Consider the following 57671-nt stretch of genomic DNA (forward strand, 5'->3'; position numbering starts at 1 on the left):
GCGGCGACGGCCCGCTCGCTGCCGTGCAGGACCGACTCCGGCGAGCGGTACGCCGCGACCAGGGTTTTCACCCTCCGGGCCAGGGCGCGGTGCGGCTCGATGAATTCCGCCGACGGATCGGCCGACCCGTCGGCGGCGAGCGCTGCCGCGCGGACGAACTCGTGGTCGATCGGAGCGGGCAAGGTCAGTCCTTCAGTCCGGCGTTGATGTCGGCGCCCATCACGTAGCGCTGGAAGACCAGGAAGACGGCGATCAGCGGGATCATGGAGATGACCGACGCGCCCAGCAGGACCGACCAGTTGATGTTCTGCGCGCCGACGATGCTCTGGATGCCGATCTGCACGGTGAACTTGTTGGGGTCGTTGAGCATCAGCAGCGGCCAGATGTAGTCGTTCCATCGCCACTGGAAGGACAGGATGGCGAGGGTCAGCATGATGGGCCGGGAGATGGGCACCATGATCCGCAGGAAGATGGACAGTTCGCGGGCGCCGTCGATGCGCGCGGCCTCGACGAGTTCGTCGGGGACCGTGAGGAAGAACTGGCGGAACATGAAGCATCCGGTCGCGGTGAGCACGGCCGGCAGGATGATGCCCGCGAAGGAGTTGTAGAGGCCGAGGTTGCGGACCACCAGGAACTCGGGGGCGAGCATGACCTCGCCGGGCAGCATCGTGGTGGCCAGGATGCAGAGGAAGAAGGCCTTGAGCCACTTGTTGTCGTACTTGGCCAGCGCGTAGCCGGTGCAGCAGCTGACGCCCACCGTGAGGATCGTCGTGATCACGCAGACGATGGCGGTGTTGATGAAGTACTGGGAGAAGTTGGCGCTGTCCCAGGCCGCCCTGAAGCCGGACAGGGTGGGGTTGTGCGGTACCAGCGTCAGCGGATAGGAGAACAGGTCGCTGGCCGGCTTGAAGGAGCTGAGGACGAACCACAGCACCGGCAGCCCGTAGAGGCAGGCGAGGATCCACAGCAGGGTCGTCGCGGACACCGCCCGCCGCAGCCCGCCGCTGCCGGCTCCGCGGGGTCGCTTCTTGGCGACGGCCCGTCCGGGAGCGGCGTCGACGGGGCGCGGAATGTCTGTGGTTGTCATCGGTTCTCCACCCGCCGGTTGACGATCAGCTGGACGATCGCGACGGCCATCAGGATGAGCATGAGCACGAAGGACGCGGCGCTCGCGTAGCCGATCTGACCCCGTTTGAAGCCGGTCTCGTAGATGTACTGGACGAGCAGGTTGTTGGACGTGCCGGGTCCGCCGTTGTTGAGGGCGACGAACACCGGGTATTCCTTCATCGCGTTGATCGTGTTGAGCAGGATCACGATGAACGAGGTGGGCGCGATGCTCGGCAGGGTGATGCTGACGAACTGCCGCCAGGGGCCGGCTCCGTCGAGGGAGGCCGCCTCGTAGTACGAGGTGGGCACGTTCTTGATCGCCGCTATGAACAGCAGCATCGAGAAGCCCGTCCAGGCCCAGGACGCGGCCATCACGACCACGATCAGGGACAGGTCCGCGTTCGACTGCCACGGGACGGCGCTTCCGCCGAGCTTCTCGATGACGTAGTTGACCAGTCCGAAGTTCTCGCCGAACAGCCACCGCCACAGCACGCCGACGACGATGGGCGACAGCAGCCACGGGATGAAGAAGATGACGCGGGCGACGGACGTGCCCTTGGCGTGCTTGCTCACCACCAGGTTGGCGGCGGCGAGGGAGAGCGCGAAGTTCAGCGGGACGAAGAGCACCGCGTACAGCAGCGTCCGCGTCAGCGCGTCGTAGAAGGTGGAGTCCCCGAAGAGGCTGTGGTAGTTGTCCAGTCCGACGAACTGGAACGCCCCCACGCCGGTGTAGTTCGTGAAGGAGTAGACGAGCCCGATCACCGCCGGCCAGACGAAGAACAGCGCGAAGAGCACGACATTGGCCGCGATGAGGACGAGCGGCGCGAGAACGTACTTGCTGCGTCTCCTGGGCGGGCTCGCGGACACGGCCGAGGCGCGTTTGGTCATCTTCCTGACTCCGTGCTGGGGGATTGGATTGCCGTGGGCTCGGGCCGTGGGCCCGGCATCACCTGGGCGCAAGGCCGGGCGGCGGGGTGTCGGCCCGCCGCCCGGCCCCGCGGCCTACGACGCGCCGCCGACCTGCTGGTTGTAGCCGGCCACGATGTTCTCCAGGGCCTTGTCGGGCGACTGCTGGCCGTTGATCGCCTTGCCGAGTTCCGTCTTGGTCGGGTCCTCGGTGAGGCTCTTGCCCTTCAGCACCCAGTTCGTCTGCGCGCTGTTGAAGTAGCCCGAGATCGGGGCGTAGAGCGGGATCTCCTCGTTGTAGAGCTTGAACGCCGCCTGCGCCGCCTCGGACTTGAAGGGGTACTTCGGGCTCAGACCGCTCTCGACCGGCAGGAAGCCGGACGCCGCGCACAGCTCGGCGTAGTGGGCCGGCTCGTACAGCCAGGACATGAACTTCTTCGCCGCGGTGGCCGCGGCGCCGTTGTTGTTGAACCCGACCATCATGCCGCCGCTGTTGACGTCACTGGCCTGCACCGGCTCGGCGGGCGTCGGGACGCTCGCCCAGTCGAACTTCTTGATGGACTCCGAGAACGCGGCGACCTGCCACACGCCGGACCAGTAGGCGACGACGTCACCGCTCTGGAACATGGCCGACGGGTCGGCGCCGCTGGTCCACACCGACTTCGGCATGGTCTTGTCGTCGTTCCAGCCGACGAAGGTCTTCACGGCCTTCTTGGTCGCGGCGTCCACCGAGAACTTGCCGGAGGAGTCGGCGTGGACGTACTTGCCGCCCAGCTCGTACACCATGGCGCGCAGCCGCGAGGGGGACTGGTCGAAGGTCAGGGAGTACTTGGCGCCGGTCTTCTCGCGGACCTTGTTGGCGGCCTTGATGAACTCGGTCCAGGTCCAGGTCTTCTGCGGCGAGGTCGGGAAGGAGACCCCGGCCTTCTCGAACAGCGACTTGTTGATGAACAGGCCGGAGGCGGTGACGTCCGAGGGGATGGACAGCACCTTCCCGGACGAGTCCTTCGCCAGGAAGTTGGCGTTGATCTTGTTCGCCTTGTTGTTGGCGATCGAGCTGAGGTCGACCAGCTTGTTCGACCAGATCGGGTCCAGCGCCGGCACGGCCGCCACGTCGGGCAGGGAGTTCGCCTGCGCGGCGTTGTGCAGCTTGGTGGTGTAGCCGTCGTAGGGGATGTTGACGAGCTTGACCTTGACGCCGGCTTCGCTCTTGTACTGCGCGACCAGCTTCTTCCAGCCCGCGTCCTGTCCCGGAACCGTGGAGATCCAGAACGTCAGGGACTTGGAGGTACCGCCCGAGCTCGACCCCGAGCCTCCGCAGGCGGAGAGCAGGAGGGCACCTGCCGTGGCCACGGCAGCGAGGGGAACCACACGGCGTATACCGCCGCGGCCGAGTCGGCGGGAGCGCCGCACACCCACATTGGTCATCTTCGATCCCTTTTTCGTCGTAGGAGACGGAGCACGGCGCCGATCGAGGCGGCACGGGTGCATTTTGCAGGAAATTTCGCTTTCCGGGGGTGCGGCCTCGCCCGGCCGCTTCGCCTCGACGGGTGGGATCCCCGGCCCCGAGGGCCGTCGTCGCACAAGCACGCCCTCGTGCGGCTGCCGTACGTCGCGTACGGCCGGGACGCCAACCCAAGCCGGCGTCCCGGCCGACTTAGAAAGCGCTTGTCCGGACATTGGCAGACCGAGTCGGAGGCCGTCAATCCTTCGCATGCGCGGCCTCGGTCACGGTTTGGACTCCTCGGGCGACCGCGAGCCGTGCGGCACCCACGACGGTGCCCAGATCGCCGAGCGTGCTGCTGACCACCTCGGTGGGCCAGCTCAGCCGCTCCAGCTCGGCCCGCACACCCGGCAGGAGCTGCGGATACGCCCCGGTGCTGCCGCCGAGCACGATGAGGCCGGGGTCCAGTACGGCGGTCACGGCGGCGGCGAGCCGGCCTATGTCGGCGGCGTGCCGGCCCACCACGGCGCGGGCCGCGGTCCGGCCCTCCCCGGCGAGGGAGAACAGGTCCTCGGTGGTGCGCGGGCACGGTCCGTCCTCCTCGCGCCAGGCCTCGGCGGCCCGGCGCAGCAGCGAGCGGGCGCCGACGTGCTCCTCCAGGGCCTCGTGCCGCGGCTCGCGGCCGTCGTCCCAGGGGTAGGGCAGCCGGGCGACCTCGCCCGCCGCGCCGTTGGCCCCGCGCAGCACCTGGCCCCCGATGACGACACCGAGGCCGATGCCGACGCCGATCCGCAGGTAGCCGAAGGTCTCGCGACCGTGCGCGGCGCCCTCGTGCAGCTCGGCGAGCGCCGCGCAGTTGACGTTGTTCTCGAGGTGGACGGGCACCCCGGGCGGCAGCGCGACGGCCACCGCGTCGAAGACGGGCCCGGCCTTGGCGGTCGCCGGACGCGCCCCCGCGCCCTCGTCGTCGCGCGCGGTGACGTCACCGACGGCGACCACGATGGCCCGCAGCGGGGCGCCCGCCGGCAGCGCGTCCAGGGCCTCCCGGACGGCCTCGGCGGCCTGTTCCCGGGACTCGGTGGCCTCGGCGAGCAGGGTGCCGTCCAGGGCGCAGCCGCGCACCCGGGTCAGGGCGGGGCCGAGGTCGACGGCGAGGACGGCGCCGGCGGCCGGGCCCAGCCGATAGACGGCGGCGCTGCGGCCGGTGCCGCTGGAGGCGGTGCCGGAATGGGCGGCGAGCCCGGCGCTCTCCAGTTCGGCGACGGCCGAGGACACCGTCGGCTTGGACAGGCCCGCCAGGCTCGCAAGCTGCGGCCGCGTCGCGCTGCCCGCCCGGGCCAGGACGGCGAAGACCGCGCCGGCGCTCTCGGTCAGGCGCGGGGCTCGCACCACGTCGTGTTCCACAGTTCTCCCGCAGGTCACGGGCCGCTCCCCGTCGGACGGACTGCGGGGAGGCGGCGATGGGATGCCCGGCGTCACGCGAGGCCGCCCCCCGTCCCACGGGGTGCTCGGCCGGTCGGGTGCGCGAAGCCTCTTGACGCACTGTACTTCGTTAGTTAACTTCCTAACGAACTTCACGGTACTCGCCTGCCGTGTTCCGTCCAGAGGCCCGTCCCGGGGCTTCGCGAGTGCTTCAACCTGCTTCTGACCAGGCACGGTTCGCCCGCCGTCGCAGCACAGCGCAACGACGAAAGAGGTTCCGTGCAGGACTTCACGCCTCTCGTGGTCGGCATCGACGTGGGTGGCACCAAGACCCACCTCCGCGCCCTGGCGGGGCACGACCCCGTGGCCGATCACGTCCGGTCCAGCAGTGGCTGGCGGCCGCACGACCCCGTGGCCGCGGCCGGCTGGCTGGCCGCGCTGGTCGCCGAGGCCCTCCCGGCGCGCACCCGCCCGGCGCGCACCCGCCCGTCCGCGCTGGCCGTCGGCGGCCACGCCTGTGAGACCCCCCGCCAGTGCGAGCAGATCCGTACCGCACTGCAACTCCACTTCGACGCGCCCGCGCTGGTCGTGGGCGACGCCGAACTCCTCGTCCCCGCGGCCGGGTCGGACAAGGGCGTCGGCCTGGTGGCCGGCACCGGGTCCGTGGCCGTGGGCCGGCTCGCCGACGGCACCCCCGTCCAGGTCGGCGGCTGGGGCGCGGTCCTCGGCGACGAGGGCGGCGCGGCCGGACTCGTCCGCGAGGCCGCGCGGGCCGTCTGGGCGGCCCATGACCGCGGCGAGGAACCCGACGACCTCGCCCGCGGTCTCGTCGCCGCGTTCGGCGTCGGCGAAGTGCCCGCGCTCGGGGCCGCGTTGGAGGGCGCCCGGGACGTCTCCGCGGAATGGGGCAGGCACGCCCCGGCGGTGTTCGCGGCCGCCGAGGCGGGCTCCCCCCTCGCGCGCGCCGTGATCGCGGCGGCCGGGCGCTCGCTCGCCGCGCTCGTGGAACGGCTCGCCGCCCGGGGGCTCCCGGTGGACGACGTCGTGGTCGCCGGCGGCACGATCCTGAACCAGCCCGCCCTGTACGACGCGTTCGTCTCCTCGCTCGCCGCCTCCCTGCCCGGTGCACGCCCGCAGCCCCTGCGGGTGCCCCCGGTCGAGGGCGCGGTGGCGCTGGCGCGTTCGCTGCTGTGAGGGGGCGCCGGGGGCCCGGCCCTCGCCGAAGCCCCGCCGCACAGCGGCAGCGGACCTCCCACGGTCCGCTCAGTTCACCCGCACGACACGTCTCGGCCGCCGGGCACTCCCCGGCGGGCCAGGACACGGCCGTAGATCTTCGCTCAAAGCTTCACGGGACGCACCGTGTGCGCACATCGCCGCGCCCCACGGAACACCTCTGACCGCTCGATCTCCCCCGGCCGCAGGGCCGAAGAACTCAAGAGAGGCACACGCATGCCGTCATCCGCCGGGCACCGCTCCACCTCGTCGAACGGCCGACCCTCCGTCGGCAGACGGGGATTCCTCAAGACCTCCCTGGGCGCCTCGGCCGGCGTCCTGGCCGCGCCCACCTTCGCCTCCTGGCTGGGCGCCGCCGACGCCAAGGCCGCCGGTTCCGCCGCCGCGTTCGTCGACGACTACAAGACCAACGTCATGGCGAACCAGACCCCGGAGACCAACGCGGTCGTACGGGTCCTCGGCGGGTTCGCGCGGATATGGAAGACGGGCGGCGCCTGGAACACCGGCACGCCGCTCATGCCCGAGGTGCTGCGCGCCAACATGCGCTACTGCGCCCGCCTCACCGGCGCCCGGACCGACGCGCAGGCGAAGGAGGCGTTCCTCTACGACCGCCAGCACCAGAGCTACGCCATGATCGCGGGCCTGGGCCCGCTGGCCGACCTCTACAAGGCGGGCGCCAAGGCGGTCACCTCGATCACCGGCGCTCCCGACGGCACCCCGCCGGCCAAGATCGACGACGCCGTGCCCGCCGACGCCCCGGCCGGCTCCGCGCTGGGTGCCGGGTCGCACGACTCCGCGCTCGGCAAGGTGGCCGAGCTGGTCGACACGGTGCGCGGCAACTGGGCGTCGGGCAACCCGTCCAAGTACGCCTATCAGTACCCGCGTCCCTGGCGCATGAACGAGGACAGCGAGGTCGTCGACACGGGCGCGACGGACGCGCTCGGCTACCCGGTCTACGACTCGAAGGTGGTCATCGCGCCCCAACTGCTGCGCCAGCGCAGCACCTCCCCCACGGACGACGGCGGCTTCCCCAGCGGTCACACCAACGCCTTCCACCTGGCGGGCCTGGCCTACGCCTACGCCGTGCCCGAGCGCTTCCAGGAGCTGGTCGCCCGCGCCTTCGAGCTCAGCCACACCCGGATCATGGCCGGCATGCACTCCACGGTCGATGTGATGGGCGGCCGCATCATGGCCACCGCCCTGGCCGCCGCCACCCTGGCCGATCCGGCGAACGCCGGCCTCAAGGCCGCCGCCCGCGCCCAGGCGCTGGACTACTTCACCGGGCGCACGGGCACCACCGCCGACTCCCTGTACGCCTACGCGCACCCCGGCGCCGGCGACGCCTACGGCGACCGGGACGCCAACGCCCGCGCCGTGCGGCCCCGGCTGACCTACGTGCTCAGCCGGCAGGGCCGCAGCACCCCGCTGACCGTGCCCAAGGGCGCCGAGGTGCTCCTGGAGACACGGCTGCCGTACCTGAGCGCCGAGCAGCGGCGCGAGGTGCTGCGGACCACCGCCCTGCCGTCGGGGTACGTCCTGCTGGACGGCTTCGAGCAGTGGGGCCGGCTCGACCTGTTCACGGCGGCGGACGGCTACGGCGCCTTCGACTCCGACGTGAGCGTGACGCTGGACGCGGCGGCGGGCGGCTTCGGCGCGGCCGACAGCTGGCGCAACGACATCGACGGCGCCGGCTCACTCACCAAGCTGGGCACCGGCACGCTCACCCTGACCGGCCACAACACGTACACCGGTGGCACCGTGGTGCGGGACGGCGTGCTGGTCGCCGCCTCGTCCCACGCGCTCGGGCACGGCGATGTGCGGGTGTCCGGCGGCACGCTGCGAGTGCCGCGGCCGGTGCGGGTGCACGGCACGTACGCGCAGGAGTCCGCCACGCTGGAGCTGACGCTGCGCTCGGGCCACGAACCCGCCCTGGAGGTGACGCGCCGGGCGATGCTGGGCACGGGCGCTGTGCTGTCCCTCGTGCTCGACGCCGACCGGCCGCCCGTCGCGGGCGACACGGTGCGCGTTGTGTGCGCGCCCCGGCTGAGCGGCCGATTCGACCGCGTGGAGGTGAACTCCGAGGGGCTGCGGGCCGTACCCGTCTACACGGCGGAAGGTCTGTCGGTACGACTCATGAAGCGGTGACATCCCAGGGGCGGGAGACGGTGCGACAGTGGGGTCCATGACAGGGCCCCGGATCGCTCCCGCCCCCTCGCGGCCGGTGTCACCGCGGGGCGGATGATGGCGCACGAACAGCACTCGGTCCTCGCACCGGGCCCATGCGACGACGCGCAGCGGCAGCCGCCGCGGGCGGCACCGGCCACGCACCGGCCCGGTCGGCGGTGGCTGCTGCCCCTGCTGGTGGTGGTCCTGCTCGGTCAGATGGCGGCCGCGATGGTCACCGCCGCCGTGCAGCAGACCCCGACGATCGACGAGCCGATCTACGTCGCCACGGCCGCCGACTATCTGCGCGAGCACCGTGTCCGGCTCAACCCCGAGCATCCGCCGCTGGGCAAGCTGGTCGTCGCCGTCGGGGTGGCGGTCGCCGATCCGCACGTGGACACGGCCTACCGGGGCAACCAGAGCGCGTACGCGCGCCATCTGCTGTACGAGTCCGGCAACGACCCGTGGCGGCTGATGTTCTGGGCCCGGCTGCCGATGATCGTGCTGACCCTGCTGTTCGGGCTGGTGGTGTTCGCTTTCGCCCGGGAAGTGGCGGGCGCCGCGGCCGGTGCGGTGGCCCTGGCCCTGTACGCGCTGTCCCCCGATGTCATCGCGCACGGTTCGCTGGCGACGCTGGACGTACCGGCGGCGGGATTCGTGCTGACGTCGGCCTGGCTGCTGTGGCGGGCCCGGCGGCGCCCCCGGCGGTACGTGCCGCTGGGCGGTCTGGCCCTCGGCGCGGGGCTGGCGACCAAGATGAGCGTGCTGCCGGTGGTACCGGTGCTGATGGCGCTGGCCGCCTGGTCGGTGTGGGGGACGGTGTCCGGGGACCGGCGGCGGGCGCTCGGGCGGGCCGTGGCGGGGGCGGCGGTCGTGGCGGTGGCCGGCCTGGCCGTCGTATGGCTGTCGTACCTGGTGGTCGATCCGCGGCTGCGGTGGTCGGCCGCCGGGCAGCAGGTGCCCGCCGTGCACGGCCTGAAGGGGCTGCTCCTGCGGCTGATGCCGTTCCCGCCGTCGTATCTGGACGGGATGCGCATCCAGTTCGGGCTGGAGCGGTATCCGTGGCAGGGCTTCCTGTTCGGGCACCTGTACACCGGCTCGCGCTGGTACTACCTGCCGGCCGCGCTGCTGGTGAAGACGCCGCTCGGGATGCCGGCCCTGTGGGCGGCCGGTGCCGCGGCGGTGGTGGCGGTGCGGCGGCTGCGGCCCGCCGCGCCCTACGTGCTGGTCCCGCCCGCCGTGCTGCTGGCCGCGGCCATGACCGGGTCGCGGGACTTCGGGACCCGCTACGCGATCTTCGTGCCGATGTTCCTGGCGGTGGCGGCCGGCGGTGTGCTCGCCGTGCGACGGCGCTGGGCGACCCTCGCGACCGGTGTGCTCGTGCTGTTCGTCGCGGTCTCCTCGCTGCGGACGTTCCCCTATTATCTGCCGTACTCCAACGAGGCGTTCGGCGGCCCGGACAAGACGTATCTGCGGCTGCACGACTCCAACGTCGACTGGGGCCAGGATCTGGGCAGGCTCGCCGACCGGCTGCGGGAGCGGTACCGCGGCGAGCGGATCTGGCTGGTGTACAAGGGCAGTGGCGTGCCGTCGTACTACGGCATCACCGCCGCTGATCCGCGCGCGGTGGCGCCCGGTCAGGTGCACGGACTGCTGGTGGTGTCGGACTCGGCGGTCGACAAGGCGCGCGGGCGGCTGCGCACGCTGATCGACAGCAGCCGCCCCGTCGACGAGGTCGGTCACTCGATCACGATCTACCGCCGCTGAGGCGATCCTGCGGCCGACAGCCTCAGGATCCTTCCGCCGGGCGCCCGTTGCCCTCGTACAAGCCCTGGTCACGACGGTGTGTGAGCTATGTTGAAGCACTGTGGCAGACAAAGGAGGCGCACCGGTGCCATCGCCGCAGCAGGCACGCGCACAGGCATCCTCGATCACCTCGGGCAAAACCGCTCCTGAAGCGGAGGCCGCGCCGGCATCGCAGCTCAGGACGCTCTTCGACCGGCCCCGGCTCTCTCCCGGCCAGCGGCGCATCGCCCAGTACCTGATCGAGCACATCACCGAGGCGGCGTTCCTGTCGATCACCGACCTCGCCGAACGGGTCGGCGTGAGCCAGCCGTCGGTGACGCGCTTCGCGGCGGCGGTCGGTTTCAGCGGCTACCCCGCGCTGCGCGAGAAGCTCCAGTCGATCGCCCTGGGCACCCTGGCCGGCGGGCCCGGCGCGACCGAGGAGAACGGCAGCAACGAACTGCAGGCGGCGGTGGACGCCGAGATCGAGAACCTGGAGAACCTGCGGCGCGACTTCGCCGACCCCGACCAGCTGATCGCCATCGGCCGCGAGCTGTCCGCGTCCACCCCGCTGACCGTGCTGGGCGTGCGGATCTCGGTCTCGCTCGCCGAGTACTTCGCCTACGCCGCCCGCCGTATCCACCCGGACGTGCGGCTGGTGACCCTGGGCGGCAGTGTCGCCTACGACGCGCTGCTGCAGTCCCGTGAGGCGGGCGGCACCTGGGTGCTGGCGTTCTCGATGCCGCGGCACGCCCAGGAGACGCTGACCGCGGTACAGGTCGCCCGCAGCGCCGGGCTCAAGGTCGCCCTGGTGACCGATCTGGCGCTCGGTCCGGTGGCCGACGAGGCCGACGTCGTCTTCGCCACCGGCACCGGCTCCCGGCTGGTCTTCGACTCCTACGCCGCGCCCGGCGTGATCGCCGCCGCGCTGCTGCAGGCCATGACCGACGCCGACCCGGAGCGCACCCAGGCTCGGCTGGAGGAGTACGAGCAGATCTCCGACCAGCATCAATTCTTCCTGCGGGACTGACCGGGACCCCTCGGCGGAACCACCGAAGCCGCAACCGTCGGTAACACCCGCCCCACCCGCTGTCCGGAATTACAAAGGGACCTTTCACATCATTTCGCGCATGAATGTTTTCATGCGTCTTGCAAAGCAGACGGCATATATAAATACTTCTCACGCGTCACCCGGACACCCGAAGCCGCCGTCTCCTACCCGCGTCGGCGCCGGTGGTGTTCGGGCGGGCCCCGCCTCGCGAGGCCCGTGGCGGCCCCGGTCATCCCCTAGGCCGGGGCCGCCCGCACTCGTCGGACCACCCTTCACGACGCCGCACACCCGGAAGCGATGCTCATGCAACTGACGACCACGCGCCTCAGCCCGGACTGGCCGTGCCAGGTCAAGCAGCCCGGCTCCTACGACTGGGAGCGCTCGGCGGCCAAGTGGCTGCGTGAGCTGGTACCGGCGCGCTACGCCAGCTATCCGGCGCTCATCCGCCATCCCGTGCTGCTCGCCCGTCACGCGCAGATCCAGGTCCAGCAGGAGATCCGGGTGGCCCGCACCGCCCTGCAGACCGCCCGAGCCGATCTCCCCGGCCTCGGCATGCCGGAGTCGGTCATCGAGCACACGATCAAGCTGTACGCGGCGGAAGTGATGCAGCTCCAGCACATCGCGCGCAGCGTCCGCGCCGTCACCCGGGCCCTGGTGGAAGCCGGGCGCTGACCCCGCACCGGCGCCCGGCGCATGATCCGGGCGACGCGTGGCACCCGTGGTGAGCATGAGCACCACCCAACTGCGCCGAGGCGAGCCGGTCACCACCGTCCTCACCTGGCAGGTACGGCCCGGCCGGGAGCAGGAGTTCGAGGCGTGGACCCGCGGGATCACCCGCTGCGCCCGGCGCTTCCCGGGCAACGAGGGCGTCTCGTGGCTGCGCCCCGAGGACGGCCACCGCTTCCATGCGGTACTGCGCTGGTCCGACCCCGACCGGCTCACCCAGTGGCTCCGGTCCGCCGAGCGGGCCGAGTGGCATCGGCGGATCGACGGCGTGGCCACCGAGGTCGGCAGCGAACGGCAGTCGACGAGCGGGATGGAGACCTGGTTCAGCCTCCCCGGCACGACCGTGCAGTCCCCACCGCGGTGGAAGATGGTCCTCACCACGTTCCTCGGCGCCTACCCCTGCACCCTCCTCATCCAGTGGCTGGCCACGCCCCGCACCAGGGCCTGGCCGCTGCTCCTGCGGGCGGCCGTCTTCCCGGTGGTGCTCCTGCCGGTGCTGACGTACCTGATCATGCCGCTGCTCAGCCGGCTGCTGCGGCTGTGGCTCTACCGGCAACCGGATGAGTGAGCGCGGTGTGCGCGAGCGGGAACGTCGACGGCCACGGCGTCGGGCGTCCCCTTTTCGAGTGAAGTCCGGGCAGGCAAGACCGTGATCGGGCCCAGCTTTGTGTGCGATGCTCAACGCGTGACGAGCGAGCCCGCCACGCCGGCGGATTCCGGTTCCGCGCCGGACACCGTCGCGCTGGCCCAGGTCGTCGCCAGGCAGCGCGCCGAGCTGGACAGGCTGCGGGACCTGGCGGCGATGGCGGCTGTCCTGGAGCGGGCCAAGGGCGCGCTGATGACCCTGACCGGCTCCACTCCGGACGCGGCGGAGGAGGAGCTCCGCCGGCGCGCCAAGGCCGGCCGGCGCACTTTGCTGGAGGAGTGCTGGATCACCCTCGGCACCCTGGCGATGCCGCAGGACGTCTCGGCGGAAAGCCGGCCGGCCGCCGCGAGCCGACCCGATGCCGGCCCCGCCTCCACCGCCCCGCCGTCGCGGGACCCGGCCCCGGACGACGGGAGTTGCGTCGCCCTCGCCGCGCTCGGCAGGGAGCTGGTGCGGATCGCCACACCGCAGGAACTCGCCCAGTGCCTGCTGGAGCAGCTCGCCCCCGCCGACGCCGACGCGGTCATGATCTACGCGTGGCTGCCCGCCGGGGGACTCGACCTCATCGGGCACGCGGGCATCGAGGAGACGCTGGCCGCCCAGTGGCATCACGTCCCGCCGCTGAGCGGGGTCGCCGCACTGGACGCCCTGCGGGCGCGCGAGCCGCGCTGGCTGGAGGACCTCGAGACGGACCGCAGACGGTATCTGCTGATCGGTGATCCGCCCAGCCGCTGGCCCACCCGCGTCTGGCTGCCCCTGCCAGCTCCCGCGGCGGCGGACGGACGGCGCGGCGCCTCGACCGACGTGTGCATCGGCGTCCTGCGCTCTCGAAGCGGCCCGTTCTCGCCGGAGCACCGTGACCTTCTGCAGGCGGTGGCGCGCCTGTGCGCCGGACGGCTGCGCGCGTTCGACACCCGCCCCGGGGACGCGGTCGACGCCGCCGCGGACTCCGTCCAGGCGGTGTTCGACGCACTGCCCGGCGCGGCCATGTTCCTGCTGCCGCACGACGCGTCGAAGGGCGTCGAGGACTTCCGCGTCGCCGCGGCCACGGCCCAGGCCGGCGACGTGGTGAGCAGGGCCGGACGCGAGCTGGTCGGCCGCCGGTTCCAGGAGTGCTGTCCGGCACTGGCGGCCGAACCGCCGCTGCGCCGGGGGCTGATGCGGACGCTCACCACCGGAGAGCCGTACGAGAGCGAGCGGTTCGGGCACCAGGAGATCGTGGACGGGATCGCCGAGCTGTCGACCTATTCGGTACGGGCGACCCGTCTGGGCGAGGGGCTGGTCCTCACCTGGGTGCGGCACGGCTCCTCGGACCGGCAGGAGCAGCGGCTGGCGGATCTGCAGCGGCTGGGCAACCTGGGCTGGGCGAGCTGGAACCTGCTCACGCACGAGGTCACCTGGTCCTCGCACGTGTACGCGCTCCTCGGCCGGGACGCCGAGTCGGGACCGGTGGCCCTCGGCGACCTGCCGGGCCTCGCGCTGCCCGAGGACGGCTCCGCGCTGGCCCACGCCATCGCGCGGCTCCTGCGGGACGGGCGGCCGTTCGACCTGCCCTTCCGGATCAGGACGACGGCGGGGCTGCGGCATCTGCGCGCCGTCGCCGAGGCGGTGCCGGACTCGCACGGCACCCCCGTCGAGGTGCACGGGGTCATCCAGGACCTCACCGCCCAGCGCAGCGCGGAACTCGCCCTCGTCGAGAGCGAACGGGCCATCCTCACCCAGCACGACGTGCTGCTGGCCGAACGGACCCTGGCGGGCCGGCTGCAGGACGCGCTGCTGCCGCTGCCCACCCGGCCGGTCCGGCTGGCCGGGCTGCGGGTCGAGGTCGGCTACCTGCCCGCCCAGTCGGGCATCCATGTGGGCGGCGACTGGTTCAGCGCCATCGAACTCGCGGACGGGGACGCCTTGTTCGTGGTCGGTGACGTCGCCGGTCACGGCATCGACGCGGTGGCCACGATGGCCCAGCTCCGCTTCACCGCCAAGGGCATGGTCATCACCGGATCGTCGCTGACCGGCGCGCTGTCCCGGCTCAACAGGCTGCTGCTGCACTCCCGCGACTCGCACGGCACGGCGACCATGGTCCTCGCCCGCTACGACCGCGCCCGGCGCCGTCTGCTGTGGGCCCAGGCCGGCCATCCGCCACCGCTGCTGCTGCGCGACGGCGAGGTGCGCTTCCTCGACCGTCCCGCCGGCATGTTGCTCGGCGCCAGTACCGCACCGCGGTTCCAGGAGGCGGCGGTCGACCTCGAACCGGGCGACCGCGTCCTCCTCTACACCGACGGCCTGATCGAGCGGCCCGGAGAGACCCTCGACCGGGGGCTGAAGCGGCTCGCCGAAGGTGTGCTGGCGCACCGCTGCGACGAGGCGGGCACACTCGGCCCGCTGCTCGCCGAGGTGCTCGCGGGTGAACGGCGCGACGACGTCTGCCTGCTCGACATCCGGGTGCCGGCCGAGCCGGAGTAGCCGGCGGCCACCGGACCCGGCGCCGCGCCCTCAGCCGGTGGGCGCCGTGCGGGACTCCAGTGCCTGCCGGGTGTCGTTGCCGTAGACGCCGGTCTCGTCGCCCCGGATGCCGTACCAGAGCTGGAAGCGGGCCACCGCGGCCCGCAGGGTGGCGTCGTAGACACCGCTGGTGGGGCCGTCGCGGTAGACGTCGGGGATGCGCAGCAGGCGTTGCTGCAGGTCGGTCACCGCCGGGCCGCTGTCGCCCTCACGCAGGGTGCCCGCGCCGTCGGGGTCCCCGGCGGGCGTGGCGGTGGCCGCGGGGGTCCGCTCGGCGGAGGCAGTGGGCGCGGGTGCCTGCGCGCGGGTGTCGTCGCGGTTGCCGGACAGCAGGAGCGCGCCGCCGAAACCGACCAGGGCGGCCGCCGCGACGGCCACGGCCACGGCGGCTCGGCGCAGGCCCGGTCCGAAGCCGAACCGGTCGCCGCGCGGCGGGATGCGGTCGTCGGTCCGCACGGGCGGGAGTTCCTGTGTCTCGCCCTCGTCCCAGGAGTGCGGGTCGGGCACGGTGACGGTCTCCAGGCCGGAGCCGCCCTGCTCCATCTCCCGGAACAGTTCGGCCAGGGCGTCGGTGCGGCGCGGGCGCAGTACGCGGATGGGCTCCAGCGGCGGCTGGTCCTGAGGTGACCCGGATGCCGGCGGCGTGGGCACAGTACGCTCTCCTTCCCTCCCGTGGCGGGTCTGTCCGCCCTTCCCCGAGGAGAGATACGCGGGGGCGACGCCGGGAGTTCAGCGCCCGGCCGTCGTCACCCTCCGGGAGCGTACAGAGCACTCAGTTCCCTGTTCGGCCTGCACTGAGTGCCATCCGTGTCCCGGAGGTGCTACTTTCGCGTTCATGAGCACCGAGCCGGCGGCCGCGAAGCCCCCGATGCGGGACGCCCTGGTGGCGGCGGCGTTCCAGCTGTTCCTGGAGCGCGGTTACGAGCAGACGACCGTCGACGACATCGTGGCGCTGGCCGGCGTCGGACGGCGGTCGTTCTTCCGCTACTTCCCGTCCAAGGAGGACGTGGTCTTCCCCGACCACGAGCGCTGCCTGGCCGACATGACGGCGTTCCTCGCCGAGAGCTCCGACGACGAGCCGGTGCGGCGGGTGTGCGACGCGGTCCGGATCGTGCTGCGGATGTACACCGAGAACCCGACCTTCTCCGTGCAGCGCTACCGGCTGACCAAGCAGGTGCCGGGGCTGCGCGCGTACGAGCTGTCGGTGGTGTGGCGCTACGAGCGGGCCTTCGCGGACTACCTGCGCGACCGCCTCGCGGGCCGTCCCGACGGGACGCTGCGGGCCGACGTGGTCGCGGCGGCCGTGGCGGCTGCGCACAACAACGCGCTGCGGTCCTGGCTGCGTTCGGACGGGGAGGGCGACGCGAGTGCCGCGCTGGACCACGCGCTGGGGTACGTGCAGCAGGCCTTCGCAGGGCGCCGGGCGCCGCACGGCGCGGAGGAGCCCGAGGACGTGGTGGTGATCGTCTCCCGGCGCGGCGCGCCGATGTGGCGGGTGGTCCGGGAGATCGAGAGCACCCTCGAACAGGACTGACCGGCCACCGTCATATTGAGGGTACGCAGTGCCTTTACGTATGACACTCAGTGCCATACATTGATGCCGTGCACGGTGGCACGGCGAACCGCGCACGTGGGATTCCGGCCGAGCGCAGGGAGTTGACCAGCGTGTACCACCACTCAGGAAGCGTCGTCCGGCAGGCGGGCGGCTCGGCGGGCGTGCTCGACACGGCGCCGCGGGACTCGGACGCCATCCTCTTCCAGCGCTGCACCTGGTGCGGCACCGCCATGTACCACCGTCTGCTGTGTCCGGTGTGCCAGGGCAGCGATCTGCGGACGGAGCGCAGCGAGGGCGTCGGCACGGTCCGCCACTCCACGACGGTGCACCGCAACACCCCTGCCGCCCGCAATGTGTCGCTGGTCGAGATGGCCGAGGGGTTCGTCGTGCGCGGCCGGGTCATGGGGCCGCCGATCGGCATCCACAGCGGGGACCGGGTCCGGCTGTCCACGGCCAAGGACCCGGTCCGTGGCGAGCCGGTGTTCCAGCTGGTCGACGAGCCCTTCCGCGCCTGGACCTGACCGGAATCAGTCCGGCGCTGACCGCAGGGTACGGCTGCGGCCCCGGAACTCGGCGACCACCTCGTCGCCGCGCCGTACCGTGACGTCGTAGATCCCGCTCCGGCCGAAGCCCACCCGCTCGGCCGCCTCGGCGGTCAGGAAGTCCCCCTCGCGCGCGGACGCCACGAAGTCGATGTCGGCGGCGGCCGCGACCGTCACGGGGCCGTGGCTGTTGCAGGCGCAGGCGAAGGCGGTGTCGGCGAGCAGGAACACGCAGCCGCCGTGGGCGATGCCGTGTCCGTTGACCATGTCCGCCGTCACGGTCATCCGCACCACGGCGCTTCCCTCGGCGATCTCCACCAGCTCGACGCCCAGGGCCCGCGCCGCACGGTCCGCGTCGAACATGCGCCGGGCCGCCTCGCTCGCGCCGTCCTCTTTCCGCGTCATCGCTCCCACAGTCCAGGTATCGGGTCCCGCACAGGCCACGGGCACTCCGGTCCAGCGACGCCGGTCGGCCGCGAGCCCCGGGGGAAGCGTCAGGGTGCCGTAGTGCTCCATCGCCGTCGTGCCCAGCGGCGCCGCCCCGGCCGGCCCGCGTCGACGGGCCGGACAGCGCGTCGAGCATACGGGGTCTCCCCCGCCGTGCGCCTCGCGCGCCCGGCCGAGCGGGCAGTGGGTCCTGTCCCGACGGACGCGGGTGCATGCCCGCCGCACGGCCTCGGCGTGAGCCACACGGACGCAGGTCTGCCGAAGCCCGCGGACGCATGCCCGCCCTACGGGTTTGGCCTGATCACACCACCGGCCCCCGTCACATCACCGGTCACAGGCAACCCACAGCTTCGTCTCCCCGTCCTCCGGGTCACGAGGTGCCCCGCCCGACCAACGGGGTGCCCGCGACCGGTACTTGAGGAGGAACACCTTGATCCGTGCCCGGCGAATAGGGGCGACCGCCGCGGTGGTGCTCGCGGTGGCGGGGGGATCGCCAGGACTGGCGCAGGCGGCACCGCCGCCCGCTGCCGGTCCGCACGCGGCGGTGACAGACGACGGCGGCCTCCCGCCCGGCTGGCGGATCGCCGGCCGTGGCGGGGAACGGCAGTTGGTGTGGCGCTCGGCCGCGCCCGTGCGCATGGGGGACGCGCGCGTCGACTTCTACGCGGGCGACCGGCTGCTCGGCCACCCGAAGGCCGCGCAGGACGGCCGCACCTTCCGGCTGGACCTCGAACGCATCCGCTCCGCAGGCGAGTTGAAGGTCCTCGAAGTCCGTGCCGGCGGGCGCGAACTGGACGCCGCCGGCCGCGCGAAGGCCCCCGGGACCCGGCCCGAGGCGGCGGCCCCGCAGCCGCCCGCGCCGCTTCCGGCGAACTCCGTGGACCCCGGCAAGCCGGGCCAGTACCGCACGGCCACCGGCGAGTACGACCTCGCCCCGGTCAAGCTGCCCGACTTCCCCCAGCCCGTCGAGATGAAGGCCGTGGTGGTCGCTCCCAAGGGCGCCACCGGCAGCCGGCCGCTCGCGCTGTTCCTGCACGGACGCCACGCGACCTGCTACAAGGGCAACGAGGCCGGCGGCGAATGGCCCTGCCCGGCGGGCACCAAGCCGATCCCCAGCTACCGCGGCTATCTGCGCGACCAGCGCCTGCTCGCGTCGCAGGGCTATGTGACCGTCTCCATCTCCGCCAACGGCGTCAACGGCCAGGACTGGGCGGCCGAGGACGGCGGGGCGCAGGCCCGCTCCTCCCTGATCCGGCAGCACCTGGCCCGCTGGGCCGACTGGGCCGCCCACCCCCGCACCGCCCCCGCGGTAGTGCGCCGGGCACCGAAGGCGGACCTGTCCCGGGTCCTGCTCGTCGGCCACTCGCGCGGCGGTGAGGGCGTGAACCGTGCCGCGATGGACAGCCTCTCTCCCCCGCCCGCCGCGCGGGACGGTTACCGCGGCCCGGTCCGCTGGCACATCCGGGGCACCGTGCTGATCGGACCGACGATCTTCGGCCAGAATCCGGTCGCGGACGTGCCGTCGGCGACGATCCTGCCGGGCTGCGACGGCGACGTCTCCGACCTGCAGGGCGAGGTCTACGTCGACGGCACCCGGGGCGTCAGCCGCGGCAAGGCGCTGCACAGCGCGGTGTACGTGATCGGCGCCGACCACAACTTCTTCAACTCCGAGTGGACTCCGGGGCAGTCCGAGGCCCCCTCGGAGGACGACTTCTACACCGACCCCCAGCACCCGGACCCGGTGTGCGCCCGGGGGACCGCGACCCGGCTGACCGCCGACCGGCAGCACAAGGCCGGCAGTGTCTACATCGCGGCGGCGGCCCGGCTGTTCGTCGCCGGTGACGACCGCGTACGCCCGCTGCTCGACGGCACGGGCCGGCGGGCGCCGTCGGCCGACCCGGCGCGGGTGCTGACGCACGCGGTCGGCGCCCACCGCGCCGGCGGCTTTCTGCCGGACGGCCCCCTGTCGGTGACCGGCGGACGGCTGTGCTCGGCCGTGGACCCGGACGTGCACGTGGCCTGCCTGGGGCCCGGTGCCAAGGGCGCCTCGCCGCACTTCGCGCAGTGGGAGACGGACCGCGAGGCCGGCCGTCGCGCCGTCGCGCTGAGCTGGTCGGCGGCCGGATCGGCGGTGCGGGTGCGCCCCGGCACCCCGGTCGGGCTCAAGGGCGGCAAGGACCTCGCGCTGCGGGTGATCGTGCCGCCGAACTCCACCGGCACCAAGCTGGACGTGTCCGTCACCGACACCCACGGCCGGCGGGCCACGCTCGGCCGCGTCCGGATCGACGGACTGCCGGGCACCGAACAGACCGCCTCCTACTGGGCGCGCGAGGTCCGTGTGCCGCTGACGGCCGCGACCCGGGCGGGTGTGGACCTGGGGCACGTCAAGTCCCTCGACCTGACGCCCCGTTCGACCAGGGGCAAGGCCTGGCTGATGGACGCCTGGGGCTGGCGCCCGGGCACCCCCGCGGTGCGGGAGGCCGCGCTGCCGCGCGTCGACGTCGGCCGGACGACGGTCAAGGAGGGCGACTCCGGTGTGCGCACCTACCGGGTGCCGGTGCGGGTGGCCGGGCAGGGCAGCGGCCAGGTCCGGGTGTACGTCGTGGACCCGGTCACCGGCCGGGCGAAGGACCGTCTGGTGACGGTGCGCCCGGGCGGCCACGACATCGACGTCCCCGTCCAGGTGAAGGGCAACACGCGCTTCTCGTACGACGTGCAGAACGACGTGCTGGTCAAGGCCGTGCACGGTGCCGTCATCGGCTCCTACCGGGGCGGGGTCACCGTGCAGAACGACGACCCGATGCCCGCGGTCTCCGTGACCCCGGTCGCGGACCGGGTGACCGAGGGCGGCGCCCTGAAGTGGAAGGTGTCGCTGTCGGCGGCCGCGGACGTGGACCTCGCGGAGTACTTCGTCGTCACGCCGGTGACCGGCGGCCCGGAGCTGTCCACGAAGGACGTCGATCCGCACTGGCTGGCGGACTCCTCCGGTGAGGAGCCCGATCCCGAGCGCCCGCTGTCCTCGATCAGGTACCTGGCCCTGGCGGCCGACGTCCCGGCCGGGAAGCTGACCGCTCAGGTGGAGCTGCCGACGGTCAAGGACCAGGTGGCGGAGCCGGCCGAGTCGGTGCGCTTCCAGCTCGCCGACGACAACGGCGACCCGCTGCCCGGCGGGCCGGTGCTCGCGGGCACGGTGGTCGACGCGCCGTAGGCCCGATCCACGGGTGACGGCCGCGCTGCCCCTTCCCTTGCCGAGGGGGCAGCGCGGCCGTACGCGTGTCAGGGCTTGAGGGTCACACGGATGCCGACGGTGCCGTCCTGGCCCCGGCGCAGCCGGCTGCCGAGGAGGGTGAGGCGGCCCACGATGCCGTACTTGCGGGCGATGAGGTCGCGGTAGCGGGCCACGGTCTTCCCGTCGGTGATCTCGGCGGTCGCCGGGATCTGCGCGCCGGTGGGGTGACCGCGCAGGTCACAGGGGCCGACGAGGACATCGCCGCGGGCCCGGATGCGCTTGACCTTCCAGGAGTCCGCGGTGGTCCACACGCCGAGGCCGTCCCCGTCGCGCACCACCCACACCGGGGTGGCGACGGGGGTGCCGTTCTTGCGGAAACTGGTGACCAGCAGATACTTGCCCTCGCTCAGCCGCTCCAGCGCCGTGTCGTCCATGACAGAAGTCTAGGCACCCCCGGGCGCGCGGAGAAGATCGGGAAGGCGCCGGCGGCCGGGCGGGCAGGCCGACCGTCATGGGCGCACGGCCGCCACCATCCGCCGTACCGCCTCCTCGATCACCTCCGGCGAGGTCGCCAGGTTCAGGCGTACGTGGCCCGCCCCGCCGTTCCCGAACGGGACCCCGGAGTTCAGGGCGACCCGGCCACGCTCCAGGAAGACCTCGGCCGGATCATCCTGGCCGAGGCCGAGTCCTCGGCAGTCGATCCAGGCCAGGTAGGTGGCTTCGCCCGGCCGGTGGCCGAGGTCGGGCAGGTGCGCGGCGAGCAGGTCGGCCAGCAGCCGCCGGTTGTCGTCGAGGCCGGCCAGCAGGGCGTCCAGCCAGGCGGTTCCGTCGCGCAGGGCGGCGGTGTGGGCGAGGACGCCGAGGTGGCTCGCTCCGTGGCCGGCCTCTTCCGGCATGCGGGCGAGGTCGGCGGCGGCCGTGGGGCCCGCGATCGCGAGCGCGGCCTTCAGACCGGCGAGGTTCCACGCCTTCGAGGCGGACATCAGGGACAGGCCGTTCTCCCCGCCGGGGACGCTCAGGTAGGGCACGAAGTCCACGTCGGCGGCGGTCAGCGGGGCGTGGATCTCGTCGGCGACCACGCGCACGCCGTACCGGTCGGCGAGGGCGGCGACGGCGGTCAGCTCGGCGGCGGTGTGCACGGTGCCGGTCGGGTTGTGCGGGCTGCACAGCAGGTAGGCCGCCCGGCGTCCGCCGGCGACCGCCTGCCGGAAGGTCTCCTCCAGGACATCGAGGTCGATGCGGTGGTCCGCGCCGAGCGGCGCCTGCAGGACCGGCCGGTCCATGTGGGCGACGAACGGGAAGAACGGCGGATAGACGGGCGTGTTCACGACCACCGGGTCCCCGGCCCGGCCGACCAGTTCGAGCATCTCGACCACGCCCAGCATCACGTCGGGCACGATCGCCGTGCGCTCCACGGCGAGGCCGTCCCAGCCCCACCGCTTCTCGGCGAAGGCGGCGAGCGCCTCGGCGTACCCGGTGCCGCAGGGGTAGCCGGTGTCGCCCAGGGCCAGGGCGTCGGTGACCGCGCGGACGACGGGTTCGGCGAGCGGCACGTCCATCTCGGCCACCCACAGCGGCAGCACGTCGGGCGGGTAGGTGCGCCACTTCATGCTGGTGCGGCGCCGCAGAACGTCGAGGGTGAGGGCGCGCAAAGGATTTGATGCACCGGGTGTGTCGTGCGCAATCCTGTTCATGGGGCACAAGATAGGGGGCTGTGGTGTGACCTGGAACGACCTGGAAGTCGGGTGCGACGAGTCGGGGTCGGACGGCGAGAACCTCACCGGCGGCAACACCGACGTGTTCGCGCACGCCAGTGTGCGGCTGCCGGTCGACGCCGCGGCCGGGTACCTGCGCGAGGTACGGGACCGGATCCGCTCGCCCGCCGAGGAGTACAAGGCCAACCACCTGCTGCGGGAGAAGCACCGGGCGGTGCTGGAGTGGCTGCTCGCCCCCGGAGGGCCGCTGCACGGGACGGCCCATGTGCACCTGACGGAGAAGGCGTTCTTCGTCGTGGACCGGGCCGCCGACCTGCTGCTCGGCGACGGCGGCGAGGCCCTGCCGCTGTACCGCGAGGGGCGGCGGACGCTCGGCGAGGAGCACTGGCGGGAGTTCCTCCAGGCGGCCAACCGGCTGTTGCGGGTGCGCAACGACGGGGAACCCTCCGAACCCGCCGAGCGGTTCTTCCGCACCGTCGACGCGCTGCGGCGGGCGCACGCGGGTACGCGCGCCGCGGCGGTGCTGGAACGGCTGGCGGCGGCGCGGCCCCGCGCGGACGCCTACCGCGCCCGGATCGACGCGGGGCCCACGCTCGTTCCGGTGCTCAACCCGCTGCTGCCCGCGATCGTCGCCACGGCCGCGTACTGGAGCGCGGGCGGCCGGCGCGTCCGCCTGGTGCACGACCGGCAGAACATGCTGACGCCGGAGCGCATCGCCTGGATCGAGGAGACCGCCCGGCGCTCCGGCGTCCGGCTTGCCGAGCTGCGACTCGTGGTCGCGCGGGAGGACCCGCGGGTGCAACTCGCCGACTTCCTCGCCGGGATCGCCCGCAAGATCGCCGACGACGCGCTCGGCGGTCGGGCGGACCCGGCGCTGACCGCGCTGCTGCGCCCGTACGTGGACGCGGCGTCGGTATGGGGCGACGACGTGGCGCGGGCGCTGCTCGGGGGCGCCGGTGCGACCTGCCCCGAACCCTCGGCAGACATCAACTCGGCCGTCTAGATTGCCTCTTGCAGTGCGCCCACCGCACCACCAGGCACTCCAGGAGCTGAGCCCGTGACGGAGAACCCGGCAGCCACCGACGATCCGGCCGCGGCCCTGCGCAGACGCATCGACACCCTGCGCCCGCACACGGCCCGGATCTGGAACTACTGGCTGGGCGGCGGGGACTACTACGAGGTCGACCGGGTGGCCGGCGACCGCATCCGTGAACTGCACCCGGGCATCGGCGAGTACGCCCGCGCCGACCGGCTCTTCCTCGGCCGCGCCGTGCGCCATCTCGTCACCGACACCGGGATCCGGCAGTTCCTCGACATCGGCACCGGGCTGCCCACCGCCGACAACACGCACGAGGTCGCCCAGCGGCTCGCCCCCGCGTCACGGATCGTCTACGTCGACAACGACCCGCTCGTCCTGGCCCACGCCCGCGCCCTGCTCACCAGCACGCCCGAGGGCCGCACCGACCACCTGGACGAGGACCTGCGCAACGTCGACGCGGTCCTGGAGCGCGCCGCCCGCACCCTGGACCTGAGCCGTCCCGTCGCCCTGCTGCTGCTCGGCGTGGTCATCTTCGTCGGCGACGACGAGGACCCGTACGGCATCGTGCGCAGGTTCATGGACGCTTTGCCGGCCGGCAGCCATCTGGTGCTGTCCCACACCGTCACGAGTCCGGCATTGCCGGAGGTGGACGAGGCGGTCAGGTTCTGGAACGAGCACGGCACCCCGAGGCTGACCCAGCGCACCCCGGAGGACGTGATCCGTTTCTTCGACGGGCTGGAGCTGCTGGAGCCGGGGGTGGTGACGTGCTCGCGCTGGCGGCCGGACACCCCGGACGGGAACGCGCCGGACGAGGTGGGGATCTACGGCGGGGTGGGCCGCAAACGCTAGAAGATCGTCCCCGCGCTGAACGCGCGCGCCTCCCGCCCCGTATGGGAAGAGGGTGCTCAACGACCGGAGTGCCTCGCGGCGTTGACGCCGCGCGTTCTGGTTCGGGAGCCATGCATGAGGCACGCACGACGACGGATCGTCCGGCGAGTGACGCGACTGGCGGCCGTCGGCGGACTCCTTGTGGGAGGCGCCATGGTGACGCAGGCCGCCATGGCGAGCGAACCGTCCGGCACCTCGGCCGTGCCGTTCGCCGCCGCGGACTCCGCCTCCGGCACCGGCGCGTCGCTGATCTCACGACTCGGCACCGCGCGCACGGCGGGCACGTGGATCGACTCGGCGGGGCGCACGGTCGTCGCCGTGACCGACGAGAAGGCCGCCGCCCAGGTGGAGCGGGCGGGCGCAAAGGCGAAGATGGTCGGCCACAGCATGAACGAGCTGAAGGCGGCCACCAGGACGCTGCGCGCGGCTCCCCGCGTGGCCGGGACCGCCTGGGTCATGGACTACCGGACGAACCGGATCGTGGTGCAGGCCGACAGCACCGTCTCGGCCTCCGACTGGTCGAGCATGACGAAGGTGGCCTCCGGGATCGGCGGCTTCGTCCAGATGCAGCGCACCCAGGGCACGTTCACCACCCGGCTCAACGGGGCGCAGCCGATCCTGTCCACGGGCGGGCGCTGCTCTGCGGGCTTCAACGTGACCAACGGGCAGAGCGACTTCATCCTCACCGCCGGGCACTGCGGGCCCAAGGGCTCGACGTGGTTCGCGGACAACCAGGGCAACCAGCAGCTCGGCACGACGGTTCAGTCGAACTTCCCCGGCAACGACTTCTCCCTGGTCCAGTACGCGAGCGGTTCGGCGGGCCAAGGCGCCGACATCGTCGCCATCGGCAACGGCAACGGCGTGCGCATCACGGGCGTGGCCGACGCCGCGGTGGGGCAGCGGGTGTTCCGCAGCGGCAGCACCAGCGGGCTGCACGACGGCGAGGTCAAAGGGCTGGACGCGACGGTCAACTACCCGGAGGGCACGGTGACCGGGCTGATCGAGACGAACGTGTGCGCCGAACCCGGCGACAGCGGCGGGCCGTTGTTCTCGGACGGCATCGCGCTGGGCGTGACCTCGGGAGGCAGCGGCGACTGCACGACGGGCGGCACGACGTTCTTCCAGCCGCTGACCAAGGCGATGCAGGCGCTCGGCGTCCAGCTGATCGTGTCCAAGCAGGCGGCCGCCGGTCAGGGCGGCTCGCCGACGCCGGCGCCGTCGGCGTCCTCGATGCACAGCTCGATCGCGCCGGGCGCCACCTCGCCCGGTTCCTCGGCACCCGCCACGGGCGCCGCCGGCGAGACCCTGCTGGCGCGGCTCACCGACCCGCAGAACATCGGCCCCGGCATGCTCGTGGTCGGCGGCAGCCTGATCGCCCTGGTGGCCACCCGCTACTTCCGCGAGGAACAGGACCGCAAGGCATACCGGCGCTACTACTCGGCGACCTGGAGCTAGGGGGCCGCTCCCGCTGCAGGCGACGGCGTCCGGGCTGTCGCCGAGGACGCGCTGACGGCGGCATGCCGGAACCGGCGGGAGGGGATCCCGCCGGAGTAGTCGACGATGCCGTGGAGGACGGCCGAGGCCAGTGCGAGGAGAGGGCCCATCGGACCGGGGTGCCCCGGTCCGGCGCCGGGATTCCCGGCGGACTGCGGTCAGGTGCGGCTCAGGCCGCCGGCACGGGCTGCGTGGCCGCGGCGGCCCACTCCAGCACGAGGCGCTGGTACTCCTCGCGCTGCTCGCCCGTCAGTGTCCCGCCGGACCGGAGCCACAGGGCCCGGATCTCCTCGTTGACCTCGGCCGCCGAGCGCTCGGAAGCCGGTTCAACAGTGGTGGACATGCTGTGAAGCATAGAGCCCCAAAGGTGAAGGCGCTGTGAGCAATAACGCAGGAAACGGGCATATCGGACCGTGTTGCTGATCACGTCCATCTGCCCGGCCCCACGGGGGAGTTCAGATGATCTCCGCCGCCCCGAGGACCAGCACCTGGATCGCCAGAACCGCGGCGCCACGGGCCCAGTCGTGAAAGTCGGACACCTTCGTCTCCAGGTCGACCGGGGCCGCACGCGGGTGGCGCCGGGCGTCGATCGTCCGCCGTACCGTGTCCCCCGCCACATCCATCAGCCCCACCCCCTCCCCGGCGAGCAGGATCTTCTGGGGCATCACGAAGTTGGAGATCTGGGCGAGCAGGACGCCGAGGGCGCGGGCCGCCTCGTCGACGACCCGGGCCGGCATGGGCTCACAGGCGCCGGCCTGGTCCAGGATCTCCTCGTAGGCCAGGTCGCACCCGGTGGCGGCGGCGACCTGATAGCGGATGTTGGGGATGGCCAGCAGGGAGACGGCGCTGCCGCGCTCGCCGGTCGGGGTGAGCGGGCCGTGGGGGTCGATGATCCAGTGGCGGCCGAAGCCGCGGTCCTCCTCGGCGTTCGGCACCCGCCTGCCGCCGAGGACGAGCCCGTAGCCGATGCCGGCGCCGATGGTCAGGACGACGAAGCGGTCGAGGCCGCGGCCGGCGCCGAACCAGGTCTCGGCCTCCACCAGCGCGGCGACGTCGTTCTCGACCACGACCGGCAGCCCCGTCCGCTCCTCCACGAGATCGGCGAGCGGGACGTCGTTCCAGCGCAGAAAGAGCGACTCCGCCACCACGGAACGGCCCTCCACCAGGCCGCCCACGCCGATGCCGATGCCGGCCGGGCCCGGATGGGCGGCGGCGAGCTCGTCGGCCATCTCGGCGAGGAGATCGGCGACTTCATCGGGGTCGTGCGTGGTCAGCGGGCGGTCGTGGCGCGCGACGATGTCGCTGCGCAGGGTGGTGACGACGCCGTAGACCATGTCCTCGGTGACCTTGAAGCCGATGAAGGAGCGGGACTCCGCGACGACGTCGAGCGGCTGCGAGGGGCGCCCCTGGCGCACCTCCGGCGGCGTGCCCGCCTCGGCGACCTCGACCAGCAGCCCCGACTCGATCAGGGGCTTGGTCAGCCGGGTGAGACTGCCCGCGGACAGGTCCAGGCGACGGGCGAGCTCGGTGCGCGACAGCGGGCCGTTGACGAGCACCTCGATCGCCACCGAGCGCTCTCCTGGACTCAGCGGAAGCCAGCTCGCGGCACCTGTGGTCATGGAGGTCATACTCCCCCATCCATTTTTTTCGTCATGAAATCAATCTCTTGGGATCTTAGTCGGCCGGGCGGCTCATAAGAGAAAAAGGCGCAGCTCTTGACGTCTCGATTCTTCCACGACGAAAGTAAGTGGACCGCTTCGACCAGTGAAGGGCAAGTCCTCCATGACGTTCTCGCTCGGCATCGTCGGCGCCGGCCAGTTCTCCGGCCAGTTCGCCACGCTGTTCCAGGCCCACCCCGGCGTCAGCGACGTCTACGTCACCGACCTCCTGCCCGACCGGGCCGAACGACTCGCCGCCGCGCAGGGGCTGGCGGGCACCTTCCCCTCGTACCAGGCGATGCTGGAGTCGGAGGGCCGTCGACGCGGTCGCCGTCTTCACCCAGCGCTGGACACACGGACCGCTGGTCCTGCAGGGCCTGAACGCGGGCAAGCACGTGTACTCGGCGGTCCCCATGGCGATCACCACCGAGGAGATCGCCGCCATCATCGACGCGGTCCGGGCGACCGGGCTGACGTACATGATGGGCGAGACCAGCCAGTACAACCCGGCGACCGTGCACGCCCGCAACCAGATCGCCGAGGGCGCCTTCGGGCGGCTCTTCTACGCCGAGGGCGACTACGTCCACGACATGGATCTCGGGTTCTACGACGCGTACCGGTACAGCGGGGGCGAGAACTGGAAGCAGACCGCCAGCTACCCCCCGCTGCTGTACCCGACGCACTCGGTGGGCGGGGTGCTCGGCGCCTGGCAGACGCACGCGGTGAGCGTGTCGGCGCTCGGTGTCGTCGACGAGCGCGGCGACGGCGTCTTCGACAAGGACGTCAGCCAGTTCGGCAACGACTTCTCCAACGCCACCGCGCTGTTCGAGGTGGCGGGCGGGGGCTCGTTCCGTACGAACGAGTTCCGGCGGGTGGGCTACCCCTCCCACATCCGGGAGTCGCGTTTCCGGTTCTTCGGCACGGAGGCGAGCATGGAGCAGCTCGCCACGGTGGCGCTGTGGCAGGACAAGAAGGGCGTGCAGGACATCAGCGTGCTGCTGGAGCCCAAGCCCACCCTGTCACCCGACGACCCCTCGCTGCGGCACATCGCGCCGGAGCTGCGGGCCGCCTTCACGTCCGGTTCGGCCCCCGTGCACGACCGGGCGCGGCTGCCCAGGGTCTTCGACCACCTGCACAACGGTCACGAGGGCAGCCACCACTTCCTCGTCGACGACTTCGTCACGGCCGTCAACACCCGGTCGCTGCCGCCGGTGAACGCGTGGGTGGCGGCCCGCTACACCCTGCCGGGCATCGTCGCGCACGAGTCCGCGCGGCAGGGCGGAATCCGGCTGGAGATACCGGACTTCGGGGACGCCCCGCAGTAGCGGGACGCCGGGGCCGGGTGCCGGCTCAGGTGCCCGGCTTGCGGCCGTAGACGAAGACGTCGTCGCCCGTCTTCAGCAGCGACCAGTACTTCTTGGCGGTCGTCGGGGTCATGTTGACGCAGCCGTGCGAGCCCGGCGGGTTCCACATGCTGAGGTTCACCGAGTGGAAGGCCTGGCCGCCGTCGAAGAACTGGCTGTAGGGCATCGGCACGTTGTAGATGTTCGAGACGTGGTCGATGTCACGCCAGTAGATCTTCTTCAGCCCGGTGCGGGTCTCGTAGCCGTCACGGCCGGTGCGGACCGGGACCGGGCCGTAGACGAGCCTGCTGCCGTCCTGGATCCAGCTGAGCTGGAGCGTGAGGTTCACGCAGGCGATGCGGCCCTTGTTCGTCGGGCACTTGCCGTCCTTGTTGGGGTTGTTCCCGACGGCCTTCTGCTTGTTCATGAGATCCATCACGCCCCAGGTGACGGACCCGGCGTAGCCGATGTTCGGCGTGATGCCGTGCTTGGTCTGGAATGCCTTGATGGCCTTGCAGTCACTGGTGGACTGCTTGCCGTCGACCGGCAGGCCGAGGAACTTCTCCACCTGCTTCTGGTACGGGCCGGTCGAGGTGGTGCAGCTCGTGGACGCCTGGGCCGATCCGCTGCCCAGAACGAGTGTGAGCGGTGCCACCAGTCCGGTGATCCCGAGTACGACGGCTGCCCGTCTGCGTATGTCCCCCATGGCCGGCCTTGCCTCTCGTGTGGTGTGGTCTTCTGATTCGTGGTGTCTGCAAGCTAGACCGGCGTGCCCAGCGATCGGTTGCAGGGATCGCCCACGATGCGACGAAACGGTGACATTCGCAGTGCCCCAGCTCACAGGGTGAGTTCTCAGACATCCCGATGCTGCCCGGTCGCCCGCAGGAACCCCGTGTTGACGGCGGTGAGACCGCCGTCGACCGTGAGCGCGGTCCCGGTGATCCAGGACGCGTCGCGCGAGGCGAGGAAGGCGACGGCGGCGGCGATGTCCTCCGGCTCACCGACCCGGCCGAGCGGGTACAGCGTACGCATCGCGTGCAGCTCCTCGTCCCGGCCCTCCCAGGCGGAGGTGCGCACTGTGCCCGGCATCACGAGGTTGACGCGCACGCCCCGGGCCGCGACGTGCGCGGCCATGGTGCGGGTGAGGGAGATCAGGCCCGCCTTGGCCGCGCTGTAGGCGTGGTTGCCGAAGTCCTGCACGGCGTTCACCGAGCCGATGGTGACGATGGCGCCGCGGCCGGAGGCGGCCAGGTGCGGCAGGGCGGCCCGGCAGCACCGGTAGGCGCCGGTGAGGGTGATGTCGAGGTCGCGCGCCCACCCTTCGTCGGTGCCGTCCTCGAACAGCGGGGTGTCCGGGGTGCAGTGCGCCGCGCAGTTCACCAGGACGTCCAACGCGCCGAAGGTGTCGACGGCGTGGGCGACGGCCGCCTGCACCGCCACCCGGTCGCCGACGTTGCACGCCAACGCGTCGGTGTGCAGGCCCTGTTCGCGCAGCGCCGTCGCGGTCCTCGCGGCCTCGGAGCCGTCCGTGTCGGTCAGCAGGACGCTCGCGCCCTCCTCGGCCAGCCGCCGGGCGATCGCGGCGCCGATGCCACGGGCGGCGCCGGTGACCAGAACTCCGTGTCCGGCGAAGCGCTGTGAGTCAGCCATGGGCCGAACCTACTCCCGGAACGATCTCCGGGGCAGATAGCGTGCGCGCATGTCCGTGTTCCTGCAGCAACTCCCCGCGCTGATCGGCGTGGTGATCGGCGCGCTCGGCTCGTACCTGGCCGTGGTGCGCGGTGATCAGGCCCGGTTCCGGCGGGAGCGGGAAGCCCGTTGGGAGGAGCGGCGGCTTGCGGTCTACGCCGACTACGCACGGGTGCTGAAGACGGCTGTCACGCTGGCCTACCGGGTGGCGTCCCATCTCGGCAACGACCCGCACCCCCACCCCCTGTCAGCCGAGGAGGCGGCTCCGCTGATCGCCGAGGCCACGACGGCCCGCGACCCGGCCGGGGAGTCGCTGCTCCTGCTGGGCAGCCCGGAGGTGGTGGAGAGCGCGCGCGACTGGGTCATCTGCGTGATGGAGATGGAACGGTTCCTGCGCGAGGAGACCCGCGATCCGGCGGCCTGGCAGGCACTGCTGGAACGGCAGCGGACCGGGCGGCGGGCGTACTACGCGGCGGTGCGGCGGGACCTGGCCCTGCCACCCGGTCACTCCGCGCGCTGGCCGCTGCCGCCCGCGCCGCACCCCTGATCTCAGCGGTAGCCGGTGGTGTCCGCCGGCTTGCCCGCGTCCTGGACGTCGACGAGATAGCGCCAGGCGTCCGGCCGGCTGCCGTCGAGGTCGGTGAATCCGTAGACCTGCGCGAGCCCGCCGCTGGAGAGGGACGCGCCGTTCCAGCGCGAGACGTCCGGGTCGGCGGCCAGGGCGGCGACGGCGCGACCCACGTAGCGCGGGGTCTCCGAGATCGCGAAGTGGGGGACGTCGGCGAGGGCGTCACGCCAGTTGTCCTCGCGGACGCCGAAGTGGTCGAGCATGATCTCCGACCGCATCCAGCCGGGCGTCAGCGCGACGGCGGTGGCGCCGCGCGGGCCGAGTTCGTGGCCGAGGGCGAAGGCCATGCGCAGGACGGACGCCTTGGCAAGATCGTAGAAGAAGGAGACGCGGTAGGTGTCGCGGTTGTACTCGGCGGTGCCGTCGGTGACCTCCACCACCAGCCCGCCGGGCCGGCGCAGCAGCAGGGGCAGGGCGTGGTGGCTGGTGATCGCGTGGGTCTCGACCGCGAGCCGCAGCAGCCTCAGGCCCTTGTCCAGGTCGTGCTCCCAGACCGGGGCGTTCCACTCGAAGAGGGTCTCGCCGCCCCAGATGTCGTTGACGAGGACGTCGGGGCGGCCCTGTTCTCCGGCGATCCGGTCGACGAGGTCGCGGACCTGGACGGGGTCGAGGTGGTCGGTGGGTACGGCGATGCCTCGGCCGCCGGCCGCGGTGACCAGGTCGGCGGTGTCCTCGACGGTCTCGGGGCGGTCGTACTCGGAGCGCCGTGCGCGGGTGCTGCGTCCGGTGACGTAGACGGTGGCACCGGCGGCGCCGAGTTCCACCGCGATCCCGCGTCCGGCTCCGCGGGTCGCCCCGGCGACGAGCGCGACCTTTCCCTCGAGTGCTGCGGACATGTCCGGCCTCCCGTTTCCCTCGGTTGTCGTCACGGTTCGAGGGTGCCGGGGAAGCCGGACATCTTCTGTCGCCTTTTGTCGCCGGGTCCGGTGATCACCTGGTCGGCGCAGGGGGCTCAGTGGCCGCGGTCGATCCAGTCCTGGAGGTGGGGCGCCTCGGCGCCGATGGTGGTCGGGTCGCCGTGGCCGGTGAGGACCCTGGTCTCGGGCGGCAGGGTGAGCAGCCGGTCGCGGATGGAGTCGATGATCGTAGGGAAGTGGGACCAGGAGCGGCCGGTGGCGCCGGGGCCGCCCTGGAAGAGCGTGTCGCCGGTGAAGACGACTCCCAGTCCGGGGTCGTGCAGGCACACGGCGCCCGGCGCGTGCCCGGGGGTGTGCAGCACGGTGAGGTCGGCTCCGGCGGCCTCGATGACCTGGCCGTCGACCAGATGCGCGTCGGGGTCGCGATGGGGGTGGGTCTGCTTCCACAGGGGCAGGTCGTCGGGGTGCAGCCAGATGGTGGCGCCGGTGCGGTCGGCGAGTTCGGGCGCGGCGTCGATGTGGTCGTTGTGGGCGTGGGTGCACACGATCGCGGTCAGCCGCCGTTCGCCCACCGCGGCGAGGATGGCGTCGGCGTCGTGCGCGGCGTCGATGACGACGACCTCGCGGTCGTCGCCGACGAGCCACACGTTGTTGTCGACGTCCCAGGTGCCCCCGTCGAGGCTGAACTGCCCTGAGGTGACGAGGTGTTCGATGCGGGCGGCCATCACAGCACCACCACCGAGCGCAGCACGTCGCCGCCGTGCATCCGCTCGAACGCCTTCTCCACCTCGTCCAGTCGGATCGTCTCGGTGACGAACTCGTCGAGCGGCAGGCGTCCTTGGAGGTGCAGGTCGATGAGCATGGGGAAGTCGCGGGAGGGCAGGCAGTCGCCGTACCAGGACGACTTCAGCGACCCGCCCCGGCCGAAGACGTCCAGCAGCGGCAGCTCCAGCTTCATCTCCGGCGTGGGCACGCCGACCAGCACGACCGTGCCGGCCAGGTCACGGGCGTAGAAGGCCTGCTTGTACGTCTCCGGGCGCCCGACCGCCTCGATCACCACGTCCGCGCCGAAGCCGCCGGTCAGCTCGCGGATCGCCTCGACGGCGTCGTTCTCCTTGGAGTTGACGGTGTGGGTGGCGCCCAGCTTCTTCGCGGTGGTCAGTTTCCGGTCGTCGATGTCCACGGCGATGATCTTCGCCGCGCCGGCCAGCCGGGAGCCGGCGATCGCCGCGTCCCCGACGCCGCCGCAGCCGATGACGGCGACGGTGTCGCCGCGGCCCACGTTGCCGGTGTTGATCGCCGCGCCGATGCCCGCCATCACACCGCAACCCAACAGACCGGCCACCTGCGCGGAGACCGCCGGGTCGACCTTGGTGCACTGCCCCGCGGCGACCAGGGTCTTCTCCGCGAACGCGCCGATGCCGAGCGCCGGGGACAACTCGGTGCCGTCGGTCAGCGTCATCTTCTGCTTCGCGTTGTGGGTGTTGAAGCAGTACCAGGGACGGCCCCTCAGACAGGCCCGGCACTGCCCGCACACCGCACGCCAGTTGAGGATCACGAAGTCACCGGGCGCCACGTCGGAGACGCCCTCCCCCACCGACTCCACGATGCCCGCCGCCTCGTGCCCGAGCAGGAACGGGAAGTCGTCGCTGATGCCGCCCTGTTTGTAGTGCAGGTCGGTGTGGCACACCCCGCACGCCTGCACCTGGACGACCGCCTCACCGGGACCGGGATCGGGCACGACGATCGTCTCCACCCGCACCGGCTCGTCCTTGCCCGGTGCGATCACGCCCCGTACTTCCTGCGCCATGGTGCTGAACCCTTCCTTTCGCCGGTGTCCGTCCTTTCGACCCTAGAGGTGACTGATCGGTAACGGCGGCGGCGCCCCGCGCCCGGCGACGCGGCCGACGTAGCCTGAATGCTCCACCCTTCGCGCGAGGAGCCCCGTGAGCATCGCAACCACCGAGACCCCACCGGCCGCCTGGCGGCTGCTCATCGGTTACGTCCGGCCGCATCGGTGGGCCCTGCTGACCGGCGCGTTGCTGTCGCTGCTCACGGGCGCCACCGGGCTGCTGCTGCCGCTGGTGGCGAAGGGACTCATCGACGACCTGTCCCACGACCGGGCCATCACCGGCGCGTTGCTCGCCATGTCCGCGCTCGTCATCGCCAACGCGGCCCTGGGCGGGCTCGGTTCGTACGTGCTGCGGCGCACCGCGGAGTCGGTGGTCCTCGGCGCGCGGCGCGCGTTGTCGTCGTATCTGCTGCGGCTGCGGATCACGGCGGTGGACCGCAGCGAGCCCGGCGATCTGATGGCGCGCATCACCTCGGACACGACACTGCTGCGCGAGGTCACCACCGACTCCCTGGTGGGCCTCGGCACCGGCGGGCTCACCCTCGTCGCGACCGTGGTGATGATGGGACTCGTCGACCCCGTGCTGCTGGGCGTCACGCTGGCCGTGATCGCGGGCGCGGGCACGGTCCTCGGGGTGATCGTGCCCCGCATCAACCGGGCCAGCCGGCGGGCGCAGGACGCGGTCGGAGTGATGGGTGCCTCGCTGGAGCGCATCCTCGGCGCGCTGCGCACGGTGAAGGCCTCCGGTGCCGAGCACCGTGAGGAACGGACGCTGCACGAGGCGGCCGAGGAGTCGTGGCGGCAGAGCGTGAGCGCCGCCAAGTGGTCGGCGGCCGCGGGCAACACGGCCGGTCTGGCGATGCAGATCGCCTTCATCACCGTCCTGGCGGTGGGCGGGGCACGCGTGGCGACCGGGGCGATCGAGGTGGGCACGCTGGTGGCGTTCCTGCTGTACGTCTTCTACCTGATCTCCCCGATCCAGCAGGTGGTCGGCGCGATCACCCAGTACCAGACGGGCGCGGCCGCCCTGGCCCGCATCCAGGAGGCGCTGAGCCTGCCGTCCGAACCCGCGGACCGGCCCGCTCCGTTGCCGTCGCCCGGCGCGGAACCGGCCGCCCTCGCCTTCGACGACGTCCGCTTCCGGTACGCCGACGACCTGCCGTACGTGCACCACGGGGTGTCGTTCCGCGTGCCCCCGCGCGGCATGACGGCGTTCGTCGGTCCGTCCGGCGCGGGCAAGACGACGGTCTTCTCGCTCATCGAGCGGTTCTACGACCCCGAGTCCGGGACGATCTCCCTGGACGGCCGCCCGCTCGCCGACTGGGAGCTGCCGCGGCTGCGGTCGGCGATCGGCTATGTGGAGCAGGACGCGCCGGTCCTGTCGGGTTCACTGCGGGACAACCTGCTGCTGGGCAACCCGGAGGCGGACGACGACGCCGTGGCGCGCGTGGTGAAGACGACCCGTCTCGACGGGCTGGTCTCCCGCCTGCCGCAGGGCCTGGAGACGCTGGTGGGGCACCGCGGCACCAAGCTCTCCGGTGGTGAGCGCCAGCGGGTGGCCATCGCCCGCGCGCTGCTGCGCCGTCCCCGCCTGCTGCTGCTCGACGAGGCCACTTCGCAGCTGGACGCGGTCAACGAGGCGGCGCTGCGCGACACCGTCGCGGACGTCGCCCGCACGACGACGGTCCTGGTCGTCGCCCACCGGCTGTCGACGGTGACGATGGCGGACCGGATCGTCGTCATGGACGCGGGCCGGGTGCGTGCCGTGGGCACCCATCGCGAACTCGTCGCCTCGGACCCGCTGTACGCGGAGCTCGCGGCGACCCAGTTCCTGGCGACGGCCGGGTGAGGTCGGGGTCCCCGCACACAGCGAGGGTCGCCCGGATCGGGCGGCCCTCGGTCGGTCAGCGGCTCAGTGGATGGCGCCGAGGAGCGGGAGCAGGGGGGCTGCCAGGTCGGTGACCTGGTGCAGCTGGTTGAGGTCGTTCAGCCGCTGCAGCTGCTCGGACGGCCGGGGCATCTCGCCCACGTGCTTCGCCGGCACGTCGCTCGCCGCGAGCGAGTCGAGCGTGGCCATCGGGCTGATCCGGCCCGGGTTCGGAACGGCCGGGGCCGCGCCCGCCATCGGCGCGGCGAGGCCCGTGATCCCCGCGGCGAGACCAACGGCGGCGGCGATACGTCGTGTTGAGATCATGGTTTCAGCAACGGCCGCGGACGCCGGCCGGACACGGGCGCACCGCCCCGCTCACCCGTCAGGCGCATCGCACCCCTGCGCTTGCCGAGCCTGCCGGGGCGGAGGAGTCTCGAAGGTGAGGTGCTGCGCGGCCCGCTCCGCACAGGGCCGCGGCTCTCGGAGGAGGTCACCATGGGCACCGCGGCAAGCTCCACCTTCAACGCCGAGACACTGCGCAAGGGCGTCGAAGGACACACGGCGACAGATCTTCTGTCCCTCTACGCGGACGACGCGCAAGTACGCATCGTGGACCGCAACAGTCAGCCGAGCCGGCCCAGGGTCCTGCGCGGGCGCGACGAGATCGGCGCCCTCTTCCAGGACATCTACAGCCGGGACATGACGCACAAGGTCGACCAGTGCATCATCCAGGGCGACCACGCCGCGTACAGCCAGTCCTGCCGGTACTCGGACGGCACCCGGGTGCTCGCCGAGTCGATGATCACGCTGCGCGACGGGAAGATCGCCGAGGAGATCCTGATCCAGGCCTGGGACGAGTAGGAGGAGAGAGGCCGGGTTCCGGGCGCCCGCCGTGGGCGGTCCCGGTCTTCGGTCTGTCCGGGCCGGCCTCGGGTCAGGCTGTCGGCGGGCCGTGACTGGCGCTGAGGTGGAGCACCACCGGGGAGCGGCTCCGCGGAGTCGATGCCGTGCGCCTGGGCGATCCGTCACCGGCCCAGGAGTGGATCATGACCCAGGCCCGGCTCATGGAGGGCACGGCGCTCGCCCGCCGTATCGTCGAGGACACCGCCGAGCGCGCCGCCGACCTCACCGGGCGCACCGGTGCGGCGCCCTGCCTCGCGACGGTACTGGTCGGCGAGGACCCGGCCTCCGTCACGTACGTCCGGATGAAGCAGAACCGCTGCCGCAAGGCCGGCATCGCGTCCCGGCATGTGGCCCTGCCGGCCGCCACGACCACCGGGGAACTCGTCGCCGCTCTGCGCGCGTTGTCCGACGACCCCGCCGTGCACGGCATCCTGCTGCGGCACCCGGTCGGCGAACGCATCGACGAGCGGGCCGCGTTCGAGGCGATCGCGCCGGAGAAGGACGTCGACGGCGTCACCTTCGCGTCCTTCGCGACGATGAGCTTCGGCCTGCCGGGATTCGTCTCCTGCACCCCCGGCGGGATCATGCGGCTGCTCGAGGGAGTACGACGTCGATCCGGCCGGCAGGCGGGCGGTCGTCGTGGGTCGCAGTGCCATCCTCGGCAAGCCGGTCGGCATGCTGCTGCTCGGCCGCGACGCGACGGTGACCTACTGCCACTCGCGTACCCGCGAGCTGTCGTCCGTGGTCCGGGAGGGGGACATCGTGGTGGCCGCGGTGGGCCGGCCGCGGCTGATCCGCGGCGAGGACATCAGGCCGGGTGCCGTGGTCGTCTGCGCCGGGTACAACGCGGGCAACGTCGGCGACGTCGACTTCGACTCCGCCGCCGAGCGCGCCTCCCTCATCACGCCGGTGCCGGGCGGTGTCGGCCCGATGACGATCGCCACACTGCTGGAGCAGACCGTCGACGCCGCCGCCCGGCAGCTCGGGGTGTGATCAGCGCATCCAGGCGCTGTACGACATCACGTCGCCGGCCTTGACGCCGTACGCGGGATCGGCCCGGACGAAGACGCTCTCCAGGCCGAGCACGGCGCCGGTGACCGGGTCCATCACCAGCATCCGGCGCAGGCCCCGGCCCTCGTAGACGTACGCCTGGCCGCGCCGCCCGAGCCGGTCGGTCACCTGCCCGGCCGGGTGCAGGCCCCCGGTGTCCGCCAGCAGCGCCGCGAGGGTCGCGTTCTCGCGGGCGCCGAGGGTCCAGTGGTCGAGCAACACCTCCACCGCGTCGAGGAGTTCGGGGGTGGTGGGTGCGGCGGTGTGCAGGTACGCGGCCTCGCTCAGGTAGCCGCGCAGGCGGGCGACGTCGTGCGGCGGGGTCGACTCCGGCGGGGCGTCGCTCCAGCTCGGCGGGTAGGTCCGGCGGCTGATCACATGGCCGTCCGGCACCGGGCGGGCGCCGCCACCGTCGCTGAGGACGGGCCGGCCGGGGTGGCGCGGGTCGGTCGCGACGACGAGTTCGGTGTGGCTGCCGTCCGCCCGCCAGCGCACGACGCGTTCCTCGGGCAGGGTGATCGGCGGCGCGTCCTCGCTCATGCCGAGGCTCCACGACTGCACGTGGCTGCCCTTGCGCAGACTCGGCGAGCCGTCGGCCGCGGCCGCCCGCGCCCGCCCGGCCAGCACCTTCAGCGGTACGGGGGTGGAGCCGGCCTGCACGACGAGCGGACGGGGCGCGGCGACGGCGGGCGGCGTGCCGGGGCCGGTGAGCACGAGGGCGAGCGTCACGACGGTCACGACGAGGGCGGCCGTGAGACCCCAGGCGGCCTTGGCCGGCCGGCTACCGAGAACAAGAGGCGCGGACCGCCCCCAGGGGACCTTCCCCCGGCTGCCCCGGACGGGACCACGCGTCCGCCGCCCGCTCTCACCGCGGCGCTCGCCGTCGGACGGGAGGCCCCGGGGCGGCCCGGCACGCCGGCCCCGGCCGGGGAGAGGCGCCGACCGCCGGCCTTCGCTCCGCCCGCCGTCCAGCAGGTCCGTCAGATGCCGCTCCGCCCGGTGGTCCAAGGGGCCGTCACAGAAACGCGGTGCGTCGGCCGGTACGGGGTTGGCGTGGCGCAGGAGTTCGAGTTCGTCAGCCATGGCGGTGCTCCTTCGTGGCGGTCCCTCCGTCGGCGAGAGCGGGGCGCATACGGTCGATCTCGGCGCGCAGCCGGCGCCTGGCGCGGTGCAGCCGCATCGCGGCCGCCCGGGTGCCGCAGCCGAGCGCGACGGCGAGATCGTCGACGCCCAGTTCCTCCCAGGCCGTCAGGCGAAGGACCTCCTGGTCGGCCTCGGAGAGCCGGCCCAGCGCGTCGTGCACCCAGGCGCCCGGCGCTTCGGCGTCGGGGCTGTCCACGATCTGCCGGCCGTGCGCGGTCTCGTCGTTGCCCAGCCGGTCCAGCAGCCTGCGCCGGCGCCCGTGTCCGCGTACCGCGTTGGCCAGACAGTTGCGTGCCACGCCGTACAGCCACGGCAGCGGGGACGCCGGCAGGTCGGCACGGCGCCGCCAGGCCACCGTGAACACCTCCGCCACCACTTCCTCCACCTCGCCGGTCCGCCCGCTCAGTCGACGTGCGACATAACGGCTGACCGCCCAGTAGTGCTCGCGATAGGCAGCGGCGAAGATCTCGTCGTTGCTCATGTTCGGTTCGTGTCCGGCACCTTCGGGATCGTCACACCCTTTTCCGTGATGCTCGTCGCGTCCGGCGCGTGTGACGGCGCGGGCCGGTGCGGACACAGGCGGGTCGTGAGGAACCTCAAGAGCATCAAGTGGCTGACGACCACCGACCACAAGACGATCGGCACGCTGTACCTGGTCACGTCGTTCGCGTTCTTCCTGATCGGTGGGGTGATGGCGCTGCTGATGCGCGCCGAGCTCGCCCGCCCCGGTCTGCAGATCATGACGAACGAGCAGTTCAACCAGGCGTTCACGATGCACGGCACGATCATGCTGCTGATGTTCGCGACGCCGCTGTTCGCCGGCTTCACGAACTGGATCATGCCGCTGCAGATCGGCGCCCCGGACGTGGCCTTCCCCCGGCTGAACATGTTCGCCTACTGGCTGTACCTGTTCGGCTCGACGATCGCGGTGGGCGGCTTCCTGACCCCGCAGGGCGCGGCCGACTTCGGCTGGTTCGCCTACTCCCCGCTGTCGGACGCGGTCCGCTCGCCGGGCGTCGGCGCCGACATGTGGATCATGGGTCTGGCCTTCTCCGGCTTCGGCACCATCCTCGGCGCGGTCAACTTCATCACCACGATCATCTGCATGCGCGCGCCGGGCATGACAATGTTCCGCATGCCGATCTTCGTGTGGAACGTGCTGCTGACCGCGGTGCTGGTCCTGCTCGCCTTCCCCGTGCTCGCCGCCGCGCTGTTCGCGCTGGAGGCGGATCGGAAGTTCGGGGCACACGTCTTCGACTCGGCCAACGGCGGAGCCTTGCTCTGGCAGCACCTCTTCTGGTTCTTCGGCCATCCAGAGGTGTACATCATCGCGCTGCCGTTCTTCGGCATCATCTCCGAGGTCATCCCGGTCTTCTCCCGCAAGCCGATGTTCGGCTACATGGGCCTGATCGGCGCGACCATCGCCATCGCGGGCCTGTCGGTGACGGTGTGGGCGCACCACATGTACGTCACCGGCGGTGTGCTGCTGCCGTTCTTCTCGTTCATGACGTTCCTCATCGCGGTCCCGACCGGTGTGAAGTTCTTCAACTGGATCGGCACGATGTGGAAGGGGTCCTTGAGTTTCGAGACCCCGATGCTGTGGGCGACCGGCTTCCTCATCACCTTCACCTTCGGCGGCCTGACCGGCGTGATGCTCGCGTCCCCGCCGATCGACCTCCACGTCTCGGACAGCTATTTCGTCGTCGCCCATTTCCACTACGTCGTCTTCGGCACGGTCGTCTTCGCGATGTTCGCGGGATTCCACTTCTGGTGGCCGAAGTTCACGGGGAAGATGCTCGACGAACGGCTCGGCAAAGTCACCTTCTGGACGCTGTTCACCGGTTTCCACGGCACGTTCCTGGTGCAGCACTGGCTGGGCGCCGAGGGCATGCAGCGGCGCATTCCCGACTATCTCGCGGTCGAGGGGCTCAGCACGCTGAACACGGTGTCGTCGATCTTCTCGTTCCTGCTGGGCATGTCGTTCCTGCCCTTCTTCTACAACGTGTGGAAGACGGCGAAGTACGGCGAGAAGGTGAAGGTGGACGACCCGTGGGGCTACGGCCGTTCGCTGGAGTGGGCGACCTCCTGCCCACCCCCGCGCCACAACTTCGTGCGGCTCCCCCGCATCCGCAGCGAATCCCCGGCGTTCGACCTTCACCACGGCCAGGATGCCGCGCCGGAGCGGGAGTTGACGACGTCATGAGGGGCGAGGACGCGCGCGTGCTGGTCAACGAGGTCGAGGGGCACCTGCTGATCGCCGCCGCCCGTAGGGACGGCCGCGCGGCAGCCGCACGCTTCACCGCCCCCTTCGACTGGCTGACCCGGGCTCAACGGGACGAGATCGAGCGGCGCTTCGAGGCGGAGTACCTCGCACTCGCCCGCTCCTCATGGGAGCACACGGCCGAGCGGGCCCACGCGCTGCGGGGCGAGTACGAGGAGACCTACCGCGGACTGCGGCGCCGCCTGCTGGCCGGCTGGCTGCTGGCGTGCGCCGCGGCCGTGGCCGTGCTGGGGGCGCGGCTGCTGTAGCGGGCTAGTTCAGCGTCCACTTCTGGTTGTCGCCGCCGTTGCAGCTCCACAGGACCAGCGGCGTCCCGTTCGCGGTGCCGTTGCCGTACCCGTCCAGGCACAGCCCGGCGTTGACGTTGGTGATCGTGCCGTCGCCGTCGACGTTCCACTTCTGGTTGTTCTGGCCGTTGCAGTCCCAGATGACGACCTTGGTGCCGTTGGCCGTGCCGAGGTCGTAGGCGTCCAGGCACTTGTCGCCGTAGAGGAGGAGTTCCTTGCGGGAGGTGTACGTCCAAGCCTGGTTCTGGCCGCCGTTGCAGTCCCACACCTCCGCCTGGGTGCCGTTGGTGATCGTGTTGTCGTAGATGTCGAGGCAGCGGCCGGACTGCCTGCCGACGACCTGGTTGCCGTTCGCGCCGGGCAGCGGGCGGACCGTGATGCCGGACAGCGCCGGCGCCCCGGAGAAGGCGAGGGTGTTCGAGGAGCCCTTGGCCAGGCCGGCCATGACGGAGATCGTGCCCTGCGCGGAGCCGGTGGGCGGGAAGGAGACCGTCGTCGCGCCCTGTCCGTCGACCGTGAGGGTGGCGGTGCGGGCCGTGGAGGTGTCGTTGGTGTAGGTGACGTCCACGACCTTGATCCCGGTGCTGCCGGCGGCCACGCCGGAGAAGCTCGACGTGCCCGTGTAGGTGCTGCTCGACGCCTCCGTGCCGCCGGTGACGGTGAGCATCACCGAGCCGCCCGCCGGGACACTCGCCGTGTAGCCGGTGCCGTACGTGCCGAGGTCCGCGCGCGCCCACGGGTCCCGCACCCTCGCGGACGCGTCGGTCAGGCCCAGGTCGGCCCAGCGGACGGTGACGTTCCGCGCGGAGGACGTGCGGTTGAGCAGGACGACGGCGCGGTTGCCGGTGCCGGCGAGGACCTTGCCGTACACCTGCAGTCCGCTGGTGTCCTCGGCGACCTTGACGCCCTGGAGGCCGCGCGGGTCCTGGTCGACGGCGATGACCTCGGGGTTCTTCAGGATGGCGGCGGTCTCCGTCGTCATCGTGGCGAGGTTGTTGCCGGCGAGGAGGGGTGCGCCGGAGACCGCCCACAGGTTCATGTGGGTGCGGTTCTGGGCGGCGGTGAAGCCGTCCATGCCGACCATCAGCATGTCCGGGTCGTTGTAGAAGCCGGTGTGCTGCGCGAGCGGGTGCAGGGTCTGGTCGAAGTTGGACAGCAGGTTCGTCATCGACGGCGCGTTGCCGTAGTAGACGATGTCCGTGCTGGTGCGCCACATCGGTGCCTGGCCCGGCGCCCAGTTCCAGGGGTTCTGCTTGCCCCAGTTGCATACGGACAGGGTCAGTGGGCGGCCGGTGGTCGCCGCCGCCTTCGCCACCGCGCCGCTGATCGCCTTGTACGTCGTCGCCGCGTCGAGTCCTTCGGCGTCGCCGCCGCACCAGTCGACCTTGACGAAGTCGAAGCCCCACTCGGAGAACCGCAGCATGTCCTGGTCGTAGTGGCCCTCGCTGCCGCTGCCCGGGGCGGCGGGCCGGCCCGTCGGGTAGTAGTAGCCGCAGCCGTCCTTGCCGGCGTCGGTGTAGATGCCGGCCTTGAGGCCCTTGCTGTGGATGTAGTCGGCGACGGCGCTCATGCCGCCGGGCCACTCACCGGTGTCGACGGTGATGTCGCCGGCGCTGTCGCGGGTGCCCTGCCACCAGCCCTCGTCGATGTTGATGTACCGGTAGCCGGCCGCCGGGAGGCCCGCGGCGACGAAGGCGTCCACCTGCTGCTTGATGACGTTGTAGTCGATCTTGGCGGCGAAGCTGTTCCAGGAGGCCCAGCCCATCGGGGCGGTGGGCACGGGTATCTGACGGCTCGTAGCGGCCTGTGCGGGGGCGGGTGCGGCGAACAGCAGGGCGGCGGTCACCGTCAGGGCGAGCGCGAGGAGGCGTGCGGCGGCGGCTCTGAGGCGCCGGACCGTCGTGCGCGGTGGGGGATGCATGCGGCTCCTTCAGCGGGGCGGGCTCCGAGAGGATGTCTATTCGACATGTCGAACACAGATCGGTGAGTCGAACAGGCTGCGGCCGAAGGTAGGGCTCCGGTTGCGTGGAAGTCAACGGCTGCGGCAGACGTCAACCGGCCGTCCGGGCACGGTCGTTCGGCCCGGGCGCATCGACGCGCCGGGCCCGGACCTCATCCGACGGCGGGCTCCCACCCTTGCGGCCGCAGGATGCCCAGAAGCTGCCGCACCAGTTCGTCCACCACCTCGTCCAGGGTCGCGTCCACCCATCCAGCGCTCCAGTCGTGCAGCAGGCCGTTGACGCTGCCGATGAAGGCTGTCGCGGCGAGGCGGTAGTCGCGCGGCGCCGCCTCTCCGCGCGCGACCAGCGTCTCGGCCTCGGCGCAGATGAGGTCGACCCAGTGGGCGCGGCGGGCCAGGCGCTGCTCCTCCAGGCGCGGACTGACGCCGATGATCTCGACGAAGGCGATCCGGATGCGGCGGTGGTCGCTGGTGATGTTCGCGGCGTAGGCGCGGAAGAGCGCGGTCACACGCTCGGCGATCGTCCGGTCCCGGGACTCGGCGAGCGCGGCCACCACCGCTTCCTCGGCCCAGCCGTTGACCTGCAGATGGAGGGCGGCCAGTACGTCCTCCAGGGTGCGGAACTCCTCGTAGAACTGCCGGGTGGACAGCCCGGCGGCCTCGCTGAGCGCCGCCACCGTCGTGGCCCGGTAGCCGGGGTCGGCGCCGAACAGCTCGAGAGCGGCGTCCAGGAATCTGCCGCGCCGCTCGGCCTGCCGCTGAGCGGCGGTCTTGCCGCCGTACCGCCCGGTCGGTGCCTTGAGCCTCCCCGTCACGGGACCTCCCTGTCGAGTGATCCCTTGATTTTGTCGTGTACGCAGTCTTGTGGAGAAGGCCACCCCTTCCTTACTTTCCAGTAAGTAAGAGTCTGAACGCCGTTGTTTTCAGATTCCGCGAGCCGTCTTCATTTGGCATGCCCCTGTCGCCACGTCATCCAGAGGAGGGAGCAGTCATGCCTGCCCTCAGATCCAGGCACCTTTGCTCCGTAGCCGCCGCCCTCGCCCTGACCGTCTCCGTGCCCGCGACCGCCGCCACCGCGGACTCGTCCGCGGCGCTGCGCGAGGTGCTGTTCGTGGGCAACAACTGGGACGGCACCGCCACCGTCCTGAAGTCCTCCGGCGACTTCGCCAAGGTCGGGGAGATCAACGTCGTCCCCGACAAGGCGCAGCGCATCGCGGAGATCAACGCCGACCCCATCAAGTGGATCTACTACACGGCCATCCGCAACCAGGTCGGCCAGGGCCACGACCAGTACGTCGACGACATGTACTCCACCCCGGACGGCCGGTCGGTGGTGGTCTCCCGGCCGAGCTTCGCCGACGTCGTCTCCATCGACCTGGCCACCGACAAGATCAACTGGCGTTTCCCGGTGGCCGGTTACCGCGCCGACCACATGGCCGTCTCCCCCGACGGCACCAGGGTCGCGGTCTCCGCGTCCACCGCCAACAAGGTGCAGGTACTGGACATCAACACCGGCAAGGAACTCGGGGAGTTCGACACCGGGGACAAGCCGCACGAGAACGTCTTCACCAACGGCGGCAAGTACATCTGGAACATGTCGATCGGCGAGGTCACCACCTCCCTGGACGACCCGTCGGCGGACTGGACCAAGGGCGACCGCCACATCACGGTCGTCGACGCCACCACGTACAAGACCGTCAAGACCATCGACATGCGCGACCGGCTGGACGCGATCGGCCTGAAGAACTTCTCCGACGCGGTCCGCCCGGCCGCGTTCACCCCCGACTGGTCGAAGATGTACTTCCAGGTGTCGTTCTTCAACGGCTTCCTGGAGTACGACATCGCCACCGACAAGATCACCCGGGTCAAGACGCTGCCCGCGAACCCGGCGACCAGCACCGACCGCACCACCTGGCTGCTGGACTCGCGCCACCACGGCATCTCGATGAGCCCCGACGGCACCAAGCTGTGCGTCGCCGGGACGATGGACAACTACGCCACCGTCGTGGACCGGGCCACCCTCCAGGAGGGGCCGCTCGTCACGGCGTCCACCCCGTACTGGGCCACCGTCAGCGGTGACGGCAAGGACTGCGTCATCTCCGAGAGCGGCGCGGACCAGATCACGGCGATCGACTTCGCCACCGGCCAGAAGGTCACGTCCGTCGCCGTCGGCGACCACCCGCAGCGCGTGCGGCTGGGCCATGTACAGGCCGACTGGACGGGTCCGTCCGCGAGCTGACCGCGCACCGACGGCGCCGGACCGCACGGTCCGGCGCCGTCGTACGCGCCGAGCCGGTCAGAAGCGGGCCGCCGCCCAGGACGCCAGCTCGGACCGCGCCGCGGACAGCAGGGCCGCCGACGGCGCCGTCGCCCCGTTGGTGACCAGCGCGTAGTGCAGGACACCCGAGTCCGCGTCGGTGAGCAGCAGCCGCCGGCTGCCCGTGCCACCCGGTTCGGGGGCCGCCGCGACCGGGGCCGAGGCCGTGTAGGCCGGTGGACCGAAAACCGATCCGAGGTCGGAGACGACCGTGGTGCCGGCGGTCGGGAAAGAGGCGGGCAGGTGCAGTTCCGTGGGCGCCGAGCCGCTGCCCGAGCGCCACACCAGCAGCCCGTACTGGCCCGAGCCGACCAACTGGGCAACGTTCGGCAGCGAGTTCGGCACCGGGTTCCACGTCAGGGTCGTCGAACCGTCGCGGGAGCGGTCCTCGTAGGTGAAGGCGAGGGTCGTACCGGCCGTGGCGGCGGGGTAGACACGGTCAAGGAGCCGGGCGTCCTGACGGAGCGTCACCGCGCCCGAGTCGTCGAGCTTCACCGCCGAGAGGTCCTCGTCGTTCCAGGCGTCCCCGGCGGTCCGCACCTTGTCGGGATTGCCGTTCATGAGCTCGTGGTGGCGGCCGTTGTAGAGGTCCCACTGCCACTGGTTGCCGGAGATCACCGGGCCGGACGCGGACGGGTTGTTCCACCAACCGGAGCCGGGCAGGCGGGAGTCGAGTGCCTGGTACATCGCCTTGTCCACCGTCGGGGCCTTGCCGGCCGTCGATCCCGACAGCGGATGGCCGAACTCGCTGACCACGGCGGCCGTTCCGGCGGCCGAGGCGCGGTCGCGGACCGTGCCGAAGTCGCTCGCGTACTGCCCGTCGGAGGCGTTGCCCCACATCAGGATGCCGGAGATGGCCTTCTGGTCGTAGAAGTGGGTGTTGAGGACGTACCGCGGGCCGAGCGTGCCCGCGTCGAGCAGACCGCCCTCCTGCTTCTGGGAGGCGATGTTGGCGTTCCAGAAGAGGTTCGGCTCGACGAAGGCGGGCTTGTCCTGCCAGCCGGCCGCGTCCATCCGGGCACGGAACCTCTGGTAGAAGGGCCACAGCAGGTTCTGTTCCCAGGTGCGGCTGGTCTGGCCCGAGTCGTAGCTGCCGGCGTAGGGCTCGTTGTAGGGGTCGAAGCCCACCATGCCCGCGAACTCCGCGTCGCCGAGGTGCTGTCGGACATAGGCCATGGTCTTCTGGGCGGTGTCCAGGAAGGAGTCCTGCAGCCCGTAGGCGTTGTGCCAGAAGTCGTACTGCGCCTTCGTCACGGCCTGGTTCTGGGTGATGTTCTGCCCCCAGAACAGGCAGATGCCGCACGACTCCTGCGGATAACTCCCCAAGGCGACAGCCCACTTGGGGGCGCCGTCACCCGTGTACCAGCTGCCCGCGTCGAACAGGTGGCGGGAGTAGAGGTCCTGGTGGAAGTCGGGGTAGACACGGATGCCGGCGTCGAGGAAGGCCCGCATCTGGTCGGTGGCGGCGGCCAGGTAGGCCGTGTCGAGCGTGCCCCTGGTGGGCTCGGCGTAGGCCCAGGACAGCAGGAAGCGGACGGAGTTGCCGCCGCCGAGGGCGCGCAGCGCGGTGGCCGACTTCCTGGCGTCGGCGACCGAGGCGAAGGGCAGGCCGCTGTTCTCCTCCAGCTTGGTCTCGCCGGAGACGTTGTAGCCGCGCAGCACGACCTCGCGGCCGTTTCCGTCGACGAACCGGCCGTTCTGCACGGTCAGGGGGGACTCGTCGAACCAGAGGGAGTCGGGGAGGGTGGCGGCGGTGGCGGACGGGACGCCCGCCACCGCGAGAGATCCGAAGAGGACAACCAGGACAACGAGCAGACGCGTCCGGATATTCGGCATGTCCACTACAGTCTGGCCCTTTCCGGGCACCGTCAATACTTCTGACTCTTGAGTAAGTTTCAGGTTTTTTCGGTACGCCCCTTCCCAGCCGCCTCAACTGCCCACTCGACGTGTCACGTTCAACAGGTACTCCCTGCGGTCGAGGGGTTGTGGTCGGTGCGCGGGCGTTCCGGAACGGTTCCGTGGGTGATCGGTGCGTAGTGGTCGAAGGCGCTCTCCCACTCGCCCTCCCCGCGCGTGAGCCCGGGGAGTCGCCGCCCGAGCACGTGCACCTGTCCGGCCGGGACCTCCCCCTCCAGCACACAGACCGCCCCCCGCGTCTCGGTCGTACGGGGCACGGCCCGCGAGGCGGCCAGCACCGGCAGCAGGGCGCCCAGGGTGTCGGCCGGGGCCTCGACGCGGAAGCGGTGCATCGGCTCCAGGACGCGGGTGCCGGCCCGCCGCAGCGCCGCCATCAGGACGAGCGGCGTCAGCCCGCGGAAGTCGGCTCCGGTGCTCGACATGCTCTTGTCGAAGCCCTGGTTGGCGTGGCTCTGCCGGGGCGAGTAGCCGCAGTGGGTCATGGTGACCGTGCAGTCGCCGACCTGCCAGCCGTGCAGACCCTGTCCGAGGGTCTCGCGGACGGTGTCCTCGACGGCCTTGAAGAAGGCGTACGGCATGGAGCCGAGCTCCACCTCCATCCGGAAGCCGACGCCCGCGCCCGCAGGGGCGGGCTCGACGCGCAGTCCGACGGTGGCGAGGAAGGGGTTGGCGCCCTTCTTGTTGAACTCGACCGCCGCGCCCGTCCCGATCGGCCGCTCGACGCAGATGACCGTGGACTCGCGGAAGCCGACCTCGAGCCCGAACTCGTCGGCCAGGGTGGCCTGGACGACCTCCTTCTGCACCTCGCCGTACAGGGACACGGACAGCTCCTGGCGGACCTCGTCGTGGCGCAGGCCGATCAGCGGGTCCTGTTCGGCGAGCTGGGTGAGGGCGGTGTGGAGCCGGCGCCCGTCCGCACCGGGGCCCGGCACGACGACCGTCTCCAGGGTCGGCGGCGCGAACAAGTGCCCGCAGGCCTTGCGGGGTTCACCGAGGGCGTCGCCGATCCTGATGTCGGCCAGTCCCCACAGCCGGGCGATCCGGCCGGCCGGGACGGCGTCCACGCGCACGTCGGCGCCGTGGTCGAAGACGCTGATCGCGGTGACACGGCCCTCCCTGCCGCCCCTGCGGTCCGCGCCGTTCTCGCGGCCCTCCCCGAAGGGGACCCGGTCGCGGGTGCGCAGGGTGCCGGAGAACATCCGGGCGTAGGCCACCTTCTCCCCCGCCGGCCCTCGTTCGACCTTGAAGACGGTGCCCGACACCGGCCCGTCGGGGTCGCCGCCAGCCGGCGGCAGCAGGTCCCGGATGCCGGAGATCAGGGCGTCGACGCCCGCCCCGGTGATGGCGGAGCCGAAGTAGACGGGGTGGACGAGGGCGGAGCGGGACTGGGCGGCGAGTGCCTCGCGGACGGTGGAAGGTGACAGGGCACCGTGCTCGACGTACTCCTCCAGCAGCCTCTCGTCATGGTCGGCGAGCACCTCCGCCGCCCCCGCCCCGAGGCCCGCGACGAAGCGCGCCCCGGGCGTCCCCGGGCCGTGCGCCGCGCCCATCGGCACGATCGCCGGTGCGAGCCGCTCCCGGATCGCGCGCAGGACGCCCTCGCCGTCGGCTCCGCGGCGGTCGATCTTGTTGACGAACAGCAGCGTCGGGATGCGCAGCCGCTGCAGGGTCCGCATCAGGACGCGGGTCTGCGCCTGGACGCCCTCGACGGCCGAGACGACCAGCACGGCGCCGTCGAGCACCCCGAGCACGCGCTCCACCTCGGCGATGAAGTCCGGGTGGCCGGGGGTGTCGATGAGGTTGACCGTGACGCCGTCGACCGGGAAGGAGACGACGGCGGACTTGATGGTGATGCCGCGCTGCCGCTCCAGCGCGAGGGTGTCGGTCCGGGTGCTGCCGTGATCGACGCTGCCGATCTCGTCGATCACCCCGACGGAGTACAGCAGCCTCTCGGTGAGGCTGGTCTTACCGGCGTCTACGTGCGCGAGGATTCCGAGGTTGAGCAGATGCACCGAGCGTCATGTCCTTCGTCATGGGAGGGGTTCCTTCCTGGGTGGACATGGACGCAGTGCGCATGAGGGCTCCTCGTGGTGGGACGGCCGGTCCCCACGAGTGCAGCAGAGCCGCGACGGCGCCGGCAATGGATTAACGCTCAACGAACCGCGCCGGAGCACTCGCCGCCTCCCGCGGGCGGTCTTAGAGTGACGTACATCACGATCGTTCGTTGTTTCCCCTCGCTCCCTCACTCGGCCCGCTCAGTCCCTGGAGGGCACATGACCCACATCTCGGTGAAGGTGGACGGCACGACCTACGAGGACGACGTGGAGCCCCGCCTCCTGCTGGTCCACTACCTGCGCGACCGCCTCGGCCTGACCGGCACCCCGATCGGCTGCGACACCTCCAACTGCGGGGCCTGCACGGTCGAGCTGGACGGTGTCAGCGTCAAGAGCTGCTCGGTGCTCGCCGTCCAGGCCGACGGCAGCGAGGTGACGACGGTCCAGGGGCTCGCCCACGACGGCGAGCTGACCGCGCTGCAGCGGGCCTTCCACGACAAGCACGCCCTGCAGTGCGGCTACTGCACCCCCGGGATGCTGATGGCCGCCCGCGACCTGCTGCGCGAGCACCCGCACCCCACCACGGACGAGATCCGGCACGCCCTGGAGGGCAACCTCTGCCGATGCACCGGCTACCAGAACATCGTGCGCGCCGTGCAGGCCGCGTCCGAAGAGGAGGTCCCGGCATGACCGACCAGGCCGTGCAGGGCGAGGTCGGCCGCGCCCGGCCCCGCAAGGAGGACGCCCGGCTGATCACCGGCCAGACCAACTGGACCGACAACATCAGCGTCAACGGACTGCTGCACATGGCGATCCTGCGCAGCCCGATGGCCCACGCCCGCATCACCCGCGTCGACGTCTCGCCCGCGCTCGAACGCCCCGGCGTCGTGGCCGCGTTCAGCGGGGCCGACCTCGCCGAAGGGCTGAACTCGCTGCCGTGCGCGTGGCCGGTGACCGAGGACATCGTGCTGCCCGACCACCCGCCCATCGCCGTCGACGAGGTGCGCCACGCCGGCGACCCGGTGGCCCTGGTCGTGGCCCGCGACCGGTACGCGGCCGCGGACGCCCTGGAGGCGATCGAGGTCGACTACGACCCGCTGCCGCCGGTCCTGGACCTGGAGGCCGCGCTCGCGGACGACTCCCCGCTGGTCCACTCCGACAAGGGCACCAACCGCTGCTACGTCTGGCCGCTGAAGACCGGCGAGGACTTCGACTCGGTACGGCAGCGCGCCGAAGTGACGGTCAAGCGCCGCTACGTCCACCAGCGGCTCATCCCGAACGCGATGGAGCCCCGCGCGGTCGTCGTCACCCCGCTGGCCGCCTCCGGCGAGTACACGCTGTACTCGGCGACGCAGATCCCGCACATCCTGCGGGTGATGATGGCCGTGGTCACCGGCATCCCCGAGCACAAGATCCGGGTGATCGCCCCCGACGTCGGCGGCGGCTTCGGCTCCAAGCTCCAGGTGTACGGCGAGGAGGCCCTCGCGCTCGCGGTCGCCCGCCGCATCGGCCGCCCCGTTAAGTGGACCGAGTCCCGCTCCGAGGGCTACCTGGCCACGCACCACGGCCGCGGCATGATCCAGGACATCGAGGTCGCCGCCAACCGGGACGGCAGGCTGCTCGGCCTCAAGGTCGACCTGCTGACCGACATGGGCGCCTACCTGATGCTCGTCACCCCGGGCATCCCGATCCTCGGCGCCTTCATGTACCCGGCGATCTACAAGATGGACTCCTACGACTTCACCTGCACCGGCGTCTTCACGACCCGGACACCGACCGACGCCTACCGGGGCGCCGGGCGCCCGGAGGCGACGTTCGCCATCGAACGGATCATGGACGAGCTCGCCCACGAACTCGACCTGGATCCGGTGGAGTTGCGGCGCCGGAACTGGATCGGGCACGAGGAGTTCCCGTACACCTCGATCGCGGGCCTGACCTACGACACCGGCAACTACGAGGCGGCCACCGAGAAGGCGCTCGCGCTGTTCGACTACGACAAGCTCCGCGCCGAGCAGGCCGACCGCAACAACCGGGGCGACACCGTACGGCTCGGCATCGGCGTGTCGACGTACACCGAGATGTGCGGCCTGGCGCCGAGCCGGGTGCTGCGCGACCTCAGGTACGCGGCCGGCGGCTGGGAGGCGGCGAGCATCCGCATGCTGCCCACCGGCAAGGTCGAGGTGATCACCGGCACCAGCCCGCACGGCCAGGGCCATGTCACCAGCTGGAGCCAGATCGCCGCCGACGTGCTGGGCGTGCCCTTCGAGGACGTCGAGGTGGTGCACGGCGACACCAAGGCGGCCCCGCAGGGCATGGACACCTACGGCTCGCGCTCGCTCGTGGTGGGCGGATCGGCCGTGCACCACGCGGCGGTGAAGGTCGTCGACAAGGCCCGGAAGATCGCCGCGCACCTGCTGGAGGCGAGCGAGCAGGACCTGGAGTTCTCCGGCGGGGTGTTCTCCGTGAAGGGCTCCCCGGACGCCCGCAAGACCATCCAGGAGATCGCCTTCGAGACGTTCACCTCGCACGATCTCCCCGACGGCGTGGAGCCGAGCATCAACGCCGAGCACCTGCTCGACCCGGAGAACTTCTCCTACCCGCACGGCACTCACCTGTGCGCCGTCGAGGTCGACACCGAGACCGGGCAGACCAAGATCAGGTCCTACGTCTGCGTCGACGACGTAGGCAAGGTCGTCAACCCGACGATCGTCGAGGGACAGGTGCACGGCGGGCTCGCGCAGGGCATCGCGCAGGCCCTGTACGAGGAGGCCGTCTACGACGACGAGGGCAACCTCGTCTCCGGCACGATGGCCGACTACCTCGTGCCCTCGGCGCCCGACCTGCCCGAGTTCACCACCGAGCGCACCGAGACGCCGTCCACCACGAACCCCCTCGGGGTCAAGGGCGTCGGCGAGGCGGGCACCATCGCCTCGACGCCGGCCGTGGTCAACGCGATCGTGGACGCGCTGCGGCCCTTCGGCGTCGACGACGTCCGGATGCCCTGCACCCCCGAGCGGGTGTGGCGGGCGGTCCGGTCCGGAATGGAGGCCTCCACATGATCCCCCCGGCATTCGACTACGTCCGGCCGACCAGCGTCGACGAGGCGGTCCGCGCGCTCGCCGACGGCGGCGAGGAGGCGAAGGTGCTGGCCGGCGGGCAGAGCCTGCTGCCGCTGCTGCGGCTCAGGCTCGCCTTCCCCGAGCTGGTCGTGGACGTCGGCCGCATCCCCGGGCTGCGCGGGGTGCGGGAGGACGGCGACACGCTGGTCATCGGCGCGATGACCACGCACCACGACGTCGTCCACGACCCGCTGGTGCGCCGCCACGCCGGTCTGCTGGCGGCCGCCACGGCGACCGTCGCGGACCCCGCGGTACGGCACCGGGGCACCCTCGCCGGCTCGCTCGCCCACGCCGACCCGGCCGGGGACCTGCCCGCCGTGGTGCTCGCGCTGGAAGGCGAAATGGTGGCGCAGGGGCCGCGGGGACGGCGGACGATCGCGGCCCGCGACTTCTTCGTCGACTACCTGCAGTCCTCCCTCGAACCGGACGAACTGCTGGTGGAGGTGCGGCTGCCGAAGGCGGACGGCTGGGGCTTCCACTACGAGAAGTTCCACCGCGTCTCGCAGTCCTGGGCGATGGTCGGCGTGGCCGCGCTGGTGCGGCGCGACGACGGGCACATCGCCGAGGCGCGGATCGGCCTGACCAACATGAGCTCGGTCCCGTTGCGGGCCTCCGCGACCGAGCAGGCGCTGACCGGCGCCGGGGACGCGGAGGCCGTCGCGCGGGCCGCGGAGTCGGCGGCGGAGGGCACCCATGCCTCGCAGGACGCGTCGGCCACGCCCGAGTACCGGGAGCACCTGACACGGGTGCTCACCCGGCGCGCGGTGCTGGCGGCCGCCGGAATGGGGTGAGGACAGATCACGCACACGCACGGCATCAGCGGCCCCGAGCAGGTGCGGGCCAGGCTGGAGGCGACGGGCTACCTCGTCGACGACGGACTGGCCATCGCCTGTTTCCTCGCGCTCCGGCTGCACCGGCCGATCTTCTGCGAGGGCGACGCGGGCGTCGGCAAGACCGCGCTCGCCTCCGCCCTCGCCGAGGCGCTCGGCGCGCCGCTGATCCGGCTGCAGTGCCATGAGGGCATCGACGCCTCGCAGGCCCTGTACGACTGGGACTTCCCGCGTCAGCTGCTGCACCTGCGGGCCGCCGAGGCGGCCGGGGTGAAGGACGCCGACCGGCTGGAGGGCGAGCTGTACGACCGGCGCTTCCTGGTCGCCCGGCCGCTGCTGAAAGCTCTGGAGACGCAGCCGTCGGTACTGCTGGTCGACGAGATCGACCGGGCCGACGACGAGTTCGAGGCGTTCCTGCTGGAGCTGCTGTCGGAGTTCTCGGTCACGATCCCGGAGCTGGGCACACTGCGCGCCGAGGTGCCGCCGGTGGTCGTGCTGACCTCCAACCGTACGCGCGAGGTGCACGACGCCCTCAAGCGGCGCTGCCTGTACCACTGGTTCGACCACCCGACCTTCGCCCGTGAACTGGCCATCGTGCGGCGGCGGTTGCCCGGCGTCTCGGCCCGGCTGGCGGAGCAGGTGACCGCACTGGTGCAGGCACTGCGGGCCGAGGATCTCCTCAAGCCCCCGGGCGTGGCCGAGACCCTCGACTGGGCCCAGGCCCTGGACGCCCTCGGCGCCGACGAGGTCGACGCGGAACTGGCGGTGGCCACCCTGGGTTCGGTGCTGAAGTACCGCGAGGACGCGGACCGCGCCCGCGGGCTGGACCTGGCGGCGGTACTCGCGGCGCGGGGGGCGTGAACGCCATGGCCGACAGCGCGCAGGGGCCGGGGCCGGAAGGCGACCGCCGCGAGGCAGGCGCCGCACCGCGGCACGAGACCGGCCGAGCCGACCCAGCCGTCGCCGGCCCCGCGCCCGGCACACCGGATGCGCTCCGGCGCGGGAACGGTGTGCCCGGAGCGGATGGTGGGACCGCCGATGCACTCCCCCGCGGCGCCGGCACGCCCGGGACGGACAGCGCGACAGCCCATACACTCCCGCCCGGCGGCAGAACGCCTGGGACGGACGACAGGACCCCCGATGCGCTTCCGCGCGGCGACGACGTGCCCGGAGCGGACCCCGGGATCGCCGATGCGCTCCGGCGCGAGGGCGACGCCGGGCGGGCGCGAAGCCACCCCGGCAGTACCCCGTCCGGCGGCGGCAACCCGTCACGGGGCGGTAACCCGTCCAGGGGCGGCAGCCCGTCACGGGGCGGCAGCCCGTCCGGCGGCGGCAGCCCGTCCAGGGGCGGTAACCCGTCCGGCGGCGGCAGCCCGTCACGGGGCGGCAGCCCGTCACGGGGCGGCAGCCCATCCGGGGGCGGCAGCCCGTCACGGGGCGGCAGCCCGTCCAGGGGCGGTAACCCGTCCGGCGGCGGCAGCCCATCCAGGGGCGGCAGCCCATCCGGGGGCGGCAGCCCATCCGGGGGCGGCAGCCCATCCGGGGGCGGCAGCCCATCCGGGGGCGGCAGCCCATCCGGGGGCGGCAGCCCATCCGGGGGCGGCAGCCCATCCGGGGGCGGCAGCCCATCCAGGGGCGGCAGCCCATCCGGGGGCGGCAGCCCGTCACGGGGCGGCAGCCCGTCACGGGGCGGTAACCCGTCCGGCGGCGGCAGCCCATCCAAGGGCGGTAACCCGTCCGGGGGCGGCAGCCCGTCACGGTCGCCCGGTGGGGACGCCGCTCTGGTCGGGTTCGCCCGGGCGTTGCGGGCCGCCGGGGTGGATGCCAGTGCCGAGCGGGTGCACGCCTATCTGCGGGCGGTGGAGCAGTTGCGGCCGGAGATGCGGGCCGACGTGTACTGGGCGGGGCGGCTGACGCTGTGCGGGGGGCGGGACGACCTGGAGCGCTACGAGCGGGTGTTCGCCGCCTACTTCGGCGCCGCCGAGCCCCGCGGACGCCCGGTCGCCGCCGCCGACCGGCCACGGCTGCGGCTGCTCACCCGAGAGGGCGCCGGGCCGCGTCCGGGCGCCCGGCAGGAGCAGCGCACGGGCCCGCCCACCGCCGCCCTCGCCAGCTCCACCGAGGTCCTGCGTCACCGCGACGTCGGCGGTCTCAGCGCCGCCGAGCGCGAGCAACTGCGGTGCCTGCTGGCCGCGTTCACGCTGCGCGGCGAGACGCGTCGCAGCGCGCGCCGGCGGCCGGCCCGGCGCGGGCAGGTCGATCCGCACCGGACGGTGCGGGAACTGCTGCGGCGCGGCGGGGAACCGGCCCGGCTGCGGCGGCACGCGCGCGCCGAGCGGCCCCGGCGGGTCGTCCTGCTCGTGGACATCAGCGGTTCGATGGCGCCGTACGCGGACGCGCTGCTGCGCTTCGCGCACGCGGCGGCCCGCGGCGCCCCGACGGAGGTCTTCACGATCGGCACCCGGCTGACCCGGGTGACCCGCGAACTCTCCCACCGGGACCCCGACCTGGCGATGACGGCGCTCGCGGCGGCCGTCCCCGACTGGCGCGGCGGCACCCGACTCGGGGAGCTGCTGCGCGAGTTCCTCGACCGGTGGGGGCAGCGGGGCATGGCGCGCGGGGCGGTCGTGGTGATCCTGTCGGACGGGTGGGAGCGCGGCGATCCGGAGCTGCTGGGCGTCCAGATGCGCCGTCTGCACCGGCTGACGCACCGGGTGATCTGGGCCAACCCGCGCAAGGCGCGGCCCGGTTACGCGCCGCTGGCGGCCGGGATGGCGGCGGCGCTGCCGAGTGTGGACGCGTTCGTCGAGGGGCACAGCCTGGCGGCGCTGGAGCGGCTGGCCGCGGTGGTGCGCGGGGACGCGGCGGCGGACCTCGTGGAAGGAGCGGATCGTGCGTGAGATCCTCCCGGCGCTCGCCGACTGGTACACGGCCGGCCGGCCGTTCGGGCTCGCGACGGTCGTCGCGACCAGCCGCAGCGCGCCGCGCGACCCCGGCGCGGCGATGGCGGTGGGTCCGGGTGACGAGGTCGTGGGCAGCGTCTCCGGGGGCTGCGTGGAGGGCGCGGTCTTCGAGCTCGCCAAGGAGGTCGTGGAGAGCGGTGAGCCCCGGCTGGAGACCTTCGGGTACAGCGACGAGGACGCGTTCGCCGTCGGGCTCACCTGCGGCGGCGAGATCACCCTGCTGGTGCGCCCCGTCACCCGGCGGACCGACCCGGCGTTCGCGGCCGTCGCCGAGTCGGTCGCGGCGGGCCGGCCGGTGACCGTGGCGACGGTGACGGACGGCCCCGCACCCGTCGGGGCCACCCTCGCCGTCTGGCCCGAGGAGGTGTCCGGCACCCTGGGCTCCACCGGCCTGGACGTGGCCGTCACCGCCGACGCGCGCGGCGAACTCGCCCTCGGGGCAACAGGGTTGCGGCACTACGGCCCGCACGGCGAACGCCGCGAGGACGCGGTCACCGTCTTCCTGCACTCCTTCGCCCCTCCCCCGCGCATGCTCGTCTTCGGCGCCATCGACTACGCGGCCGCGGTCGCCCGCATCGGCGGCTTCCTCGGCTACCGGGTCACGGTGTGCGACGCCCGCCCGGTCTTCGCCACTCCGAAACGCTTCCCGGACGCCGTCGAGGTGGTCGTGGACTGGCCGCACCGCTATCTGCGCGGCACCGACACCGACGAGCGCACGGTGATCTGCGTCCTCACCCACGACCCCAAGTTCGACGTGCCGCTGCTGGAGGAGGCGCTGCGCCGGCCGGCCGCCTACATCGGGGCGATGGGCAGTCGGCGCACGCACGACGACCGTATGAAGCGCCTGGTCGAGTCCGGGCTCACCGAGTCCGAACTCTCCCGGCTGCGCTCACCCGTCGGCCTCGACCTGGGCGCCCGCACGCCCGAGGAGGTCGCCGTGTCCGTCGCCGCCGAGATCGTCGCGCTGCGCTGGGGCGGCAGCGGCGCCCCGCTGACGGTCACCGGGGGGACGATCCACCCGTCGACGTAACGCCCACTGGAGGAAGTCATGGAACT

At 72.2% G+C, this 57671-nt stretch carries 48 protein-coding genes, 3 pseudogenes and 1 riboswitch (2 of these 52 only partly in view); of the genes and pseudogenes, 28 read left to right on the plus strand and 23 right to left on the minus strand.

The genetic code is table 11. The features are described 5' to 3' along the window. The 5 genes from LN251_RS39795 to LN251_RS39815 all read right to left on the minus strand — a co-directional run. Window positions 1-182: the 5' portion of a hypothetical protein gene (locus tag LN251_RS39795; protein WP_458249014.1), read on the minus strand. Its footprint begins 1519 nt before the window's first position; only the first 182 of its 1701 coding nucleotides appear in the window; it begins with the start codon at window positions 180-182; the stop codon falls past the left edge of the window. Window positions 183-184: 2 nt separating this feature from the next. Continuing rightward, complete coding sequence (locus LN251_RS39800; RefSeq protein WP_458249015.1) at window positions 185-1087, minus strand: carbohydrate ABC transporter permease; 903 nt, start codon at window positions 1085-1087, stop codon at window positions 185-187. Further along, window positions 1084-1995, minus strand: a complete 912-nt coding sequence (locus LN251_RS39805) for a carbohydrate ABC transporter permease (protein ID WP_458249016.1) — start codon at window positions 1993-1995, stop codon at window positions 1084-1086. Before LN251_RS39805 ends, LN251_RS39800 begins: the two co-directional genes overlap by 4 nt. A gap of 114 nt (window positions 1996-2109) precedes the next feature. Then, window positions 2110-3441 (minus strand): ABC transporter substrate-binding protein, encoded by a 1332-nt coding sequence (locus LN251_RS39810; protein ID WP_458249017.1) that lies wholly within the window; start codon window positions 3439-3441, stop codon window positions 2110-2112. A gap of 274 nt (window positions 3442-3715) precedes the next feature. Then, a complete protein-coding gene (locus LN251_RS39815) occupies window positions 3716-4849 on the minus strand; it encodes an ROK family transcriptional regulator (protein ID WP_458249018.1) in 1134 nt (377 codons plus the stop codon). A gap of 309 nt (window positions 4850-5158) precedes the next feature. On the opposite strand from LN251_RS39815, the gene LN251_RS39820 reads away from it, so the two are divergent. From LN251_RS39820 to LN251_RS39850, 7 genes are all read left to right on the plus strand, one after another. Further along, window positions 5159-6073, plus strand: a complete 915-nt coding sequence (locus LN251_RS39820) for an N-acetylglucosamine kinase (RefSeq protein ID WP_458249019.1) — start codon at window positions 5159-5161, stop codon at window positions 6071-6073. Window positions 6074-6328: 255 nt separating this feature from the next. Continuing rightward, window positions 6329-8257, plus strand: a complete 1929-nt coding sequence (locus LN251_RS39825; protein WP_458249020.1) for a phosphatase PAP2 family protein — start codon at window positions 6329-6331, stop codon at window positions 8255-8257. Between the two features lie 93 nt (window positions 8258-8350). Beyond that, window positions 8351-10042, plus strand: a complete 1692-nt coding sequence (locus tag LN251_RS39830) for a phospholipid carrier-dependent glycosyltransferase (RefSeq protein ID WP_458249021.1) — start codon at window positions 8351-8353, stop codon at window positions 10040-10042. A 124-nt stretch (window positions 10043-10166) separates the two neighbouring features. Continuing rightward, window positions 10167-11090 carry a MurR/RpiR family transcriptional regulator gene (locus LN251_RS39835; protein WP_458249022.1) on the plus strand — a complete coding sequence of 308 codons (924 nt, stop codon included), beginning with the start codon at window positions 10167-10169 and terminating at the stop codon, window positions 11088-11090. A gap of 318 nt (window positions 11091-11408) precedes the next feature. Further along, entirely contained in the window at window positions 11409-11783 is a 375-nt protein-coding gene (locus tag LN251_RS39840) for a hypothetical protein (protein WP_142145628.1), read from the plus strand. Between the two features lie 55 nt (window positions 11784-11838). Next, entirely contained in the window at window positions 11839-12405 is a 567-nt protein-coding gene (locus LN251_RS39845) for an antibiotic biosynthesis monooxygenase (RefSeq protein ID WP_458249023.1), read from the plus strand. Window positions 12406-12522: 117 nt separating this feature from the next. After that, window positions 12523-14946 carry a SpoIIE family protein phosphatase gene (locus LN251_RS39850; RefSeq protein ID WP_458249024.1) on the plus strand — a complete coding sequence of 808 codons (2424 nt, stop codon included), beginning with the start codon at window positions 12523-12525 and terminating at the stop codon, window positions 14944-14946. Window positions 14947-14976: 30 nt separating this feature from the next. On the opposite strand, the gene LN251_RS39855 is transcribed toward LN251_RS39850, so the two are convergent. Then, on the minus strand, window positions 14977-15636 hold the full coding sequence (locus tag LN251_RS39855; protein ID WP_458249025.1) for a peptidoglycan-binding domain-containing protein: 660 nt from the start codon (window positions 15634-15636) through the stop codon (window positions 14977-14979). 217 nt (window positions 15637-15853) lie between these two features. Between LN251_RS39855 and LN251_RS39860 the strand changes: the two genes are divergently transcribed. Then, on the plus strand, window positions 15854-16519 hold the full coding sequence (locus LN251_RS39860) for a TetR family transcriptional regulator (RefSeq protein WP_458249529.1): 666 nt from the start codon (window positions 15854-15856) through the stop codon (window positions 16517-16519). Between the two features lie 131 nt (window positions 16520-16650). Next, window positions 16651-17061 carry a Zn-ribbon domain-containing OB-fold protein gene (locus LN251_RS39865; protein ID WP_383672516.1) on the plus strand — a complete coding sequence of 137 codons (411 nt, stop codon included), beginning with the start codon at window positions 16651-16653 and terminating at the stop codon, window positions 17059-17061. Between the two features lie 6 nt (window positions 17062-17067). Here the strand turns inward: LN251_RS39865 and paaI are convergent, their stop codons facing one another. Then, window positions 17068-17487 (minus strand): hydroxyphenylacetyl-CoA thioesterase PaaI, encoded by a 420-nt coding sequence (paaI, locus tag LN251_RS39870; RefSeq protein WP_458249026.1) that lies wholly within the window; start codon window positions 17485-17487, stop codon window positions 17068-17070. Window positions 17488-17959: 472 nt separating this feature from the next. Between paaI and LN251_RS39875 the strand changes: the two genes are divergently transcribed. After that, window positions 17960-20737 carry an alpha/beta hydrolase family protein gene (locus LN251_RS39875; protein ID WP_458249027.1) on the plus strand — a complete coding sequence of 926 codons (2778 nt, stop codon included), beginning with the start codon at window positions 17960-17962 and terminating at the stop codon, window positions 20735-20737. Window positions 20738-20805: 68 nt separating this feature from the next. Here LN251_RS39875 and LN251_RS39880 read toward each other — a convergent pair whose 3' ends face one another. Then, window positions 20806-21192: a PPOX class F420-dependent oxidoreductase gene (locus LN251_RS39880; RefSeq protein ID WP_458249028.1), complete on the minus strand. Its 387-nt coding sequence runs from the start codon at window positions 21190-21192 to the stop codon at window positions 20806-20808. Between the two features lie 75 nt (window positions 21193-21267). Further along, window positions 21268-22452: a MalY/PatB family protein gene (locus LN251_RS39885; RefSeq protein WP_458249029.1), complete on the minus strand. Its 1185-nt coding sequence runs from the start codon at window positions 22450-22452 to the stop codon at window positions 21268-21270. A 25-nt stretch (window positions 22453-22477) separates the two neighbouring features. Between LN251_RS39885 and LN251_RS39890 the strand changes: the two genes are divergently transcribed. The 3 genes from LN251_RS39890 to LN251_RS39900 all read left to right on the plus strand — a co-directional run bounded on the left by LN251_RS39890 (window position 22478) and on the right by LN251_RS39900 (window position 25855). Continuing rightward, window positions 22478-23476 carry a hypothetical protein gene (locus LN251_RS39890; RefSeq protein WP_458249030.1) on the plus strand — a complete coding sequence of 333 codons (999 nt, stop codon included), beginning with the start codon at window positions 22478-22480 and terminating at the stop codon, window positions 23474-23476. Between the two features lie 54 nt (window positions 23477-23530). Beyond that, entirely contained in the window at window positions 23531-24361 is an 831-nt protein-coding gene (locus tag LN251_RS39895) for an SAM-dependent methyltransferase (protein WP_362990901.1), read from the plus strand. Window positions 24362-24475: 114 nt separating this feature from the next. Further along, window positions 24476-25855, plus strand: a complete 1380-nt coding sequence (locus tag LN251_RS39900) for a S1 family peptidase (protein ID WP_458249031.1) — start codon at window positions 24476-24478, stop codon at window positions 25853-25855. A 208-nt stretch (window positions 25856-26063) separates the two neighbouring features. On the opposite strand, the gene LN251_RS39905 is transcribed toward LN251_RS39900, so the two are convergent. Both LN251_RS39905 and LN251_RS39910 read right to left on the minus strand, forming a co-directional pair. After that, a complete protein-coding gene (locus LN251_RS39905) occupies window positions 26064-26249 on the minus strand; it encodes a hypothetical protein (RefSeq protein WP_058927971.1) in 186 nt (61 codons plus the stop codon). 100 nt (window positions 26250-26349) lie between these two features. Beyond that, on the minus strand, window positions 26350-27513 hold the full coding sequence (locus LN251_RS39910) for an ROK family protein (protein WP_458249032.1): 1164 nt from the start codon (window positions 27511-27513) through the stop codon (window positions 26350-26352). A 163-nt stretch (window positions 27514-27676) separates the two neighbouring features. Between LN251_RS39910 and LN251_RS39915 the strand changes: the two are divergent. Beyond that, window positions 27677-28877 (plus strand): annotated as a pseudogene (locus LN251_RS39915) (Gfo/Idh/MocA family protein). 25 nt (window positions 28878-28902) lie between these two features. On the opposite strand, the gene LN251_RS39920 reads toward LN251_RS39915, so the two are convergent. Next, on the minus strand, window positions 28903-29601 hold the full coding sequence (locus tag LN251_RS39920; RefSeq protein ID WP_458249033.1) for a L,D-transpeptidase family protein: 699 nt from the start codon (window positions 29599-29601) through the stop codon (window positions 28903-28905). 146 nt (window positions 29602-29747) lie between these two features. Then, on the minus strand, window positions 29748-30545 hold the full coding sequence (locus LN251_RS39925; protein WP_458249034.1) for an SDR family NAD(P)-dependent oxidoreductase: 798 nt from the start codon (window positions 30543-30545) through the stop codon (window positions 29748-29750). Window positions 30546-30594: 49 nt separating this feature from the next. Between LN251_RS39925 and LN251_RS39930 the strand changes: the two genes are divergently transcribed. Beyond that, on the plus strand, window positions 30595-31131 hold the full coding sequence (locus LN251_RS39930; RefSeq protein ID WP_458249035.1) for a hypothetical protein: 537 nt from the start codon (window positions 30595-30597) through the stop codon (window positions 31129-31131). Window positions 31132-31133: 2 nt separating this feature from the next. Here LN251_RS39930 and LN251_RS39935 read toward each other — a convergent pair whose 3' ends face one another. From LN251_RS39935 to LN251_RS39945, 3 genes are all read right to left on the minus strand, one after another. Beyond that, complete coding sequence (locus tag LN251_RS39935; protein WP_458249036.1) at window positions 31134-32048, minus strand: SDR family oxidoreductase; 915 nt, start codon at window positions 32046-32048, stop codon at window positions 31134-31136. 116 nt (window positions 32049-32164) lie between these two features. Next, on the minus strand, window positions 32165-32794 hold the full coding sequence (locus LN251_RS39940) for an MBL fold metallo-hydrolase (RefSeq protein ID WP_458249037.1): 630 nt from the start codon (window positions 32792-32794) through the stop codon (window positions 32165-32167). After that, window positions 32794-33879: an S-(hydroxymethyl)mycothiol dehydrogenase gene (locus LN251_RS39945; RefSeq protein WP_458249038.1), complete on the minus strand. Its 1086-nt coding sequence runs from the start codon at window positions 33877-33879 to the stop codon at window positions 32794-32796. The genes LN251_RS39940 and LN251_RS39945 overlap by 1 nt, the downstream gene beginning before the upstream one ends. Window positions 33880-34015: 136 nt before the next feature. On the opposite strand from LN251_RS39945, the gene LN251_RS39950 reads away from it, so the two are divergent. After that, the gene (locus tag LN251_RS39950) at window positions 34016-35770 is read left to right on the plus strand and encodes an ABC transporter ATP-binding protein (RefSeq protein WP_458249039.1); all 1755 of its coding nucleotides are present in this window, start codon (window positions 34016-34018) and stop codon (window positions 35768-35770) included. 63 nt (window positions 35771-35833) lie between these two features. Here the strand turns inward: LN251_RS39950 and LN251_RS39955 are convergent, their stop codons facing one another. Then, window positions 35834-36115, minus strand: a complete 282-nt coding sequence (locus LN251_RS39955; protein WP_458249040.1) for a hypothetical protein — start codon at window positions 36113-36115, stop codon at window positions 35834-35836. A 171-nt stretch (window positions 36116-36286) separates the two neighbouring features. Here LN251_RS39955 and LN251_RS39960 point away from each other — a divergent pair, with 171 nt between their 5' ends. Together LN251_RS39960 and LN251_RS39965 are read left to right on the plus strand one after the other, a co-directional pair. After that, window positions 36287-36652: a nuclear transport factor 2 family protein gene (locus LN251_RS39960; protein WP_383679530.1), complete on the plus strand. Its 366-nt coding sequence runs from the start codon at window positions 36287-36289 to the stop codon at window positions 36650-36652. 81 nt (window positions 36653-36733) lie between these two features. Beyond that, window positions 36734-36817, plus strand: a riboswitch (ZMP/ZTP riboswitch). Window positions 36818-36837: 20 nt separating this feature from the next. Beyond that, window positions 36838-37687, plus strand: a pseudogene (locus LN251_RS39965) (bifunctional 5,10-methylenetetrahydrofolate dehydrogenase/5,10-methenyltetrahydrofolate cyclohydrolase). Here LN251_RS39965 and LN251_RS39970 read toward each other — a convergent pair. Both LN251_RS39970 and LN251_RS39975 read right to left on the minus strand, forming a co-directional pair. Continuing rightward, a complete protein-coding gene (locus tag LN251_RS39970) occupies window positions 37688-38827 on the minus strand; it encodes a CU044_5270 family protein (protein WP_458249041.1) in 1140 nt (379 codons plus the stop codon). It abuts the pseudogene before it with no gap. Then, window positions 38820-39368: an RNA polymerase sigma factor gene (locus tag LN251_RS39975; RefSeq protein WP_458249042.1), complete on the minus strand. Its 549-nt coding sequence runs from the start codon at window positions 39366-39368 to the stop codon at window positions 38820-38822. Before LN251_RS39975 ends, LN251_RS39970 begins: the two co-directional genes overlap by 8 nt. Window positions 39369-39416: 48 nt before the next feature. Here LN251_RS39975 and ctaD point away from each other — a divergent pair, with 48 nt between their 5' ends. Together ctaD and LN251_RS39985 are read left to right on the plus strand one after the other, a co-directional pair. Continuing rightward, window positions 39417-41090: an aa3-type cytochrome oxidase subunit I gene (ctaD, locus tag LN251_RS39980; RefSeq protein ID WP_458249530.1), complete on the plus strand. Its 1674-nt coding sequence runs from the start codon at window positions 39417-39419 to the stop codon at window positions 41088-41090. Continuing rightward, window positions 41087-41416, plus strand: a complete 330-nt coding sequence (locus tag LN251_RS39985; RefSeq protein ID WP_458249043.1) for a hypothetical protein — start codon at window positions 41087-41089, stop codon at window positions 41414-41416. Before ctaD ends, LN251_RS39985 begins: the two co-directional genes overlap by 4 nt. Before the next feature lie 4 nt (window positions 41417-41420). Here the strand turns inward: LN251_RS39985 and LN251_RS39990 are convergent, their stop codons facing one another. Further along, window positions 41421-43376: an RICIN domain-containing protein gene (locus tag LN251_RS39990; RefSeq protein WP_458249044.1), complete on the minus strand. Its 1956-nt coding sequence runs from the start codon at window positions 43374-43376 to the stop codon at window positions 41421-41423. A gap of 191 nt (window positions 43377-43567) precedes the next feature. Continuing rightward, window positions 43568-44230 carry a TetR/AcrR family transcriptional regulator gene (locus tag LN251_RS39995; RefSeq protein WP_458249045.1) on the minus strand — a complete coding sequence of 221 codons (663 nt, stop codon included), beginning with the start codon at window positions 44228-44230 and terminating at the stop codon, window positions 43568-43570. A gap of 176 nt (window positions 44231-44406) precedes the next feature. Here LN251_RS39995 and LN251_RS40000 point away from each other — a divergent pair, with 176 nt between their 5' ends. Then, window positions 44407-45654, plus strand: a complete 1248-nt coding sequence (locus tag LN251_RS40000; protein ID WP_458249046.1) for a YncE family protein — start codon at window positions 44407-44409, stop codon at window positions 45652-45654. Window positions 45655-45711: 57 nt separating this feature from the next. Here LN251_RS40000 and LN251_RS40005 read toward each other — a convergent pair whose 3' ends face one another. Further along, entirely contained in the window at window positions 45712-47568 is a 1857-nt protein-coding gene (locus LN251_RS40005; RefSeq protein ID WP_458249047.1) for an endoglycosylceramidase, read from the minus strand. A gap of 93 nt (window positions 47569-47661) precedes the next feature. Beyond that, window positions 47662-49661: pseudogene (locus LN251_RS40010) on the minus strand (GTP-binding protein). A 261-nt stretch (window positions 49662-49922) separates the two neighbouring features. Here LN251_RS40010 and LN251_RS40015 point away from each other — a divergent pair. The 7 genes from LN251_RS40015 to LN251_RS40045 all read left to right on the plus strand — a co-directional run. Further along, a complete protein-coding gene (locus LN251_RS40015; RefSeq protein WP_383676952.1) occupies window positions 49923-50393 on the plus strand; it encodes a (2Fe-2S)-binding protein in 471 nt (156 codons plus the stop codon). Further along, window positions 50390-52762, plus strand: a complete 2373-nt coding sequence (locus LN251_RS40020) for a xanthine dehydrogenase family protein molybdopterin-binding subunit (protein ID WP_458249048.1) — start codon at window positions 50390-50392, stop codon at window positions 52760-52762. Before LN251_RS40015 ends, LN251_RS40020 begins: the two co-directional genes overlap by 4 nt. Then, a complete protein-coding gene (locus LN251_RS40025) occupies window positions 52759-53613 on the plus strand; it encodes an FAD binding domain-containing protein (protein WP_458249049.1) in 855 nt (284 codons plus the stop codon). The genes LN251_RS40020 and LN251_RS40025 overlap by 4 nt, the downstream gene beginning before the upstream one ends. A gap of 42 nt (window positions 53614-53655) precedes the next feature. Further along, window positions 53656-54513: an AAA family ATPase gene (locus tag LN251_RS40030; RefSeq protein WP_458249050.1), complete on the plus strand. Its 858-nt coding sequence runs from the start codon at window positions 53656-53658 to the stop codon at window positions 54511-54513. Between the two features lie 956 nt (window positions 54514-55469). Beyond that, window positions 55470-56552: a vWA domain-containing protein gene (locus LN251_RS40035; RefSeq protein ID WP_458249051.1), complete on the plus strand. Its 1083-nt coding sequence runs from the start codon at window positions 55470-55472 to the stop codon at window positions 56550-56552. Next, a complete protein-coding gene (locus LN251_RS40040) occupies window positions 56545-57645 on the plus strand; it encodes an XdhC family protein (RefSeq protein ID WP_458249052.1) in 1101 nt (366 codons plus the stop codon). Before LN251_RS40035 ends, LN251_RS40040 begins: the two co-directional genes overlap by 8 nt. 18 nt (window positions 57646-57663) lie before the next feature. Beyond that, window positions 57664-57671, plus strand: the start of a protein-coding gene (locus tag LN251_RS40045; protein ID WP_458249053.1) for an SRPBCC family protein. Its footprint extends 601 nt past the window's final position; 8 of the gene's 609 nt are visible here — the first part of the coding sequence; its start codon is at window positions 57664-57666; its stop codon lies off the right edge, out of view.

It is taken from the genome of Streptomyces sp. MAI_2237 (assembly GCF_054189285.1).

Coding starts and splice junctions, on each gene's coding strand:
- LN251_RS39900 (WP_458249031.1), top strand. CDS start 24,476: ATGAGGCACGCACGACGACGGATCGTCCGGCGAGTGACGCGACTGGCG.
- LN251_RS39910 (WP_458249032.1), bottom strand. CDS start 27,513: ATGACCACAGGTGCCGCGAGCTGGCTTCCGCTGAGTCCAGGAGAGCGC.
- LN251_RS39955 (WP_458249040.1), bottom strand. CDS start 36,115: ATGATCTCAACACGACGTATCGCCGCCGCCGTTGGTCTCGCCGCGGGG.
- LN251_RS39930 (WP_458249035.1), top strand. CDS start 30,595: ATGTCCGTGTTCCTGCAGCAACTCCCCGCGCTGATCGGCGTGGTGATC.
- LN251_RS39940 (WP_458249037.1), bottom strand. CDS start 32,794: ATGGCCGCCCGCATCGAACACCTCGTCACCTCAGGGCAGTTCAGCCTC.
- LN251_RS40020 (WP_458249048.1), top strand. CDS start 50,390: ATGACCGACCAGGCCGTGCAGGGCGAGGTCGGCCGCGCCCGGCCCCGC.
- LN251_RS39920 (WP_458249033.1), bottom strand. CDS start 29,601: ATGGGGGACATACGCAGACGGGCAGCCGTCGTACTCGGGATCACCGGA.
- LN251_RS39975 (WP_458249042.1), bottom strand. CDS start 39,368: ATGAGCAACGACGAGATCTTCGCCGCTGCCTATCGCGAGCACTACTGG.
- LN251_RS39905 (WP_058927971.1), bottom strand. CDS start 26,249: ATGCTTCACAGCATGTCCACCACTGTTGAACCGGCTTCCGAGCGCTCG.
- LN251_RS40005 (WP_458249047.1), bottom strand. CDS start 47,568: ATGCCGAATATCCGGACGCGTCTGCTCGTTGTCCTGGTTGTCCTCTTC.
- LN251_RS39825 (WP_458249020.1), top strand. CDS start 6,329: ATGCCGTCATCCGCCGGGCACCGCTCCACCTCGTCGAACGGCCGACCC.
- LN251_RS39970 (WP_458249041.1), bottom strand. CDS start 38,827: ATGGCTGACGAACTCGAACTCCTGCGCCACGCCAACCCCGTACCGGCC.
- LN251_RS39925 (WP_458249034.1), bottom strand. CDS start 30,545: ATGGCTGACTCACAGCGCTTCGCCGGACACGGAGTTCTGGTCACCGGC.
- LN251_RS39985 (WP_458249043.1), top strand. CDS start 41,087: ATGAGGGGCGAGGACGCGCGCGTGCTGGTCAACGAGGTCGAGGGGCAC.
- LN251_RS39860 (WP_458249529.1), top strand. CDS start 15,854: ATGCGGGACGCCCTGGTGGCGGCGGCGTTCCAGCTGTTCCTGGAGCGC.
- LN251_RS39990 (WP_458249044.1), bottom strand. CDS start 43,376: ATGCATCCCCCACCGCGCACGACGGTCCGGCGCCTCAGAGCCGCCGCC.
- LN251_RS39885 (WP_458249029.1), bottom strand. CDS start 22,452: ATGAACAGGATTGCGCACGACACACCCGGTGCATCAAATCCTTTGCGC.
- LN251_RS39840 (WP_142145628.1), top strand. CDS start 11,409: ATGCTCATGCAACTGACGACCACGCGCCTCAGCCCGGACTGGCCGTGC.
- LN251_RS39935 (WP_458249036.1), bottom strand. CDS start 32,048: ATGTCCGCAGCACTCGAGGGAAAGGTCGCGCTCGTCGCCGGGGCGACC.
- LN251_RS39810 (WP_458249017.1), bottom strand. CDS start 3,441: ATGACCAATGTGGGTGTGCGGCGCTCCCGCCGACTCGGCCGCGGCGGT.
- LN251_RS39880 (WP_458249028.1), bottom strand. CDS start 21,192: ATGGACGACACGGCGCTGGAGCGGCTGAGCGAGGGCAAGTATCTGCTG.
- LN251_RS40025 (WP_458249049.1), top strand. CDS start 52,759: ATGATCCCCCCGGCATTCGACTACGTCCGGCCGACCAGCGTCGACGAG.
- LN251_RS39945 (WP_458249038.1), bottom strand. CDS start 33,879: ATGGCGCAGGAAGTACGGGGCGTGATCGCACCGGGCAAGGACGAGCCG.
- LN251_RS39830 (WP_458249021.1), top strand. CDS start 8,351: ATGATGGCGCACGAACAGCACTCGGTCCTCGCACCGGGCCCATGCGAC.
- ctaD (WP_458249530.1), top strand. CDS start 39,417: ATGCTCGTCGCGTCCGGCGCGTGTGACGGCGCGGGCCGGTGCGGACAC.
- LN251_RS39845 (WP_458249023.1), top strand. CDS start 11,839: ATGAGCACCACCCAACTGCGCCGAGGCGAGCCGGTCACCACCGTCCTC.
- LN251_RS39805 (WP_458249016.1), bottom strand. CDS start 1,995: ATGACCAAACGCGCCTCGGCCGTGTCCGCGAGCCCGCCCAGGAGACGC.
- LN251_RS40015 (WP_383676952.1), top strand. CDS start 49,923: ATGACCCACATCTCGGTGAAGGTGGACGGCACGACCTACGAGGACGAC.
- paaI (WP_458249026.1), bottom strand. CDS start 17,487: ATGACGCGGAAAGAGGACGGCGCGAGCGAGGCGGCCCGGCGCATGTTC.
- LN251_RS39800 (WP_458249015.1), bottom strand. CDS start 1,087: ATGACAACCACAGACATTCCGCGCCCCGTCGACGCCGCTCCCGGACGG.
- LN251_RS39960 (WP_383679530.1), top strand. CDS start 36,287: ATGGGCACCGCGGCAAGCTCCACCTTCAACGCCGAGACACTGCGCAAG.
- LN251_RS40000 (WP_458249046.1), top strand. CDS start 44,407: ATGCCTGCCCTCAGATCCAGGCACCTTTGCTCCGTAGCCGCCGCCCTC.